Annotated in this window: 48 protein-coding genes and 1 pseudogene (2 of these 49 cut by a window edge); 15 read left to right on the forward strand and 34 right to left on the reverse strand. The window is 64.9% G+C overall.

Features of this window, described 5'->3' with window-relative positions; translation table 11 throughout:
- The 3 genes in view from ACW4E8_RS19575 to ACW4E8_RS19585 are tightly spaced (at most 31 nt apart) and all read left to right on the forward strand, a layout consistent with a single transcriptional unit that may run on beyond the window.
- Window positions 1-497: the 3' portion of an SDR family NAD(P)-dependent oxidoreductase gene (locus tag ACW4E8_RS19575; RefSeq protein WP_456806039.1), read on the forward strand. The gene continues 379 nt to the left of window position 1, outside the view; only the last 497 of its 876 coding nucleotides appear in the window; its start codon lies beyond the left edge, outside the window; the stop codon is at window positions 495-497.
- A 16-nt stretch (window positions 498-513) separates the two neighbouring features.
- Window positions 514-1,506: a quinone oxidoreductase family protein gene (locus tag ACW4E8_RS19580; protein WP_456806040.1), complete on the forward strand. Its 993-nt coding sequence runs from the start codon at window positions 514-516 to the stop codon at window positions 1,504-1,506.
- Between the two features lie 31 nt (window positions 1,507-1,537).
- Window positions 1,538-2,920, forward strand: coding sequence for a DUF1329 domain-containing protein (locus ACW4E8_RS19585; RefSeq protein WP_456806151.1), 1,383 nt, complete (start codon window positions 1,538-1,540; stop codon window positions 2,918-2,920).
- 163 nt (window positions 2,921-3,083) lie between these two features.
- On the opposite strand, the gene ACW4E8_RS19590 is transcribed toward ACW4E8_RS19585, so the two are convergent.
- Both ACW4E8_RS19590 and ACW4E8_RS19595 read right to left on the reverse strand, forming a co-directional pair.
- A complete protein-coding gene (locus ACW4E8_RS19590) occupies window positions 3,084-4,271 on the reverse strand; it encodes a M20 aminoacylase family protein (RefSeq protein WP_456806041.1) in 1,188 nt (395 codons plus the stop codon).
- 13 nt (window positions 4,272-4,284) lie between these two features.
- A complete protein-coding gene (locus ACW4E8_RS19595) occupies window positions 4,285-5,253 on the reverse strand; it encodes a Bug family tripartite tricarboxylate transporter substrate binding protein (RefSeq protein ID WP_456806152.1) in 969 nt (322 codons plus the stop codon).
- Window positions 5,254-5,408: 155 nt separating this feature from the next.
- Between ACW4E8_RS19595 and ACW4E8_RS19600 the strand changes: the two genes are divergently transcribed.
- On the forward strand, window positions 5,409-6,416 hold the full coding sequence (locus ACW4E8_RS19600; RefSeq protein WP_456806042.1) for a LysR family transcriptional regulator: 1,008 nt from the start codon (window positions 5,409-5,411) through the stop codon (window positions 6,414-6,416).
- A 315-nt stretch (window positions 6,417-6,731) separates the two neighbouring features.
- On the opposite strand, the gene ACW4E8_RS19605 is transcribed toward ACW4E8_RS19600, so the two are convergent.
- The 7 genes from ACW4E8_RS19605 to ACW4E8_RS19635 form a co-directional block, all read right to left on the reverse strand.
- On the reverse strand, window positions 6,732-7,535 hold the full coding sequence (locus ACW4E8_RS19605) for an alpha/beta hydrolase (RefSeq protein WP_456806043.1): 804 nt from the start codon (window positions 7,533-7,535) through the stop codon (window positions 6,732-6,734).
- 273 nt (window positions 7,536-7,808) lie between these two features.
- On the reverse strand, window positions 7,809-9,461 hold the full coding sequence (locus ACW4E8_RS19610; RefSeq protein ID WP_456806044.1) for a sulfatase-like hydrolase/transferase: 1,653 nt from the start codon (window positions 9,459-9,461) through the stop codon (window positions 7,809-7,811).
- 83 nt (window positions 9,462-9,544) lie between these two features.
- Window positions 9,545-11,377, reverse strand: a complete 1,833-nt coding sequence (locus ACW4E8_RS19615) for a sulfatase family protein (RefSeq protein WP_456806045.1) — start codon at window positions 11,375-11,377, stop codon at window positions 9,545-9,547.
- Between the two features lie 34 nt (window positions 11,378-11,411).
- A complete protein-coding gene (locus tag ACW4E8_RS19620) occupies window positions 11,412-12,641 on the reverse strand; it encodes a formylglycine-generating enzyme family protein (RefSeq protein WP_456806153.1) in 1,230 nt (409 codons plus the stop codon).
- Between the two features lie 117 nt (window positions 12,642-12,758).
- Window positions 12,759-14,294, reverse strand: coding sequence for a sulfatase family protein (locus ACW4E8_RS19625; RefSeq protein ID WP_456806046.1), 1,536 nt, complete (start codon window positions 14,292-14,294; stop codon window positions 12,759-12,761).
- A 55-nt stretch (window positions 14,295-14,349) separates the two neighbouring features.
- Window positions 14,350-15,852, reverse strand: coding sequence for an MFS transporter (locus ACW4E8_RS19630; protein WP_456806047.1), 1,503 nt, complete (start codon window positions 15,850-15,852; stop codon window positions 14,350-14,352).
- 123 nt (window positions 15,853-15,975) lie between these two features.
- Window positions 15,976-16,590 carry a TetR/AcrR family transcriptional regulator gene (locus ACW4E8_RS19635; protein ID WP_456806048.1) on the reverse strand — a complete coding sequence of 205 codons (615 nt, stop codon included), beginning with the start codon at window positions 16,588-16,590 and terminating at the stop codon, window positions 15,976-15,978.
- A gap of 172 nt (window positions 16,591-16,762) precedes the next feature.
- Here ACW4E8_RS19635 and ACW4E8_RS19640 point away from each other — a divergent pair, with 172 nt between their 5' ends.
- From ACW4E8_RS19640 to ACW4E8_RS19655, 4 genes are all read left to right on the forward strand, one after another.
- On the forward strand, window positions 16,763-18,709 hold the full coding sequence (locus ACW4E8_RS19640; protein WP_456806049.1) for a cellulase family glycosylhydrolase: 1,947 nt from the start codon (window positions 16,763-16,765) through the stop codon (window positions 18,707-18,709).
- Window positions 18,710-18,848: 139 nt separating this feature from the next.
- A complete protein-coding gene (locus ACW4E8_RS19645) occupies window positions 18,849-20,009 on the forward strand; it encodes a porin (protein WP_456806050.1) in 1,161 nt (386 codons plus the stop codon).
- A gap of 95 nt (window positions 20,010-20,104) precedes the next feature.
- Window positions 20,105-21,574 (forward strand): glucose-6-phosphate dehydrogenase, encoded by a 1,470-nt coding sequence (gene zwf / locus ACW4E8_RS19650; RefSeq protein WP_456806154.1) that lies wholly within the window; start codon window positions 20,105-20,107, stop codon window positions 21,572-21,574.
- A gap of 1 nt (window position 21,575) precedes the next feature.
- Window positions 21,576-22,616, forward strand: coding sequence for a glucokinase (locus ACW4E8_RS19655; RefSeq protein WP_456806051.1), 1,041 nt, complete (start codon window positions 21,576-21,578; stop codon window positions 22,614-22,616).
- A 151-nt stretch (window positions 22,617-22,767) separates the two neighbouring features.
- Here the strand turns inward: ACW4E8_RS19655 and ACW4E8_RS19660 are convergent, their stop codons facing one another.
- Entirely contained in the window at window positions 22,768-24,222 is a 1,455-nt protein-coding gene (locus tag ACW4E8_RS19660) for a PQQ-dependent sugar dehydrogenase (RefSeq protein ID WP_456806052.1), read from the reverse strand.
- A gap of 170 nt (window positions 24,223-24,392) precedes the next feature.
- On the opposite strand from ACW4E8_RS19660, the pseudogene ACW4E8_RS19665 reads away from it, so the two are divergent.
- Window positions 24,393-24,518, forward strand: a pseudogene (locus ACW4E8_RS19665) (zinc ribbon domain-containing protein); the annotation flags it as partial.
- A gap of 5 nt (window positions 24,519-24,523) precedes the next feature.
- On the opposite strand, the gene ACW4E8_RS19670 reads toward ACW4E8_RS19665, so the two are convergent.
- Genes ACW4E8_RS19670 through ACW4E8_RS19690 form a run of 5 tightly spaced genes read right to left on the reverse strand, consistent with a single transcriptional unit; the run spans window position 24,524 to window position 30,209 of the window.
- A complete protein-coding gene (locus ACW4E8_RS19670; protein WP_456806053.1) occupies window positions 24,524-25,612 on the reverse strand; it encodes an alpha/beta hydrolase in 1,089 nt (362 codons plus the stop codon).
- A gap of 49 nt (window positions 25,613-25,661) precedes the next feature.
- On the reverse strand, window positions 25,662-27,893 hold the full coding sequence (locus tag ACW4E8_RS19675; RefSeq protein WP_456806054.1) for a molybdopterin cofactor-binding domain-containing protein: 2,232 nt from the start codon (window positions 27,891-27,893) through the stop codon (window positions 25,662-25,664).
- Window positions 27,894-27,905: 12 nt separating this feature from the next.
- A complete protein-coding gene (locus ACW4E8_RS19680; protein ID WP_456806055.1) occupies window positions 27,906-28,379 on the reverse strand; it encodes a (2Fe-2S)-binding protein in 474 nt (157 codons plus the stop codon).
- A 13-nt stretch (window positions 28,380-28,392) separates the two neighbouring features.
- Window positions 28,393-29,211 (reverse strand): (R)-mandelonitrile lyase, encoded by an 819-nt coding sequence (locus ACW4E8_RS19685; RefSeq protein WP_456806056.1) that lies wholly within the window; start codon window positions 29,209-29,211, stop codon window positions 28,393-28,395.
- Window positions 29,212-29,228: 17 nt separating this feature from the next.
- Entirely contained in the window at window positions 29,229-30,209 is a 981-nt protein-coding gene (locus ACW4E8_RS19690) for an aldo/keto reductase (protein ID WP_456806057.1), read from the reverse strand.
- A 129-nt stretch (window positions 30,210-30,338) separates the two neighbouring features.
- On the opposite strand from ACW4E8_RS19690, the gene ACW4E8_RS19695 reads away from it, so the two are divergent.
- Window positions 30,339-31,313: a LysR family transcriptional regulator gene (locus tag ACW4E8_RS19695; protein WP_456806058.1), complete on the forward strand. Its 975-nt coding sequence runs from the start codon at window positions 30,339-30,341 to the stop codon at window positions 31,311-31,313.
- A gap of 115 nt (window positions 31,314-31,428) precedes the next feature.
- Window positions 31,429-31,893 carry a YaiI/YqxD family protein gene (locus tag ACW4E8_RS19700; protein ID WP_041228526.1) on the forward strand — a complete coding sequence of 155 codons (465 nt, stop codon included), beginning with the start codon at window positions 31,429-31,431 and terminating at the stop codon, window positions 31,891-31,893.
- Window positions 31,894-32,341: 448 nt separating this feature from the next.
- Here ACW4E8_RS19700 and ACW4E8_RS19705 read toward each other — a convergent pair whose 3' ends face one another.
- The 5 genes from ACW4E8_RS19705 to ACW4E8_RS19725 form a co-directional block, all read right to left on the reverse strand.
- A complete protein-coding gene (locus ACW4E8_RS19705) occupies window positions 32,342-34,090 on the reverse strand; it encodes a long-chain fatty acid--CoA ligase (protein ID WP_456806059.1) in 1,749 nt (582 codons plus the stop codon).
- A 25-nt stretch (window positions 34,091-34,115) separates the two neighbouring features.
- Complete coding sequence (locus tag ACW4E8_RS19710) at window positions 34,116-35,537, reverse strand: aldehyde dehydrogenase family protein (protein WP_456806060.1); 1,422 nt, start codon at window positions 35,535-35,537, stop codon at window positions 34,116-34,118.
- Window positions 35,538-35,634: 97 nt separating this feature from the next.
- A complete protein-coding gene (locus tag ACW4E8_RS19715; RefSeq protein WP_456806061.1) occupies window positions 35,635-36,600 on the reverse strand; it encodes a PDR/VanB family oxidoreductase in 966 nt (321 codons plus the stop codon).
- 35 nt (window positions 36,601-36,635) lie between these two features.
- Window positions 36,636-37,928, reverse strand: coding sequence for a cytochrome P450 (locus tag ACW4E8_RS19720; protein ID WP_456806062.1), 1,293 nt, complete (start codon window positions 37,926-37,928; stop codon window positions 36,636-36,638).
- A 26-nt stretch (window positions 37,929-37,954) separates the two neighbouring features.
- Entirely contained in the window at window positions 37,955-39,064 is a 1,110-nt protein-coding gene (locus ACW4E8_RS19725) for an NAD(P)-dependent alcohol dehydrogenase (RefSeq protein ID WP_456806063.1), read from the reverse strand.
- Window positions 39,065-39,300: 236 nt separating this feature from the next.
- Between ACW4E8_RS19725 and ACW4E8_RS19730 the strand changes: the two genes are divergently transcribed.
- Window positions 39,301-40,008: a TetR/AcrR family transcriptional regulator gene (locus ACW4E8_RS19730; RefSeq protein WP_456806064.1), complete on the forward strand. Its 708-nt coding sequence runs from the start codon at window positions 39,301-39,303 to the stop codon at window positions 40,006-40,008.
- A gap of 290 nt (window positions 40,009-40,298) precedes the next feature.
- Here the strand turns inward: ACW4E8_RS19730 and ilvD are convergent, their stop codons facing one another.
- Window positions 40,299-42,158, reverse strand: a complete 1,860-nt coding sequence (ilvD, locus tag ACW4E8_RS19735) for a dihydroxy-acid dehydratase (RefSeq protein WP_456806065.1) — start codon at window positions 42,156-42,158, stop codon at window positions 40,299-40,301.
- Between the two features lie 261 nt (window positions 42,159-42,419).
- Between ilvD and ACW4E8_RS19740 the strand changes: the two genes are divergently transcribed.
- A complete protein-coding gene (locus tag ACW4E8_RS19740) occupies window positions 42,420-43,442 on the forward strand; it encodes a class I fructose-bisphosphate aldolase (protein ID WP_456806066.1) in 1,023 nt (340 codons plus the stop codon).
- 14 nt (window positions 43,443-43,456) lie between these two features.
- Here ACW4E8_RS19740 and ACW4E8_RS19745 read toward each other — a convergent pair whose 3' ends face one another.
- On the reverse strand, window positions 43,457-44,353 hold the full coding sequence (locus tag ACW4E8_RS19745) for a LysR family transcriptional regulator (protein WP_456806067.1): 897 nt from the start codon (window positions 44,351-44,353) through the stop codon (window positions 43,457-43,459).
- A gap of 114 nt (window positions 44,354-44,467) precedes the next feature.
- Here ACW4E8_RS19745 and ACW4E8_RS19750 point away from each other — a divergent pair, with 114 nt between their 5' ends.
- Window positions 44,468-45,412: an NAD-dependent epimerase/dehydratase family protein gene (locus ACW4E8_RS19750; protein ID WP_456806068.1), complete on the forward strand. Its 945-nt coding sequence runs from the start codon at window positions 44,468-44,470 to the stop codon at window positions 45,410-45,412.
- 46 nt (window positions 45,413-45,458) lie between these two features.
- Here ACW4E8_RS19750 and ACW4E8_RS19755 read toward each other — a convergent pair whose 3' ends face one another.
- The 10 genes from ACW4E8_RS19755 to ACW4E8_RS19800 form a co-directional block, all read right to left on the reverse strand.
- Entirely contained in the window at window positions 45,459-45,989 is a 531-nt protein-coding gene (locus tag ACW4E8_RS19755; protein WP_114135193.1) for a VOC family protein, read from the reverse strand.
- A gap of 32 nt (window positions 45,990-46,021) precedes the next feature.
- Complete coding sequence (locus ACW4E8_RS19760; protein WP_456806069.1) at window positions 46,022-47,020, reverse strand: Gfo/Idh/MocA family protein; 999 nt, start codon at window positions 47,018-47,020, stop codon at window positions 46,022-46,024.
- 91 nt (window positions 47,021-47,111) lie between these two features.
- Complete coding sequence (locus ACW4E8_RS19765) at window positions 47,112-47,444, reverse strand: Dabb family protein (RefSeq protein ID WP_114135191.1); 333 nt, start codon at window positions 47,442-47,444, stop codon at window positions 47,112-47,114.
- A gap of 56 nt (window positions 47,445-47,500) precedes the next feature.
- On the reverse strand, window positions 47,501-47,803 hold the full coding sequence (locus tag ACW4E8_RS19770; RefSeq protein WP_114135190.1) for a YciI family protein: 303 nt from the start codon (window positions 47,801-47,803) through the stop codon (window positions 47,501-47,503).
- A 13-nt stretch (window positions 47,804-47,816) separates the two neighbouring features.
- Window positions 47,817-48,698 carry an intradiol ring-cleavage dioxygenase gene (locus ACW4E8_RS19775; RefSeq protein WP_456806070.1) on the reverse strand — a complete coding sequence of 294 codons (882 nt, stop codon included), beginning with the start codon at window positions 48,696-48,698 and terminating at the stop codon, window positions 47,817-47,819.
- Window positions 48,699-48,728: 30 nt separating this feature from the next.
- Window positions 48,729-49,697, reverse strand: coding sequence for a sugar ABC transporter substrate-binding protein (locus ACW4E8_RS19780; RefSeq protein ID WP_456806071.1), 969 nt, complete (start codon window positions 49,695-49,697; stop codon window positions 48,729-48,731).
- 64 nt (window positions 49,698-49,761) lie between these two features.
- Window positions 49,762-50,727, reverse strand: coding sequence for an ABC transporter permease (locus ACW4E8_RS19785; RefSeq protein WP_456806072.1), 966 nt, complete (start codon window positions 50,725-50,727; stop codon window positions 49,762-49,764).
- Complete coding sequence (locus tag ACW4E8_RS19790) at window positions 50,724-51,704, reverse strand: ABC transporter permease (protein WP_456806073.1); 981 nt, start codon at window positions 51,702-51,704, stop codon at window positions 50,724-50,726. Before ACW4E8_RS19790 ends, ACW4E8_RS19785 begins: the two co-directional genes overlap by 4 nt.
- A 1-nt stretch (window position 51,705) precedes the next feature.
- The gene (locus ACW4E8_RS19795; protein WP_456806074.1) at window positions 51,706-53,214 is read right to left on the reverse strand and encodes a sugar ABC transporter ATP-binding protein; all 1,509 of its coding nucleotides are present in this window, start codon (window positions 53,212-53,214) and stop codon (window positions 51,706-51,708) included.
- A gap of 9 nt (window positions 53,215-53,223) precedes the next feature.
- Window positions 53,224-54,564, reverse strand: coding sequence for an amidohydrolase family protein (locus tag ACW4E8_RS19800; protein ID WP_456806075.1), 1,341 nt, complete (start codon window positions 54,562-54,564; stop codon window positions 53,224-53,226).
- Window positions 54,565-54,788: 224 nt separating this feature from the next.
- On the opposite strand from ACW4E8_RS19800, the gene ACW4E8_RS19805 reads away from it, so the two are divergent.
- Window positions 54,789-55,703, forward strand: a complete 915-nt coding sequence (locus tag ACW4E8_RS19805; protein WP_456806076.1) for a LysR family transcriptional regulator — start codon at window positions 54,789-54,791, stop codon at window positions 55,701-55,703.
- Window positions 55,704-55,742: 39 nt separating this feature from the next.
- On the opposite strand, the gene ACW4E8_RS19810 is transcribed toward ACW4E8_RS19805, so the two are convergent.
- Together ACW4E8_RS19810 and ACW4E8_RS19815 are read right to left on the reverse strand one after the other, a co-directional pair.
- Window positions 55,743-56,681 carry an NAD(P)-dependent oxidoreductase gene (locus ACW4E8_RS19810; RefSeq protein ID WP_456806077.1) on the reverse strand — a complete coding sequence of 313 codons (939 nt, stop codon included), beginning with the start codon at window positions 56,679-56,681 and terminating at the stop codon, window positions 55,743-55,745.
- Window positions 56,659-57,671, reverse strand: partial view of a maleylacetate reductase gene (locus tag ACW4E8_RS19815; protein WP_456806078.1) — the 3' portion only. It continues 61 nt past the right edge of the window; only the last 1,013 of its 1,074 coding nucleotides appear in the window; its start codon lies off the right edge, out of view; the stop codon is at window positions 56,659-56,661. Before ACW4E8_RS19815 ends, ACW4E8_RS19810 begins: the two co-directional genes overlap by 23 nt.

Consider the following 57,671-nt stretch of genomic DNA (forward strand, 5'->3'; position numbering starts at 1 on the left):
TCCCCTTCGTGCTCAGCCGTGCAGCGATCCCGCTGATGCGCACGCACGGCGCGGGGTGGATCCTGAACCTGGGCTCCGTCACCGCCCTGTCGCCTGCTCGCCCGTATCAAGACTTTGACCGGGCTGGCGGGGCCACGGCCTACGCCGCGGTCAAGGCTGCCATCAACCGGTTCACCGAGGGCCTGGCAGCGGAACTGGAGGCCGACAATATCGCGGTCAATTCCGTAGCGCCAAGCACGGCGATCCGCACGCCAGGCAGCGAGCGCTATATCCCGGACGGCTATCCCACCGAGCCAGTGGAGTACCTGGTGGAAACGGCGCTTGCACTCTGCAGCGTTCCGGCCCGCCTGCGCACCGGCCACATCGCCCATAGCCTGCACTTCCCCCTGGCGCACGGGCTGAACGTCCGTACGCTTGATGGCCAGGGCATGCTGCCACCGCCTGTGATCCCGTCCTGGGCACATCCCGGTTTGAGCCACGAACTGTCCGCAAGCTAAGCCCATGGAGAAGAGCATGCGCGCTGTCGTCATTGATCGTACCGGCGGACCCGACGTACTCAGGCTTGGAGACCTCCCGAGGCCGGAACCCGCTGCCGGCGAAGTCCTGATTCGCGTGGCCTGCGCCGGCGTGAATCCCGCTGACTGGAAATGCCGCGAAGGCTATCTGAGCCACTTCATGCAATACAGCTTCCCGTTCGTAATCGGCTTCGATGCCAGCGGCGTCGTGGCAGCGGTGGGAAGCGGCGTCAAGGACTGCGTCCCGGGACAGCGCGTGTTCGCGCAAACCGCGGTCGGCGCAGGCAAATGGGGGTCCTATGCCGAGTACGTTACGGTCAGCCAGGATTGCGTGGTGCCGATTCCCGACAACCTGGGATTTGCCGAAGCCGCGGCAGTCCCGACCCCGGCGCTGGCCGCCTGGACGGGACTCTTCGACGAAGGCGGACTCAAGCCAGGCCAGACGGTGCTGGTTCATGGCGGTGCCGGCGCGGTTGGCACGTTTGCCGTGCAACTGGCAAAGGCGGCCGGCGCAACCGTCGCTGCCACCTGCAGCGCGGCACGCCGCGACGAACTGATGGCGCTCGGGTGCGATCTGGCAATCGACTACCGTGGCAGCGACATCGCTGCCACGATGCAGGCATGGGCGCCGGCTGGCGTCGACCTGGTATTGGACGCCGTTGGCTGCGGCACCCTGCCCAACGGCATGGACCTGCTCAGGCCCGGCGGCATCCTTGTCGCCATCCTGACGCTGGTCAGTGGCGACAACGGCCCGGATCCTGCCGCAGCCGCGCAGCGCGGCGTCCGCACCGCCGTGGCGTTCAGCAAGATGCCCAGCGGCGCGCGGCTGCGCGAGATCGCAGCGCTGCTCGGCAGCGGGCGCCTGCGACCGCCCCGCATCGAATGCCTGCCGCTGGAGCAGGCCGAGCGTGCGCTCGATCTGGTCCAGTCGGGCAAGGCGGCAAGCAAGCTGGTGCTGCGTATCGCCGAGCCAGCCAATGCTGGCGCATGACCATAACACCATCGAAATCAGAGGAGACACAATGAAGAGCAAGGCCTTCCTGCTATGCGCGATCGCCGGTGCGGTGCTAGCCGCCTCACAGATCAACGCACCTTCACTTGCCGCGATGACGCCTGACGAAGTCAGGCGCCTGGACGGCCCGCTCACACCAATGGGCGCCGAACGGTCCGCCAACAAGGATGGCAGCATCCCCGCGTGGAGCGGCAAGTGGCAGGCCGCGCCCGCAGGCCTGGCGTTCCGGCCGGGAGACGCGTATCCCGATCCCTACGCGTCGGAACAACCGCTGGCAACGATCACGGCCCAGAACCTGGAGCAGTACCGTGCCCGCCTGAGCGACGGGCAGCTCGCCATGTTCAGGCTGTACCCGGCAACCTTCAAGATGGCGATCTATCCCAGCCATCGCGACTTCCGCTATGGCGATGCTGTCTACAAGGCGATCCAGCACCACGCCCCCGGCACGCAGCTGACGAGCGACGCGAACGGCCTCAAGGACTATCCGCCCACCGCGCCTTTTCCCGTTCCCAAGAATGGCCTGGAGCTGATGTGGAACCTTCGCTTCTCTTCCGCCATTGCCGAAGAGGCAGCCGTCTATGACCAGGCAGTCGTGTATCGCGACGGCAAGATCGCGTGGGGCAAGTGGAAATATGACATCTGGTCGCCGGTCAACGGCACCGCGTTCGAAAAAGGCTCGCCCCTGATCAACCGGACCTTCGCCCGCGTTGAAACCGAGCTGCCTTTGCGCGAACGCGGCAATATCATCGTCTCCCACAATTTCTGGGATCGCGAAGGTTCCGATACGGCCAGGACCTGGCAATACAATCCCGGCACGCGCCGGGTCCGGCAGGCACCCGAGTTCGGCTTCGACCAGCCGCTCGGTCCGGGCGGCTTCCGCACCGTGGACGACGACCGCCTGTTCAATGGCTCAGGTGAGCGCTACGACTGGAAGATTGTCGGCAAGCGGGAAATCTATATCCCCTACCACAACTACAAGCTGGCCGATCCGGCCGTCAAATACGCCGAGCTGCTGGGCCCCAACCATGCGGCACCCGACCTTATCCGCTACGAACTGCACCGCGTCTGGGTGCTCGAAGCCAAATTGAAGCCAGGCTTCCGGCATCAGTACGCGAAGCGCGTCCTGTACCTGGACGAGGACACCTGGATGGCCGTGCTTGCCGACAACTACGATGCCCGCGGCCAGTTGTGGCGAACCAATCTGCAATCGTCGCTTTTCGCCTACGATGCACGGCGCTACTACCCGGCAGTGGCGTTCTACCATGACCTCACCGCTGGCTCCTATCTGGCGGACCGGCTGACCAATGAAGGCAAGCCGGTACGCCTGAACAGCAGTCCGCAGTTCAGCGAAGCGTATTTTTCGCCCGATTCGATCCGGGGGGCGGGGCATTGACGGTCACGCCGGCTCACGGTACCCATGCGGGCGTCCAGATGACTTGGGACGGATGCCTGCTGTGGGGGCTCGCGGCCGTGCATTGAAGCCCTCGCCAGATGTTCCCCATGCACAAGTCCTTGATGTCGAGATACCCGTCGATACCGCATCGGGAACAAACGCCTCAATCGGAGAGGTAGCGCTCCACCAGCAGGCTCCAGTACGCAGCCCCAATGAGGAGGTTGCCGTCGTTGAAGTCGTACTTGGGGTGATGGACCGGGTGGCTGCTTTCATGGAAGAGCCCGTTGCCCAGGCGGAGATAGCAGCCGGGCCGGTGCTGCAGCATGAAGGCAAAGTCTTCGCCTGGCGTAACCTGGCCAAAGTTCGGGTCCACGCGATCCGGTCCCACCAGCTCGCGCGCAACTTCGACGGCGAAATCGACTTCCCTGTCGGTGTTCACCAGCACCGGATAGCCCGACTGGTACTCGATCTCCGCCTGGGCGCCGTAGCTCTGCGCCTGTCCATGCACGGTGGCCTCGATGCGCTGCCGAAGCCGGGCGCGCACCTCGGGATCAAAGCAACGCACGCTCAACTCGATGCTGGCCTCGTTCGGGATCACGCCGTAGAAGCCGCCCGACTGCAGCGAGCACACCGAGAGCACCGCGGTCTGCGTGGGATCGACGTTGCGCGACACGATGGTCTGCAGCGCCATCACGATGCTCGCGGAGACCACCGCCGGGTCCACGGTGAGATGCGGGCGCGCCACGTGCCCGCCTTTGCCAATGACGCGGATGCTCACCTTGTCGGTAGCCGGCTGGAATGCGCCCTTTCGCATCATGAAGGTCCCGACTTCGGCGCCAGGATGATTGTGCAGGCCAAACACGGCATCGCAAGGGAAGCGCTCGAACAGCCCGTCCGCGATCATGCGTTCAGCGCCGCTGTCGTGCCCGCGCTCCTCGGCGGGCTGGAAGTACAGGTGCAGCGTTCCGGAGAAGTTGCGCGTGCGGCCCAGGTACTTGGCAGCCCCCAGCAACATCGATGTGTGGCCATCATGGCCGCAGGCGTGCATTTTCCCGGGCTGCTTGCTGGCATAGGGCAACCCCGTCTTTTCCTCGATCGCCAGCGCATCCATGTCGGCACGCAGGCCGATGCGCCTGGAACCCGTGCCGGCCTTCAGCGTGCCGACGACACCTGTGGTGCCGACGCCTGTCGTCACCTCGAATCCCCACTCGCCAAGCTTCTCCGCGACGAGGCTGGCCGTTGCAGTCTCTTCGAAGGCAAGCTCGGGATGGCTGTGGATCTGGTGCCGGATGGCGGTGATCTCCGCAATATCCTGCGCGAGTTGCTCAAGCTTCTGATGCACTGGAAACATGGCTCTCTCGCGCTCAGTCAAGTTTAATGTCCAACTGCTTGACCGCATCGTTCCACTTTCTGTGCTCGCTCTGCAGGAAGGCGTGGAATGCCGCCGGCGACCCGGGCATGACCTCATTGCCATTATCCGCGAGCGTCTTCTGCGTCTCCGGATTGGCGAGCACCTTCTGTAGCGCGGCATTCAGTTTTTGAACCACCCCTGCCGGAGTGCCTTGCGGCGCCACCAGGCCGTACCAGGTCGTCACGTCGAAGCCGGGGTAGCCAGACTCAGCGATCGTGGGGATATTGGGGAACATCTTCAGGCGCTTGCCACCGGACACAGCCAGGCCCCGCAACTTCCCGGCCTGGATCATCGGGGCCGAGGACGACGCCACGTCAAAGGCAACGTCGATATCGCCCGAAAGCATCGCCGTCAGCATGGGCGCCGTGCCCTTGTACGGAACGTGCGTCATCACGATGCCGGCCCTGGCGTTCAGCATTTCCATGGCGATCTGCGGGCTCACGCCGGCGCCGGTGGAGCCATAGTTGATCTGCCTGGGCTTGCTCCTGGCCAACGTGACCAGCTGCTTGACGTCGCGCACCGGGGAATCCTGCCTGACGATGAGGATAGTCGGTGCGTTGACCACGCCGCCAACCGGCGTGAAGTCCCTGGCAAGGTTCGCCTTCATCGATGGGTACAGCAAGCCGGGGCTGTAGACCAGCGACGTGCCGCCGAACAGCAGCGTATAGCCATCCGCGGGCGCTTTCGACACGTACTGGGCCGCGATATTGGTCCCCGCGCCCGGCTTGTTCACGACGATGACGGGCTGCCCCAGCTCGCGGCTGAGACCGTCGCCCACGATGCGGGCAGTCGTGTCCGCGGAGCCGCCCGGCGTGAAGCCAACGACGATCTGGATCGCCTGGCTGGGAAAACGTTGTTCCTGGGCGAAGCCAGGTGTGGCGGTAAATGCGCACGCCATGCCCAGCAGCGCAATGCATTTCATCTTCACAGGCACTCCTCCTTGTGCGGATATTTTTCCGGCCTTTTGTTTTTCGCCTTCGCCTCGTCCAGGGCGTCTCGTGCGGCTTGTGTTGTTGGCCGTTTGAATCAGGAGGCAGTGTATGCTTGGGACTTCCATTTACCAAATCGATATGGCCGATGACACGCATCGATCATTTGAATTTACGTTCCTTTGACCTGAACCTGCTGCTGGCCTTCGACGCGCTGATGCAGGAGCGAAGCGTCACCCGTGCGGCGGCCTGCCTGCGCATCAAGCAACCCGCCATGAGCCATGCCCTGGCGACACTGCGCGTCTTGCTCGGCGACGAACTCTTTATCCGCGTGGGTTACCAGATGGAGCCGACACTGAGGGCACGCGAACTACAAATGCCGATTCGCGAGCTCCTGGATGCCACGCAGAAATTGCTGCTCGCAAACCCCAGCTTCGACCCCGCTGTCGACGAAAGAACGTTCCGGATCGGGCTTTCCATCCAGTCAGAGCCGCTGCTGGTGTCGGAGCTTTTCGCAGACCTGGCGCTGTCGGCGCCCCGGGTGAAGCTGTTGCTCAGCCAGACCAGCCGCGAACGCGCCTACGATGCGCTCGATGCAGAGCAGATCGACTTCGCCATCGGCTATCTTCCCGGCGGAAGCGGATGGCACCACCGCCAGGGAATGTTCGACCTGGGTGTGGTTTGCTGCTTTCATCCGTCGCTACTGCCGTACCAGGTGCCGGTCAGGCTCGATCAGTACAAGGCGAGCCGCCATGCGTTGATCTCCGCCAAGAACAACCTGCTTGGGTATCTTGAGGACGCGCTGACCGAGGCGGGCGTGGAGATCGAACCTGTCCTCGCCGCCCCGAACTTCCTGACGCTCTTCGCGACCGTGGCGCGCGCACCGCTGATGGCCACCGTTCCGGCCATCGTTGCGCGGCACTACGCGCCGATGTTCGGCCTGGTTGCGAGTCCGCTGCCCTTTGCCTTCCCCTCGTTTCCCGTTGAACTGATATGGCACGCACGAAGCCAGGGAGATAGCGCCCACGCATGGCTGCGTGGCAAGATCGAGCAAAGCGCCGCCGCGATGATTCCCGCGGACATGGTCCAGCCAGGGTCTTCTGGCGCCGCTGCCGGCGTGGCGGCCCGTGGGCGACGGCGCCGTGGCAGGACCTAGCCTACCTCTGATCGCCGGCAGCTCGAATATGTCCCATGCCGGAATACGCCGGCGCGTTGCAGTACCGGGACCATTGATCCTGGCCATCGACCAGGGAGTGTCAATGTCTCTGACCCTTCTGCTCCGTTGCACCGACCTCAAGCGAACGCGAGCGCTCTATGACTCCGCAGAGAATACGATCACGATCGCCGGTGCTGGCCTTGCGATCACCAATCCATTGGTGGCCCGCATCTACTAGCTCTCGGGCTGCAGCACTCTGCAATATCGATTGCAGGGAAAGACGATCGAAGTGCCCGTTCGAGATTAGTGAGCCACCTAACGTGACGGCTGCAGTCCGAGGCCGTCAAGAAAGGCAAATGTCCTGGCGAGCGTGTCGTCATAGGGCGCAAGGCCCCGCGCGTCCTTGGCGCGGCTATTGAAAAAGCCATGCCCCTGCCCTGCGTATTCATGCAGTTCGCATCTGCCTGCCGCCGACGTTACCTTGCGGCAGAATTCCCTCACTGTGCCGATTGGCACGATGCGATCCGCGTCACCGTGGAAGATAAGCATGGGCGGAGAGGCGGCTACGTTCATTGCGCTGGGCGAGATCGCGGCGGCCTCATCCGGCCGGAGACCGATCCATGAGCCCATCGGGACCAGGTCGACCGCCGGGTTGTAAAGCACCAGCGCGGCCGGCAGCGCCGCGCCGGTAACAGACAGCGAAGCGACGAGGGCCAGTTGCCCGCCAGCCGATCCGCCTGCCAGCACGATCCGGCCGGGATCAACGCCCAGTCCGGCAGACTCGCGCCTTAGCCAGGCATAAGCGTCCCGCGCGTCTTCGACCGCGGCGATGGCATTGGTCTTGTCGCGGCAGGCCACGCGATAGTCAGCGAGAACCGAGACATATCCGCGCCCGGCAGCCGCCTTCGCCTGCCCCAGGAACTGGTCTACCTGTCCACGACGCCACCCTCCCCCGAAGAAAAACAAAATGGCGGGCCTGTGCGCGGAAGTATCGGCTGGCTCCAGCACATGGACGCGGAGGTCTCGGCCGGAGGCGGTCTTATAGACGCGGCCGACCGCGCCAGGCATGGATGCGGGCGTGGAGCCGGCCCCCACGCAACTCGCCTCGCCCGACAGCATGGCGGGTAAGGGCGTAGGTAGTCCACCAGGCGAAGCCGCTCCGCAACCAAACGTGGACGCTGCCGCGAGCGCCAGTGTGAACAACAAGGCAAGGCGGCGAAGGTGATAGCGCGTCATCATGGGTTGCAAAGCAGGTATCCAGTCAAACCAGTAGATCCGTGTCGGATGCTCGCTTCCTACATGGCTTGCGGGGTAACGAGCGGCACCGTTGCACCGAGCCGACCGACAGCTCCCGGAGAGCGCGCCATCGGCCCGAGCGCCATTGCCGTGGCATCATTTGCCGCCTTTTCCCGGACTACCGCGTTCAATGGTTACGAGGTCAAATTCCGCTGCCGCCTTCATGAACGATCGCTCGAACGCCTCGGCATCCTGCTGCAGGCGCTGCAGTAGCGCGGGCTCGCTCGCTGCCTTGTCGTACTTTTCGCCGGGATCGCGGCCAAGGTGGTAGAGCGTCGGCTTGTCCAGCTTCGGTTGCTTGGCGCCTGCCAGGCTACGCCCGCTGCCGTCATAGAAGTTGATCTTCCAGTCGCCCTCGCGCCATGCCTGCAATCTGCCCTGGTAGTAATAGGGGAGCACCTGGCGCGAGCTGGGCGCCTGGCCGCGCAGCGCCTTGCCCAGGTCGACGCCGTCGACAACGGCGTCGGGTACCTTGGCCCCTGCCAGCGCGGCGAAGGTGGGCAGGAAATCGTAGGCCGCACCGATACCGTCCACCACCGCGGGTCGGATGGTTCCCGGCCACCAGAACAGCGCCGGCACCCGCGAGCCCCCTTCGTAGGTCGACGCCTTGCCATCGCGCAAAATGCCGGCCGATCCCACCATTTCCTCGTACAGGATCCATGGACCGTTGTCGCTGACGAATACGACGAGAGTATTGCTGGCATTGGCGCTCCGGCGCACGGCCTCCAGCACCCGGCCGACATTGTGGTCAAGCTCGGCAATGGCATCGCCCACGGGGCCACCCTTGCTGCTGCCGACGAACTCCGGCGCCGGCATATGCGGCAGGTGGGGTTTTTCGTATCCGACCCAGGCGAAGAAAGGCTTGTCGTGTTTCCGGCTGACCAGGTCGACGACCTGATCGGTCAACCGCTTGTTGTACCGCGGCTGGTCAACCGGCCGTTCGATGACCTGGTCGCGATACTCGGCCTTGCCATTGACCATGACCCGCCCACTCGATATCAGTGGCGAATTCCAGTACTCGCTCTTTGGGTTCTTGAAAGCCGCCATGGCCTGCCGAAGGTACAGTGAATACAGCTCCTTGGGCGATTCGCCGCTCGCAAAGCGCTGGCGCAACTCGGCCGGCGTCACGGTGCCAGGCGGGCCGACAAAATAGGCGTCGTTGGACATCGGCATGCCCCACCAGGTATCGAAGCCGTGCCGCGTCGGGTAGGCACGCGGGGCATCGCCCAGATGCCATTTCCCGAACAATGCGGTGGCGTAGCCGGCGTCACGCAGCAAGCTGGCAATGGTCACTTCGCGGTCGGGGAAACCGTAGGGATCGCCTTCGATCTGGACACTGTTGATGGCGCCGTACAAGCCCGTGCGGGTTTCAACCCGCCCCGTCAGCATGGCTCCCCGGCTTGGCGAGCAAACCGGCGAGCTGACGTAGAAATTCGTCCAGCGCTGGCCCTCCGCAGCCATCCGGTCAAGGCTCGGCGTGCGGAACACGGGGTGACCGTAGCTGCCGAGGTCGCCCCAGCCCAAATCATCGGCAATCAGCAGGATGATGTTGGGGCGGGTGTTCGTGCGCTTGTCGGGAGGCGCCGCCTGTACCAGGGAGAGTGGCGCGGTAAGTGACAAGGCCCCCAGAACGTAAAGCGCTCGCAGGCACAACACGCGCAGCGTGCGCGTAGCACCCATGCCTGAGGGCTCTGTCCAACGCGCCTGACCAGGCGCCGCGCGCCGCATTCCGGTTTTATTACCTTCCATGTATCCCTCCATCTTCGAATGTTCGCTTCTCGGGCTCGCCCCCGCGCCGCGGCGAGGTGCGGCGTCTGCTGCAGTGCTGCTTCCTATGGAAGGACCTTGCCGTCCGCGTAGTGGAGCAGCCCTGCGCTGTAGCCAATGCGCATGGCGTTGACATGAAGGATTTCACCCGGCCTGAGGGGGATGACCTCGCCATCGTAGACCGTCCAACTACGCGCCGCCGGACGCTTCTCGCCGGTTTTGGCAAGGCCTTTGCCGAGCAACTCACCGACAAGACGCTCGAAATCCCAGCTCTGTACGACATGTGCGGCTTCGGGCGTGGCGGTGCCGGGGCGTTCAATCCAGTAGCCGATGGACGCTCCCTCGGTAGCACACTCGATGCGCACCCCACCCGCAGCCACGCGTATATCGGGGGTTGCCGTCGCGGGGGGACTGCTCCCGCCATGCCACATTTGCGCAAGCATGTCCCGCTCCGGCGTGCCACCCATATCGTCATACTGGTCGGTCCAGGCCTGAAACGCCTGCCGGAGTTCCTGTAGCTTGCCCTGGTACTGCGGATCGCCCGCCAGGTTGTGCTGTTCCCAGGGATCCAGCTCCGCGTCGTAGAGTTCTTCCGCGGGCTTCGTCCTGAACCAGGATGCCGTGGCAGGAGGAAGCTTGCCGTCCGCCTTCAGTGTCAGGAGTTCCCGCATCATCGGGAGCATCAAGCGGAACTTGAGCGGCTGATAGAACGGCTTTTGCGGCGCGTAGTTGTAGAGATATCGAAAACGCTTGTCCCGGACCATCCGTACCCGATCATATTCAGTGTCCATGCGATCGCGCGCCGCAAAGACGTACCTCCGCGCAGAACCAGCCCGTTGCGTGCCGAGAAACGCCTGGCCTTGCATATGGCGGGGGATGGGCACACTTGCCAACGACAACACGGTCGGCGCCAGGTCGACCCCGCTCACCAGGTCATCGCTGCGCGTGCCCGCGCTCGCGCCGCCGGGGAACCGCACGATGAAGGGCACACGGGTGCCGCGCTCAAGAATCTCGCGCTTCATCCACGGCAGGTTCCCGCCGTTGTCGGCAAACAGAAAGATGATGGTGTTGTCGTACAGTCCATCGTCCTTCAGTGCCTGGATCAGCTCGCCGACTTGCCGGTCCATCAACGCGATGTTGGTGTACATGCGGGCGATATCGCCGCGCACAGTCGGCGTGTCGGGGAAAATCGGCGGCACCGAAACCTTGCTGGGATCTTGCAGCAAGGGATCCTTGCGCAGGGCCACCATCGATTCGTGGGTCAGGAAGAAGTTGAAGACGGAGAAGAAGGGCTTGTCCTTGGGCCGGTTGCGATAGGATGCCGCCGGGCCGTTTTCGTCCCAGACCGTGACCGGCGCCTCAAACTGGTAATCCTGCTTCTGGTTGTTGGAGGTGTAGTAGCCCGCCTTGCGCAAGTACTCCGGGAAGGCCTTGACCTGCGCGGGCAGCACCACCGAATAGTTCGCCGGCATGCCGTCCGGCTTCGACCGGTCGCTGTCTCCCGGCCGGGAAATCTCCGCGGCGCCGGCGCGCATGTGGTGAGCGCCCACCGAGGTCGGATACATGCCGGTGATCAGCGCGGCGCGCGCGGGCGCGCAAACGCCCGCGACCTGATAGGCGTGGGTATAGAGCACACCTTCGCGGGCCAGCTGGTCGATATTGGGTGTGTTCGCCTGACTGTCCCCATAAGCGCCAATGAACGTCGTGATGTCCTCCACGGTGATCCAGAGGATATTCGGCCTGCCCTGCGGGGCCTGTGCATGGAGCGGGCCGGCCAGCAGCATGAGCGCCAGCACCATGCAGCACATGACGGCACTTGCGGTCCCTGCCAGCAGGCGACGCAGTCGCCTCGCATGGCTTTCTCGTTTCACCTTCACGTCCCGTTCAACTTTGCGCATTTGCACACATTCCCCGCTCGCAGACACCTTCCGATTAGCCGCTGACTTGACCGCCAGGCACGGCAGCTTTGTCCGGTCGCCGCTGTTGCTGCCTTGCCTGCCACTTGTCCTGGTCCATCACCAGCCGGAAGCCCAGGTGCGACATGCTGGAATATGGATCCGCGCCCTGCCTGGCACTGGGGCGATAGCTCAGGCAATAGTCCTGGTTGCAGAGGAAGGAGCCACCACGTATCACCCGCCTGGGCGCCCGCGCTGGAACGCCAGGCTCGGAGGGATCCCAGCTGTGCGGCGGTCCCTGCGGATCGACCTCCGCCTTGCCGGCGGCGGCAACCCGTTTGAACTGGTCGCTGCGGTACCAGTCCCCGGCCCATTGCCAGGCATTTCCCGTCATGTCCCGGAGTCCGTAACCGTTTGCGGGAAACGTGCCGGCCGCACTCGTACCGAGTGCCCCGCCCGCCTTGGCGCTCGCCACCGGGAAAGGTTGTGACTGCTGGCCCTGCCAGACGTTGGCCATCTGCTTGCCGCCCGGCGCGAACTGGTCGCCCCAGGCATAGGTCGCCTGTTCCAGCCCGCCGCGCGCCGCAAACTCCCATTCGGCTTCGGTCGGCAGCCGCTTGCCCGCCCAGGCAGCATAGGCTTGCGCATCCTCATAGGAGACCTGCACCACGGGATGGTCGTCCTTGCCGTTGATCGAACTGCCAGGGCCATTCGGATGACGCCAGTTCGCGCCCGGCACGAAGCGCCACCAGCGCGAATAGTCCTGCAGCGGCACCGCGCGGTCAGTGCCGACGAAGACCATGCCGCCCGGCACCAGCGCACTGTCAGGTGGGCGTGGCGTGCCAGCGGGCACCTGGACCTTCAGCGCCTCCCAGTCCGGCTTCTTCTCGGCGGTGGTGACATAACTGGTCGCCGCGACGAATGCGCGGAACTCGGCGTTAGTCACGTGATGCTGGTCCATCCAGAAGCCGGCCACGTGCACCTTGTGCGCCGGGCGTTCGCTGTCCCGCGCGAGCGGGTGGTCGCTGCCCATCAGGAATTCTCCGCCAGGAATCCAGGCCATGTTTAGTGGACCGGCAACACCGTCGCCGAGAATGACCCGCGGCGACGCCTTCGCGCCGGTCTCCCGGAGGGCCTCGCTGGCCGGGCGGGTCGCCCAGGCCAACGTAAGCCCGAGCGCGACAGGACCGGCAACCAGCAGCGCGCAGCGCAGAATCTTGCGCAGGCGCGAGGCCGGCACCGCCGCACGCGCGCCCCTGGCATTCATCAGGGTCGATTCGCCATGTTTCGAGTTACCCACGCCGCTATCTCTTAATGTTGCTGAAGGACAAAGGAATCGGCATCATGCGCGCCCGCAAACGACGCCATATATAGTCGGCGGAACCTATCGCCGCGCGCCTTGCAGGCTGCGCAGCACGTGTTTCGGGATCGACGGCAGCCCGACCTCCACCGGGCGCTGCAGATCGCTCTCGTATTTCTTCTCTAGGGCATCCGCCTTGTCGCCGCGCCCCGTCGCGCGCAGCCGATCCAGGTAGGCAGGCAGTTCTCCGCGCACGTGATAAGGCCCTCCTTCCGCAACGACATTGCGCAGGGGGTCACGCCCGCGCGCGGCATCCGGCAGCATCTTGTCGAGCCACCCCTGCAGCAGGGTCAGTCCCTCTTCCACGATCTCCGGCCGCGCGCCGGCCAGGTTGTGCAGCTCATGCGGATCGGCGTGCAGGTCGAACAACATCACGTCGTCGAACAAATGGTAGCCGTCATGCAGGGTGCAGATCAGGATCCAGTCGCCAAACCGGACGGCGCGCTGGCACGTCCACGCTCCTTGAGAAAGGATCAGATGATCCCTTCCCTCGTCAGCACCTGCCTTCAGGCTCGCGGCAAACGATGTGCCGTCCCAGCTCGCCGGGACGCCCTGGCCGAGCAGTTCCAGCACCGTGGCGGTCACGTCGACCTGATAGTGGAAAGCCTGATACTCACGCCCGGGTTCGAGTCCCGGCCACTTGAGAAGCAGCGGGACCTGCGTCGTGCACTGGTCCGCCGTCTGGTGATCCCCATAGACGCCGAGCTCCCCCAGCGTTTCGCCGTGGTCGGAGGACAGCATGATCGCCGTATCCCCCTTCACGCCGAGCCGGGCAAGCTGGTCCAATAGTTTCCCGACGTATTCGTCGGCCACTAGAATTCCTGTGTCATAGCCATCAAACATGGCACGGGCTGCCGCCATGTCGGGAATCTGCTGCGGCTGGCGGGGGAAGAACGCACGCGCCGCTTCCTGCGGCGCGAAGCCCGTGCATTCCTGGGCACCATGCGGGCCGCAGCCCTGCCAGTGGCGCGCGCGAATCTCCTCGGTCAGCCATGCCGGCAGCGGATCATCGGCAAAGGGCGCGCCATATTTCGCGGCGGCCCGGTAGGGGGTGTGCGGGTCCCACATATGCACGTGCAGGAACCAGTTGTCTTCCGCCCCGTGCCGCGCCAGCCAGTCCGAGGCGATCGCGAAGACCTCGTCCGCGGTCTCGAGGCCGAACTTGCCGACGTTGAAGGCCTCGTCAAACCCTGCATACCACTGGAAGGCGGAGTGCCTCTGCGCAAAGGAGCTGATACTGGCGGTCCGCAGCCCTGCCTGCTGCAGCAGGAACGGAAAGCTCTCCAGTTGCAGGTTCGACCAGAACTTCCGGTCCGGGCCGCCGATCACCGGGTCCGCGTCGACTCCGCCATGATTGACCACGCCATTGTGTATGCCGAAGCGGCCAGTCAGCAGCGCCGTGCGGCTGGGCAGGCACGGAGTGTCCGAGGCATGCACATTGCGGAACAGCATGCTTTCGGCGGCCAGCCTGTCAATGTTCGGGCTGGTGTTGCGATGGTAGCCATAGCATCCAAGATGGTCCGGCCGCAGGGTGTCGATATCAATGTAGAGTAGCCGCATAGGGTATTGGGTTTGTGCTGATCAATCAGATTCGCCGGTGGGCAACAGGTGTGCGCTATTGATGCCGCCAGCGCCTGGCGATGTCCTCGACCATGCGGCGATGGAACGCCGGTGTGATCGGATATTTCCAGAGAAGCAGGACCGAACACACCACGCCGGCCAGCGGAATCAGGCACATTGCCGCCTTGATGGAAGCGAGCGTCGATGCGTCCAGCGGCTGGTTGGCCACGAAGCCGGCCCATTGCAGGATCTGCCCGAGCAGCACGGCGTTGACGGCCAGGGCTGCCTTGTGCGAGAAAGCCGCGAATCCAGCGATCTTCGCTTCATTGCGTTCGCCGAACTTCCACTCGTTGAATTCGACGGTATCGGGCAGCATCGCCCAATAGTTAATAGCGAAGCTGGCCGTCCCTGTGCCGATGAGTGCAATCCAACCCAGCACGACCAGCATGGACGATTCGGTGTTGAGCCAGAAGCCGAGATAGCCGGCGGCGGCAAGGGCGCTCCCCGCCATCCACGCGGCCCGCTTCGAAAAGCGCCGCGCCGCCCACACCCAGGCAGGCGCAAGCAGGACCAGCATCACCACGCTGAGCATGAGTGCGACCGGTGCCATATCGGGGCGCTGCAATCCGTACTTGAACCAGTACAGGAGGCATTTGGAGAATATGGTCAGTGCCACCGCGGCAACCACGATGGCACCCAGTACGCGCACCAGCGGACCATTGTGGCGCAGCGTGCCCCAGAACCTGACGAAATCGCGCACAGTACCGCCCACCAGCGAGGACGCCTCGTGCGTTGGCGCGCCGTCGGGAACGCCCGGCAGGCTCTCCCTGCTATGGCGCACGCAGAAGAATATTGCCAGCGTGGCCAGCAGCCCGATCGGCAGGGCCACGATGAAATAGGGCTGCGCCACCTGGCCCGTCAGCGCAGACACGGCCTTCGGCAAGAACAGCGCGATGAACATGCCCGCTCCCGCGGCAAACATCATGCGTATGCCGGCAAGCGTTGCGCGTTCCGCGGTATCGGAAGTCATGCTCGCGGACATGGAGAGATACGGGAGATTGACAACCGTGTAGAACGTCCGCATCACGATATGGGACAGCGTGGCATAGATGACCAGCGCCGTCGCGCCTACCGGCGGCACGTAGAACATGGCGGCAAAGCTGAGCGCCAGGGGCACGGCCCCGAACAACATGTAGGAGCGGTACTGTTTGCGGCGGGCGCGAGCGCGATCAACGATCGATCCCATGATGGGATCGGCGATGGCGTCGTAGATGGACGCGATCGCGACCGACAACCCTGCCACTGCCGGTTCGATGCCCAGCACGTCCGTGTAATAGAAGTACAGGAACAGCGTGATCGCCTGCCAGTAGAGATTGCAGCCGAAGTCCCCGGCGCCGTAGCCGAAGCGGTGCCGCCAGGTCAGGCGAGCCCCGCCCGCCTCCCCCGCGCTCAGGTCAGCCTCATTCTCCAATGCCTGCTGTTGCACAAGCGCGGAACCGGACGGGTTGGTCATCTGGAAGTCTCCATTGTCATCGGCCGCCAACGACGCCAGCCGCATATTTTTACTTACTATCTAGTAAGTAATTCAATGGATCAACTAGGGAAATCCCGCGGGAGAGGTGGGCAATCCATCCGGAAAGCAGGTGACTGAGGCCCGGGCCACGGGCTGGAGCGCCAGTTGCTATTCGGAAGCCGCTTCGAGGAACAGCTTGCGCAGTTCGGCGAACTGGCGGTCGACGCGAGGGTTGTCGTCGCTGAGCGACTTGCCGATGGTGTAGCCACGCAACGCCGCCACAGCCAGATCCCGCAACACTTCCAGGCGCGGCGCCGTCTTGAAGTTTCCGATCAGGTCGCTCCATGCCTTGTCGAACGCTGCCTCGCGCCGCGCGACCAGCGGCGCCACCTCGTCGCGGAATCCCGGATCGCGCCGCGCGGCAAGCAGCAGTTCGATCAGCGCCATTTGATTGATCGAAGAAGCGTGGTTGCCCATTGTATCGAGCACGGCCAACAAGCGGTCCTTTGGCGTCAGAAACGCCGGAGCGGCTGCAGCGAATCGCACGGCCATTTCGTCATAGAGCGCATTCATCACCGCCACCATCATCGCGTTCTTACTCTCGAAGTGGTAAATCAGCGCTGCGCGAGTCAGGCCGACCCGCTCCGCGATCTCTGACATCGTCGTGCCCGCATAGCCGAGTTCCGCCAGGCTTTCCACCGACGCCGTCAGAATGCGGGCTTTGGTTTGCGCGGACATCTCGGCATTTGACGTGCGGCGTGCGTTACTTCTTTTCGGTTTCACCGATTGTCTCCAGGATTGATCGCCGCTGGTGAGCGGGATGCCATTGTAAACCCCGAGTGCACTTCTTTCGACTACATACTAACCTACGCGTCAGTTAATATGTGGCATGATGCGTAGAAGCATGCCGCGCGCAGAACGACCCGATATTCCCACCTTCCCTTTCTGGAGCTATATGTCACTGACTCGCCTGCACACCCAGTCGGACCGCTTTGTCGATACATGCGGCAGGGAAATCCTGCTGCGCGGCGTCAACCTCGGCGGGGACAGCAAGGTTCCCTACCCGAATGGCGGCACGCATCACCACACGGACTTCTCCGATCACCGCGAAGTGTCTTTCGTCGGCCGGCCGTTTCCGCTGCAGGACGCGGACTCGCACTTGGCCCGCATCCGCCGCTGGGGCTTCAACTGCCTGCGCCTGATCACCACATGGGAAGCGATAGAGCACGCCGGCCCCGGCCAGTACGATGAGGACTATCTCACCTACTTCGCCGAGGTCTGCCGAAAAGCCGGGGAACATGGCTTGTATGTCTTCATCGATTTCCACCAGGACGCCTGGTCGAGGATGAGCGGGGGCGATGGCGCGCCAGGCTGGGCCTTCGAGGCCGTGGGCCTGGACTACCGCGCTTTCGATGCCGCGGATGCCGCGCACGTGATGCAGCACCGCTTCCGGTTTGCCGACGGGAATCCACGCCAGCCCGGCTACCCGCAGATGAGCTGGCCGCTCAACTACCGCCTGCCTGCCAACGCCATCATGTGGACACTCTTCTGGGCCGGCCGCGCGCTTACGCCGGACTTTCGCATCCAGGGGCAGAACGTCCAGGATTACCTGCAGGGGCGCTTTTTCGATGCAGTCGATCAAGTGGCTCGCCGCGTATGCGCATTGCCGCATGTGATCGGCGTCGACATTCTCAACGAACCCGGACTGGGCTGGCTGGGCCAGCCCCTTTCAGCGCCCGACGGCCCGCGTTTGCCCGGCCCCGTGGTCACGCCGCTCGCCGCGCTTTCCATCGCGCGCGGCATACCCACGGAAGTGCCGGTGGTTGCGTTCGGCGCCACGCCAGATCATTCCCAATCCGGCTCGTCACACCTGCTCAATGCCGCCGGGCGTTCCATCTGGTTCCCTGATGCCGCGTGCCCGTTCGAACGCGCCGGCATCTACCGGGTCCAGAATGGCGCCCTTGTGCCGCTCGCGGAAGACGCGTTCAAGACGATGAGCGGCCGTGCCCTGGACCTCGCAGAAGATGTGTTCTCGCCGTTCTTCGCCGAGGCCGCCGCACGTGTGCGCCGCCACCGCGAAGACTGGCTGCTGATGGCGCAGATGGACCCGACCGGGGCGCTCGCCGGCCGCGCCTTTCCCACCGGCATGCCTGGGCAGTCTGTCAACGCAAGCCACTGGTACGACCTGGCCCTGCTGTTTGGCAAAACCTTTGATCCCAACGCATCCGTCGACTTTCTCACGGGAGAGCGCGCCGATAGCGCTGCTGCCCTGCGTGAGCGATACACACGCCAACTGGCCATATTGAAGGCGGCCGCGAAGGGCTTCCCCGGCGGCGCACCCACGTTGATCGGGGAATTCGGCATTCCGTACGACCTGGACAACGGCCAGGCCTATGTTGAGTGGGCGGCAGGCAAGCGGGATGTGTTCGGCCCGCACACCCAGGCGCTCGAGCTTATATATGAGTCGCTGGACGCCCTCCTGCTGAGCTCCACCCAGTGGAACTACACGGCCGGCAACCGGAACGACCTGCGCATCGGCGACCAGTGGAACCAGGAAGACTTCTCGATCTACTCGGCCGACCAGGCCGACGACCCTTCCGATCCGTATGCCGGCGGCCGCGCCGTGGCTGGCTTCGCCCGGCCCTACGCTGCCGCGGTGCAGGGGCGCCTGGTCTCGATGCAGTTCGATCGTCGCTCCGGCACCTTCCATGTTGAATTCGCTGCCGATGCAACGGTACCGGCACCAACCGAACTCGTGCTGCCGCCAGCGCAGTTCCCGCATGGCGCCACGATCTCGGTCGATGGCCCGGTGCTCCGCTACGAGGAAGACATGGGGATGGGATCCGCGCGCGTCTGGGCCAGTGCTTCCGGCACCGTGCGGATCGAATGCCGCCGCAAATAAGCGCCTCGCAACACTTGGCCGCAATATGCGGCGCCGGGCCGGCAGGACGACGGCAGCCGGCCGGCCGGCGCGAGGCACTCGCGCCGGCCGCATTTCGCTTGATAAAAAAACGTCCCCCAATAACGCAAGGAGGAGAGCAATGCAAAGGATTCACCGGAAGCAACGCCTGCCCAGGACCATCTTGTGCGCAAGTGCGGCGCTGATCAGCGCCTCGGCCCAAGCACAGTCGGGCGTCACCCTTTACGGCGTGGTCGACGTCAATATCGAGTATGTCAGCAATTTTTCGAGCACTACGCCCACCGCGGCCAACCGCTTCGCCCGGGGTCCCGCGCACGATGTGGTCCGGATGAGTTCCGGCGGTTTGTCCGGCTCGCGCTTTGGTGTGCGCGGCACTGAGGACCTCGGCGGCGGACTGAAGGCGGTATTCACGCTGGAAAACGGCTTCACCGCGGATGACGGAAAGCTGGCCTTCAATGGCCGCATGTTCGGGCGCCAGGCCTGGGTCGGCCTCGCCAGCAGCGACTACGGGCGCATCACCTTCGGCCGGCAGACCTCCTCCATCTATGACGGCCTGGCCAACTTCACCGCGGCCCTCTACACGAATCAGTATGAGCCTGGCGGCGCCATCGGCGGCTTCAGTTCCCGCTCCGACAATACGGCGAAGTACGCCGGCCAGTTCGGCGGCCTGACCGCGATTGCGCACTGGTCATTCGGCAACGGCATCTTCGGTGCGGGCGAAACTCCGGGTCAGTTCCGCCGCGACACCGGCTACGGCGCAGCGCTGAATTACCAGGCCGGCCGCTACGGCATCGGCGTCGCCTATGACCAGTACAACCCTTCGCTGGCCGCGTCCAACGACGTCGGCAGTTTCAAGCGCGCCGGCATCGGGGCCAGCTACACCACCGGCGCCGTCAAGCTCGTGGCCGGCTATCGCTGGGGCATGGACAAGACCGGCTCCGGTGCCACGCTCTGGCACGACAATCTCTACTGGGCCGGCGTCAACTATCAGGCCACCGCGGCGCTGGGCTTCACCCTGGCCTATTACTATGACGACATCAGCCTTGCCAATATCAGCCTTGGCCGGCTTCCCGCCGTCCGGACCAGGAATCCCTGGCAGATCCTGTTCATCGCCGACTACAACCTGTCGAAGACGACCGACATCTACCTGACCAGCGCATACGCAAAGAATGCCGGCCTGAATTTCGACACCTCCGCCACCGGGTTCGTCAACGGCTACTTCCTCGGCTCGGGCAAGAACGACATGCTCGGCGTCGCAGTGGGCATCCGCAAGAAGTTCTGAACTCCTGGTCCGCTTGCGTCCGGGGGCGGCTGTCCCCATTGCGGCGGATATGCAACAGATGTGATCCACGACCTATCCACGGTGAAGCCTTGTCAATGCCCGTATTCGATCTGGTGATCTTCGGCGGCACGGGAGACCTTGCGTGCCGCAAGCTCATTCCCGCGCTCTTCAACGCGCATCGAGCCCGACTCCTGCATGCTCGCGGCCGCATTCTCGCCACCGGCACCGAGCCGATCGACCGCGCAGGCTTTATCGCCATGCTCGAAGCGCGCGGCAGGCAGATGGCGCAGGCGGGCGAGGCCGGCACCGGCGGCAGAGCCGATGCTGACTGGGACAGCTTCCAGCACCGCCTCGACTACCTCCAGGTCGACGCAACGCAGGACAGCGGCTTCGAGGCGCTGGCTGCAGGCCTGTCCGGGCATGCATCAGAAGTCGTCGTCTGCTACCTGGCGACCGCACCACACCTGTTTGCCCCGATCTGCGCGCAGCTCGCACGGGTAGGCCTGAACAAGCGCAACGTGCGTGTCGTGCTGGAGAAGCCGCTGGGCCATGATCTCGAGTCATCCGAGGCAATCAATGACGCAGTGGCCCGCTTCTTCGAGGAGGATCAGATCTACCGCATCGACCACTACCTTGGCAAGGAGCCGGTCCAGAACCTGATGGCGATCCGCTTCGGCAACACTCTGTTCGAGCCATTCTTGCGCAGGGAATGGGTTCGCGACGTGCAGATCACGATCGCGGAGGAACTCGGCGTCGAACAACGCGGGACCTTCTATGACCGCACCGGCGCGCTACGCGACATGCTCCAGAGCCACCTGCTGCAACTGCTGTGCATGGTGGCCATGGAACCGCCGGCAACGTTGGATGCCGACGCCATTCGCGATGAGAAGCTCAAAGTACTCAAGGCACTCAAGCCGATGAGCCCACGCTGCGTGGCCGAAAGAACGGTGCGGGGCCAGTACCGCCAGGGAGCGATCGACGGCCGGCCGGTGCCTGGCTATCGCGACGAGTCCGACGTCGCGGTGCACAGCCAGACCGAGACCTTCGTCGCCATCAAGGCCGACATCGCGAACTGGCGTTGGGCCGGCGTCCCCTTCTACCTTCGCACCGGCAAGCGCATGGCTTCGCGCCTGGCTGAGATCGTGATCCATTTCCACCGTGCGCCCCACGAGCTCTTTCCCTGCCCGCCGGGCTTGTCGGCCCGCAATCGTCTGGTGATCACGCTGCAGCCCGAGGAAAGCATCCGCCTCTACCTCTTCACGAAAGCGCCCGGCGATACCATCGCGCTGCGCGAGACCTATCTCGACCTTGACCTTGCGAGTTCCTCAAGCGAGCGCCGCGCGGATGCCTACGAGCGCCTGCTGCTCGACGCCATTCACGGCCGCCTCGGCCTCTTCGTCCGGCGCGATGAGCAAGCCCATGCGTGGCACTGGGTGAAGCCCATTCTCCAGACCTGGTCTGCCGGCGACCTGGCGCCCAAGCCATATACCGCGGGTACCTGGGGACCGGCGGCGTCCAGCGCCCTGCTCTCGCGCGACGGCGTGGCGTGGCACGAGGAAGCGTGAGATGCGTGAAGCGCACCATGACCGCGTACCGGACCAGCCCGCCGGGCTGACGCGCAACCTGGCACGGCAAGCCAGGTCATTTGCATCGCCGCGTCTCGTTGCCGACGTAGGCGGCACCAATGCACGATTCGCCATCGAAGTGGCGCCACGGGTGTTCGCGCACCACAGGATACTTGACTGCGCCGCCCATGACGGCATCGACGCGGCCCTGCGCGCCTACCTGGCGACACTCGGAACACTCGGACCGCAGGTGCGCCACGCTGCCATCGGCATCGCCACGCCCGTGCTGGGCGACCATGTAAAGATGACGAACCTCGAATGGTCGTTCTCCATTGACGCGCTGCGCGCCGCCTTCTCGTTCGAGCGCCTGCTGGTGACAAACGACTTCACCGCGCTGGCGCATGCGCTGCCCTACCTGACGCCAGCGGAACTGGTGCAGGTTGGCGGCAAGCCGGCCGAGTCGCCATCCCCTGTTGGATTGCTTGGCCCGGGCACAGGGTTGGGTATGGCAGGCCTGACACCCTGCAACGGCACGTACATGGCGTTAACGGGAGAAGGCGGCCACGCGAGCTTCTCTCCCAATGATGAAGACGAGATGCGGGTGTGGCAGTATGCGCGCGAGCGCTTCGGGCACGTGTCCGCGGAGCGCCTGCTTTCCGGTCCTGGGCTGGCGCTGATCCATGACGCGATCCGTGTGCGCGGGCCGGGAAAGCGTCAGCTTTCGCCTGCCGAGATCACCGAACATGCGCGCATGGGATCCGACCCCGATTGTCAGCGAGCCGTGGCAATGTTCTGCGCGATGTTAGGCTCGGCGGCCGCAGACCTGGCCCTGACGATAGGGGCGCGGGGCGGCATCTATGTGGGCGGTGGCATCGTGCCGCGCCTGAGGGACATGTTCGCGAGATCAGCGTTCCGCCGCAGGTTCGAGGACAAGGGCCGCATGCGTGCCTATCTGGAGGAGATCCCCGTCTACGTGATTCATGCATCATTCCCGGCTCTGACGGGATTGTCGGCGCAGCTTGCACAGACGCTGCCAGGTTGACGGAGGCCAGGCACACCACCACTGGACCAGCTCCGCGCGCTCAGAGGAGAGCTGGCCCGGCAGGCAATGTGCCATTCCGGTAGCAGCGCCCGCGGCCGTTCATCCGGTCTGGACCCTCTGCCCGAAGTCGCAGTGCTCCCGGGCCACGCCGTTACGGCGTGCCGCCCGACACATCGATCCGATACACCCGCCCGCTCGTCGCCGACGTGCCCGGATCGGCCAGCACGTACAGCGCCTGCCCGTCATCCACGCCAAAGGAGAACACACTGCCTGGGATCGTGACGTTCCAGTCGACCTGTTCAGTGGCAACGCCATCGCGGACCATGAAACTCAGCAGCTTGCCCGTGCAAAGGTCGGAATAGAAGTACCGCCCATGCAGCACCGGATTGGCACTGCCCCGGTACACATAGCCGCCGACGATGGCACAAGCGCCCGCTTCATGGCCGTATTCGAAGACCGGCATGGTCAGCCCGGCCTTGTCGCACGCGGCCGCACCCACGCAGGCGGTGCCCTCGGTCCGGTTCCAGCCGTAGTTCAGGCCCGCGCTGGTGGCCGGCGCCACGTCGACTTCCTCGCGCTGGTCCTGGCCGACATCGGCGATATACAACAAGCCGGCGTCGAACGAAAACCGCCACGGGTTGCGCAGGCCGAGGGCCCAGATTTCGCCGCGACTGCCGGACTGGCCGATGAACGGATTGCCGGCAGGCACGCCGTAGCCGGACGCGCCGCTGACGTCGATGCGCAGCATCTTGCCGAGCAGCGTTCCCGCGTTCTGGGCGTTGCCCGACGGATCGCCACCGCCGCCGCCGTCGCCCGTGCCGATATAGAGCATGCCGTCCGGGCCGAACGCGAGCTGGCCGCCGTTATGGTTGGAGAAGGTGCCGTGCGGGATCGACAGCAGCACGGTGCCCGATGCATCGGCGATATCCGGATTCGCGGCCGACACGTTGTAGCGGGCGATGGTGATAGCCCCATTGGCGTCGGTGTAATAGACGTAAAAGCGGCCGTTGGTCCCATAGTTGGGATCGAACGCCATCGACAGCAGCCCGCGCTCGCCATCGGTCGTCGTCAGCGCAGCGATATCGAGGAACGGCGTAGCGACCAATGCGCCGTTGCGCACGACCCGGATGCGGCCGGCGCGCTCGACCACGAACAGGCGCGAATCGCCGAGGGGCGCTGTCAGGAAGATAGGCGCGGAGAATCCGCCGGCAACCTGCGTCAGCGACAACTGCAACGTTTCCGGCGAACCGTAGGCTACGCTTGCCAAAGCACGGCCGCCCGCAGTCACCGCCACGGTCTGCGAAGGCGGCTGCGGCTTGAGGAGCGCGCTGCCCGTCAGCACGCTGGCGGCACTGACGGTATAGCTGCCAGCAGCCAGGTTGGACAGCGTGGTCGACTGGGTCACGGTCTGGCGGAACTGGCCGGGCCCCAATACCGTGATGGCCGCCGACGTCCCGGACGGCAGGCCGGAGATGGAGAGCGTCAGCGTGCCGGTGCCGCTGGCGCTGTCACTGCCCCCGTCTCCCCCGCCCCCTCCGCAGGCTGCGATACCCAGGCAGCAGGCGATGAAGAATCGGCAAAGCGAGTATCGAAGTGCTTCGGACATGGCGCGCTCCTGTCACGGCTCGGGCACAGCCTGCCATGCAAGAACCGATCCACGGCCCTGGCACAAGTCCTGCCGGGCCCTTCCGGCGGCAGCCGCGCCTCGCCTTTGCAAAAAGATACGTCATGCGCGTGGCATCGGCGATGCATGCAGTGGTCCACTTGCTGGACCGGGCAAAGTCCGTCCTCGATGCAGGCTGGTCATCCTTCCGCACAATGCTCGCGTACAAGGCGATTGCGCATGGCGCGTGGTACGAGGAAGTGGACGAACGTTTCACCAACTCGGAAATTACTGACTGCTTTCCTTAGTCGAGCCCTTTCTCCGACAGAAACGCCTGCATCAGATCTGCCACCTGCAAGTTATTCAAGTCCGAAAACGGAAAATGCGTGTTCCCACGTACTCCGATGTCCGGCAAGTGAACAAGCCTGGCGTCGCCGCCATGGCGATTGACGGCATCGACCCACAGCTTTGCCATCGCTAGCCGCACGCGCCAGTTGTCCAGCCCCGGGTCCGCGCCAGGCTGCGTCGGGATGTTGTCGCCGTAGAAGAGGACGATCGGAATGCGCGTGAGCGACTTGAACCGGGCCATCGTCACCGCCACGCCGGCCAAGGGTCCGGTGAGGCTTGGCATTGCCGCAGGCACCTCACCTTGCGGAAACACGAAGCCGCTGCCAGGTTCGTAGGACACCACGGCGCGGATGGCCGGGTTGCGCATGACCGCTTGCCATCCCAGCCCGCCGCTGTAGGAATGCGTGACCAGGATGCCGGGGCCGATACGGTGGAAGAGTGCCGATACGGCATCGACAGCCACCTGGTTATCCAACGGCCCGGTATCCGGCACCATTTGCCTGAAGAACTGGTTCAGTGCCTCCGGATCCTTCGAGAACTGCACGCCGCGGTAAAAGTCCGGCCATGCGCCCAGACGAAACATGTTGAACCAGCGTTGTTCATCCGGTTCGGCGGCGATTTGCGCGGCGACGGTGCTTCGGCCCGCGCCACCCCGGCGCGGTTGGTCCAGCAGGTACACCGGAAAGCGGCGGCGCAGAAATATCGTCTGGAATCCTTCGCGACCGTCGGGGGTGGTCTCCCACGTCTTCGAAAACTCGCCAAAGCCGTGCCACATCACCAGGGGCAGCTTGCGCGGGTTCACGGGAATCTGGTAAGCCACGCGCGCATGGTCACCATGCAGCGTCTGCCCGTCAGGACCGGCCTTACCCAGTTCGTAGGTACCCGGGCTACGCACGACGGTGCCGCCGACCGCGAAGCTGCCCTGGGCCTGGAGCACAAGCGGCGCGGACGCAACTGTTGCGCGCGGCGCAGAGAGGGCGTTGCCGCTGAAGACCACTGTGCAGATGAGTGGCAAGGCAAGAAATGCACGAAAATCAAGAAGCATGTCAGCATCCTCAGAGCCCGAGCCGTCGCTCGCTGATACCCGCGTATGGCTATAGCTGAAAAGGCAGGCCGCGTTGCCGCTTGCCGGTCAGCCGCGCGATAGCATTCGCGAACGCCGGCGCGAGCGGTGGCAGACCTGGTTCACCCATGCCGGTCGGCGGATCGGCACTGGGCACGATGTGCACGTCGAAGGCAGGCATGTCGGTAATGCGGGCGACCGTAAAGTCGCCGAAATTGCGCTGCTCGACCTGCCCTTCCTTCAGCGTAATGGCAGCCCCCTGCAGGCAGGTCGACAAGCCCATCACCGCCGCGCCTTGCACCTGGGCTTCAACCGTTCGCGGGTTGACTGCCAGGTTGCAATGCACGCCGGCGGTTACCCGATGCAGCACCGGCCGCCCGTCCTGGACGGAAGCTTCGACCACGTAGGCGACCACGGTGCCGAAAGACTGATGCACGGCCACGCCCCAGGCATGCCCGGATGGCAAGGGCTTCCTGCCGTACCGGCTTTTTTCGACTGCCAGCTCAAGCGCCGCCCGATGACGGGGATGCTGGTCGCCGAACAGCCTCAGTCGGTAAGCCACGGGGTCTTGCTGTGTGCGCGACGCGATCTCATCGACCAGTGTTTCCATCACGAAGGCCGTATGCGTACTGCCCACGCTGCGCCACCAGTGCACTGGCACATTGAGCTTTGGATGATGCACCGTCAGTCGCATCGGCAGCGGGTATGGCTCGCGCATGCCCTCGACGGCGGTTCGGTCGACCCCGTCCTTGATCATGAACGCGCCGAACATCGTGCCGTCGGTGATCGATTGCGCGACGATGGCATGGTCCCAGGCCAGGACCCGGCCACGCTCGTCGAAGCCGATGTGCGCGCGATGCAGGTGCATCGGACGGTAGAAGCCTCCGCGCATGTCGTCTTCGCGACTCCAGAGCAATCGCACCGGCGCGTTCAGTCCTGCCGTACCAGCGGCACGGGCAACGCGACAGGCATCGACAACATAGTCGCGGTTGCCCATCGCCCGCCGGCCGAAGCCGCCGCCCGACGATTGCACGTGAATGCGCACCTGCTCGGGCTTGAGGCCCAGCACCTTGGCCGCGGTGGTAACGTCAAGGCCCGGCATCTGTGAGCCGGTCCAGAGTTCCGCGCGGTCTGCCGTCAGTTGTACGGTGCAATTGAGCGGCTCCATCGCGGCATGGGCGAGGTAAGGAAACAAGAACTCCGCCTCGATGCGGTGCGGTGCCGTCGCCAGAGCCGCGATGTCGGCGTTGAACCAGCGCGAGCCCGGCTGCCCGGCCAGTTCGCGGTACCGGGCCAGTTGGCGCGTGCTGTCCACCTTCTCGACCTTGTCGTCGTCCCAGTCAAGCTGGAGCGCTTCGCGGCCCTGGCGCGCCGACCAGTAGCCATCGGCAACCACGGCCACGCCCTCAGCTCCCAGATCCAGCGGTACACGGAAGACACCCTTGACGCCACGTACCGCCCGCGCGGCGCGGTCGTCCACGGCACGCAGCCGGGCGCCGAAAACCGGCGGACGTGCTATCACGGCCGTCAGCATGCCAGGCAGGCGCATATCGATGCCGAAGCTTTGACGGCCGCTGCTCTTGGCGCGCGCGTCCAGCCGGCCGGTGGGCTTGCCGATCAACCGGAAGTCCCTTGGATCCTTGAGCGTAACCGTCTCAGGCACAGGCTGGGCCATGGCGGCATCGGCCAGTTCGCCGTAACCGGCTTGTCGGCCACCCGGCCCCGATACGCGGCCGTTGCGTGTCTGCAGCGTGGCGACGTCCATGTTCCAGCGCGCCGCGGCGGCGGCCAGCAGCATTGTCCGGGCACGAGCCCCGAGTTCCCGGTATTGCTGGTAGCTGTTGCGGATACTGCTCGAACCGCCCGTGAGATGCAGGCCCGAGGTCGGGTCGGCGAACGCCGGCGCATTGTCGCCGAGGCGACTGGTGACCAGGCTCCAGTCCGCATCAAGCTCTTCGGCCAGGATCATTGGCAACGCTGTCTGAACGCCCTGGCCAAACTCGAGCCGATTGACGGCGACGGTGACCGCGCCGTTTGCATCGATCTGCAGGAACGCGGCGGGCTGCTGCGTCGGTTTCAACGTTGCCGGCGTGGCGGCATCCGCGGGGCTGTTGCCAATGAGGGGAAATACGCCCAGCGCCAGCCCACCGGCGCCGGCCAGTTTCATGAACCGACGCCGGGGCATGGAGGCTGGCGCGTCGTCTTGTTCGATCAGGTGCCGCAGGGCCGGCGGGAGTTCTCCGAGGAAGGTATCGGGCTGCATCATCGACCTTGTTCAAGCCAGTGCACGGGCCGCGTCGGCGACGGCAGCGCGAATGCGGGCGTAAGTGCCGCATCGGCAGATGTTGCCAGCCATCGCGGCATCGATTTCCGAGGCGCTGGGCCGCTTGCCCTTGGGCAGCGACTTCAGGAAGGCCGTGGCACTCATGATCTGGCCACTCTGGCAATAGCCGCACTGCGCCACGTCGTGCTTGACCCACGCGTCGCGCACGGCGTTGCCGACACGGTCGGTGCCGCCGGTCACCTGTTCGATGGTGTGGATCTTCTGTCCTTCCGCCGCCGAGATCGGCGTCACGCAGGAGCGGATGGCCTGGCCGTTGAGGTGCACCGTACAGGCCCCGCACAGCGCAGCGCCGCAGCCGAACTTGGTGCCCGTCAGGCCCAGCGTGTCACGCAGGGCCCAGAGGACAGGCATGGCGGGATCGATATCGACCGAATGCTCACGGCCGTTGATATTCAGAACTGTCATGGGATCCGTTCCTTCACTGTGGCTTCTTGTTGAAGGCTTCGCGCGCGATGCCGGCCGCCGTCACGGCGCTGGGCCAGCCGGCATAGAAGGCCAGATGGGTCAGCGCCTCAACAAGTTCGGCCTCGGTGAGACCATTCTGCCGGGCCAGCGCCATATGCGAGCGCAATTGGTCCGGGCGATTCATCGCGATCAGTGCGCTGACGGTGACCAGGCTGCGGTCGCGCGGCGACAAGCCGGGCCGGGCCCACACGTCTCCGAACAGCACATCGTCGGTCAGTTGCGCCAGCTTGGGCGCCACGTCGCCGAAGCGCCGCTGGGCCACCGACGGTTGTGCAGCATCTTGCGCGGCCGGCCCCGGTGCCGCCGTCCCCGCGCTGTACTGCTCGTCGCTCACCTGTTCCAGCCAGTCCACTGTCTTGCCATCGCGCGCCTCCTGGATTGCCATGTGGGTCATCGCGCTGTCGGCCGCACCGTGCCAGTGCCTGGTGTTGGGCGGGATGCGCACCACGTCGCCGGGGCGGATTTCCTCGACCGGCCCGCCCCAGCGCTGCACACGGCCGACGCCGGCGGTGACGATGAGCGTCTGGCCAAGCGGATGCGTGTGCCACGCGGTGCGGGCCCCGGGAGAGAAGGTCACCGTTCCTGCCGACGTGCGGTCCGGCCCGGTGGGCGTGAACAGCATCTCGACCTGGACGCTGCCCGTGAAGTTTTGTGCCGGCGCCGCCTGGACCTGGCGCGATGCTGCGCGCGAAATCTGCAAGTTCGGTTCGGCCGCGCCCGCGGCATCCATCATCGACAGCGCGAAGGTAGCAATGGCAATGGACCTTCTCATGTTTCGTGCTCCCTCACTCATCGCCCAACACGTGCCTGCAACGCTGCGGGATAACGATCGCCATGGACCTTGACCTGATCGAGCGCGCTGTGGATCTGGCGCAGTTCGTCGCCGGACAGTTCCACCGACGCCGCGCCGAGGTTCTCATCAAGCCGGTGCAGCTTAGTCGTGCCTGGAATGGGGACAATCCACGGTTTCTGCGCCAGCAGCCAGGCCAGCGCCACCTGGGCCGGCGTGGCCCGCCTGGCCGTCGCGATGCCGCCCAGGGCGTCGATCAGCGCCTGGTTGGCCTGCCGCGCCTCCGGGGTGAATCGCGGCACGACGTTGCGGAAATCGTCTTTCGCGAATGTCGTGTTCTGGTCGATCGCGCCAGTCAGGAAGCCCTTGCCCAGCGGACTGAACGGCACGAAGCCGATGCCGAGCGCTTCGAGGGTTGGCAGGATTTCGCGTTCTGGTTCGCGCCACCACAACGAATATTCGCTCTGGAGGGCAGTCACCGGCTGCACGGCGTGGGCGCGCCGGATCGACTCGGCGCCAGCCTCGGACAGGCCGAAGTGGCGCACCTTGCCTTCAGCGATCAGGTCTTTCACGGCGCCAGCCACGTCCTCCATCGGCACCCGGGGATCGGTGCGATGCTGGTACAGCAAATCGATGCGGTCGGTCCTCAGGCGTTTGAGGGAAGTTTCCACCACGGATCGAATGCGCTCGGGGCGGCTGTCCATGCCTTTGGCGGCATCGCCGTCCTTGAAGCCAAACTTGGTGGCGATGACAACCTGATCCCGAATTGGCTGCAAGGCTTCGCCAACCATTTCCTCATTCAAGGCACCGTAGGCTTCGGCGGTATCGAAGAAGGTCACCCCGCGCTCGAAAGCTTCGCGGATCAGTTGGACCGCCGGGGCACGTTCCAGTCCGGGACCGTAACCAAAACTCAGCCCCATACAGCCGAAGCCCAGGGCAGAAACTTCCAGGCCAGAACGGCCGAGTTGTCGCTTGTGCATGGCGGTCTCCCGTCCAATTAGTCCGATACCCCGGACTGTAACGACCACTGTCTCAACCAACTAGGCCATTCTCGCTTGCATCAGTTACAAGAAAAACTTGATAATCGGCTTCCAAGTCGGGAGATTGCCATGCCGATCAACGAATTCAGAGCGATCGCCATGTTCGCCAAGGCGGTCGAGTTGGGTAGCATCCGACGCGCGGCCAAGGCACAAGGGGTGACGCCACAGGCAGCCAGCCAGGCGATCGCTCAGCTGGAGCAGCATCTTGGCGTTCGCCTGCTCCACCGCACCACGCGGAACCTGGCGCTTACCGAAGAAGGACAGCGCCTGCTCGAGAACACCCAGCCGGCAATCGCGGCGCTGGACCGGGCACTGGCCATGGCCCGCGAAGCCAAGGACGACATTGCCGGGCCCCTGCGCATCGTGGGTCCAAAGTCGTCTTTCGCGCCAATCCTCATGCCGGTGCTCGATGAGTTCTGCCGGGCGTATCCCGACATTCAGCCAGACATCCAGCTTGACGACGGCATTGGCAACTGGGTATTGGATCGCATGGATGTCGGCTTCAGGATCGGCACTTCGCCGAGCGAGGGCGTGATTGGCCGCCAGTTGTTCCCGATCCAGATGATCGTGTGCGCTGCACCGGCCTACCTGGCCAGCCACGGCGTTCCCGCCACGCTGGACGATCTGGTCGCCCACCGATGCAGCGTTTTTCGCCACCCCGCAACCGGCACGGTATCGCCCTGGTATTTGACGGTAGATGGCAAGCTCGAGCATAGGCCGATGTCCCCGGCATTCTCGACCAACGACACCGAACTCGAACTGCAGGCTGTGCTCGCCGGGCAAGCGATCGGCCAGCTCGCAAACTTCTCTGCGGCAGCACACATCCGTGCCGGCAGGCTGGTACCTGTGCTGCTCCAGCACATGAGCGCTCACATCGGACTGCACATCTACTACGGAAGCCGCACCGCACAACCGAAGCGCGTACGGGAATTTCTGGATCTGGCGATTTCCCGCCTGCTGAACTCGCCTGATTTCGTATTGACTGGAAAGGAACTCGGGACTGCTTCGCGGGGCTGGCAAGATGCGCAGCGGCGGGGAAAGTAAAAGCGAAGATGCGTTCGGGTCGACTACCGCCGGACCCGGCGTTGGCCGAATAGCAAACGAACGGGACGCGCAGGCAGTAATATGAGCGCTCCCTCCCTCACTTGGAAGTACCGCGATGCAAGTACTGGTTGACGCAGACGCCTGCCCGGTTGTCGTCAAAGAAATGTTGTATCGGGCCGCACAACGTGTCGAAGTGTGCGTCACGCTGGTTGCCAACCAGTATATGCGCACGCCGCCTTCCCGCTTTATCAAGGCACTGCAAGTGCCTGCGGGCTTCGACGTCGCCGATGACCGTATCGTCGAGCTGGTCAGCAGCGGGGACCTCGTCATTACCGCGGACATCGTTCTTGCCGCCGCCGCCCTTGACAAGGGCGCCTATGTGCTCGACCCGCGAGGAAGCTGGTTTAGCCGTGAGAACATCCAGGAGCGCCTGACGATGCGCGAGGTGATGGAACAACTCCGCAGCTCGGGCGTGGATACAGGCGGACCGGCACCGTACGCCCCGCAGGATAGCAAGGCGTTCGCTGGCCAATTGGACCGCTTCCTGGCACGCCATGCGCCGCCAGGTGCCGTTGCCTGAGGCGTGCTAGCCATAGCAACGCAATAGTGGACCGGCCTTGGGGTTCAAGGTGGCAGCATTGGGTTACGGCTGGCTGTGGCTGCTCTATGTATGGCCAGTGTTGCAGCTCTTCTAGTCGCCATTTCGGCGCACCCTCCTGGCATGGCGCTCGAGCAGTTCGCAGGTAACTCCGGCGAGTCTGCGGCTGTCTCGTTGCTCTCTGCGAGCCGCCACCGACGTCGGCATTCTGCAATGGATCGGTCAGAGCCGACCGCAGTTTCGCGGCGGGCATCCGACCGGGATCGGCCATTTGTGGCCATTCCCGGGTGTCAACGTCAACGACCGAAATTCAAGCCGGCAACGGTCATCGCCGCCACGTGCAGCTATTCGAGTACGACCGAACTCCCTTCTGTCACTCAGCCCTGCACGCGACCGCTAATGCGCCGCGATGGGTAGCAACTGCCCCCAATCAAGTACCGTGCCGCGGCGCCTCGCTCTGCGCTTCTTGCAGTTCGCGCCACTGGATCTTTCCGGTGGCCGACTTTGGCAGCGCCTCGACGAACTCGATCACGCGGGGGACCTTGTAGGCGGCCAAGCGATCGCGACACCACTGGATGATCTGTTCGGCGCTGGCCTCCTCGCGCCCCTGCATGCCCGGCTTGAGGACGATGACAGCTTTCACGGTCTCGCCGCGCCGCTCGTCGCTTGCCGCGATCACGCAGGCCTCATGGATGGCCGGGTGCCCGTAGAGCAGGTTCTCCACCTCGGCCGGCCAGATTTTGAAACCGGACGCATTGATCATGCGCTTGAGGCGGTCGCGCAGGAAGAAATAGCCGTCATTGTCGACGAAGCCAAGGTCGCCCGTGCGCAGGAAGCGCTTGCCATCGATCTCGATAAAGCTCTCGGCATCGGCCTCGGCATTGCGCCAGTAACCGCGCATCACCTGGGCGCCGCTGACGATGATCTCTCCCAGTTCGCCCTGCGGCACCTCCACGCCGCTCTGCGGTTCGATCACGCGCGCGTCGACCCCGAAGGTAGCAATGCCGAGACACTCGCGCTTGGGCCGGTGACGCGGGTTGGACAACAGGAAGGCGGCGGTCTCGGTCATGCCATAGGCCTCGATATAGCCCAGGCCAAAGCGCTCCTGCAGCATGGTGGCCACGGCATCGGGCATGGCCGCGCCACCGCCGCCAATGAAGGCGAGGCAGGAGAGGTCGCGCTCAAGAATGCCCGGCTGGGAGAAGAAATCCACCAGCATGGCCGGCGTCGCTCCCCAGTTCGATACCCGGTAGCGCTCGATCAGGTTTGCCGCCAGCGCGCGGTCCCATCTCGGCAGCAATACGATGGTGGCGCCCAGGTAAAGCGGCGCATGGATGCCGTTCTGCATGCCTAGCAGGTGGAACATCGGTGCCACTGACAGGAACGCCGCATCAGGCGTGTTGCTGCGCCAGATCTGCGAGCCGGCCGCGGCGCTCATCAGCGTGCCGTGGGTATGCATGCAGCCCTTGGGATGGCCGGTCGTGCCGGAGGTGTAGGCCAGCATGCACAGCGTGTCATAACCGGCTGCGTGGGGCAGCGGCACCAGGCCGGTGGCATCCGCGTCCTGCCAACGCACCAGGGTGTCGCCAGCCGGTGCCTGCCCCGGCAGCGGGCTGCGCGCGCGCAGCCAGGCCGGCACGACCGGGCCCCCATCGGATTCTGCCTCGCCGGGCAACATGTCGGCGTATTCATGGATGATCACGTGCGACAGCTCGTCTCCGTGCAACGGCGCCACCCGCTCATAGAGCTCGGCCGCGGAAAAGGCCACGTGCGCGCCGCTGTCGGCGGCCACATGCTCCAGCTCGGCAGTCAGCCACATTGGGTTCGCCGGCACCACGACGGCCTCGGCTCGCAAGATGGCGTAGTAGGCGATGATGAACTGCGGGCAGTTCTGGCTGTAGAGCAGCACGCGGTCGCCGGGCGCGACACCGCATTTGCACTGCAGGTAGCCGGCCATGCGCTCGATCTGCCCAAGCAGCGCGGCATAGGAGATCGCGCTGCCGAAGTACTGGATGGCGGTCTTGTCCGGGTAGCGGTGCGCGGCCACCTCGACGTTGTAGACCAGGCTGGTGCGGGGTACGCTGGCCTCGGCAGGTAGGCCAGGGGGCCAGAATGGGGAGCGACGGATGGGGTCGGCCGCACGCGAAGGCGATGCGCCAGAGGTCGAAGACTGCGTCATATTGTCCGGTCTGCAAGTCCTTCATTTATTGCGATCGCTTCAGCGACACCGTTCGGGGCACCGTGTATTCCAACAGCCCATCGACGCCGTTCTCAATGCCAACGCCCGATTGCTTGTGGCCGGCCATGGGCTTGCCCGGCCCAATGGTGTGAATCTGGTTGACCCAGACGGTACCGGTGTTGAGCCGCAACGCGACTCGCATCGCGGCCTCCGCGTCGCGCCCCCAGACCGAACCGCCTAGTCCGTATTCGCTGTCATTCGCGCGCGCAATGGCGTCGTCCACGTCACGGAACCTGAGCAAGGGCAGGATCGGGCCGAACGGTTCCTCGCAGACCACGCGTGCGGTGTCCGGCGGGTTGTCCACGAGCGTGACAGGAAAGAAATAGCCGCTTCCGTCCGCCACTTGGCCGCCGGCAAGGATGCGATAGCCAGCAGTGCGTGTGTCCTCCAGCAGATCCTTCAGCCGCTCGAACTGGCGGCGGTTCTGCACCGGCCCAAGCTGGACGCCGTCCGTGTCGCCCGGCCCAACGCGCGTCTCCTGCGCGAGCCTGACCAGTTCACGCGCCAGCCGGTCGTAGACATCTTCATGGATATACAGCCGCTTGATCGCAAGACAGAACTGGGCATTGTTGGCAAATGCGCCCCAGAAGATCGCAGGCGCGATGGCCTCGACATCGGCATCGGGCAGGACAATGGCGGCGTCATTGCCACCCAGCTCCAGCGTCAGCCGTTTCAGGTTGACCGCAGCGGAGGCCATCACCGCACGGCCTGTCTGGGTCGAGCCTGTAAAGCTGAGCTTGTCGATGCCCGGGTGGGCCGACATCAACGGTCCGAGGGCATCGGTGCCACTGATGACATTCAGCACGCCAGCCGGCAGGACGTCGCGCAGCAGTTCGCCCAGCTTCAACGTCGTCAGCGGCGTGAACGGCGATGGCTTGAGCACCATCGTATTGCCGGCAAGAAGGGCCGGCGCCACCTTCCACATGGCGAGTGCCAGCGGGAAGTTCCAGGGCACGATGCCACCAACGACGCCTAGCGGCACGCGCAGGACACGAACCTGCTCGGTGGCAGACTCGCTGACCGTCTCCACGGGGAGTTCGAGCCTAGCCATCTCGGCGCACCAGTACGCTCCCCTTTGCACTTCCTGCCGCGCCTGGGCAAGGGGCTTGCCCTGCTCCCGCGTCAACAGTTGCGCCAGTTCCTCCAGGTTGGCAGTGATGGTCTCGCCGATCCTGACGACATATTGCTGCCGCGCCTGCAGCGGCAAGCCGGCCCATGCCGGCGCGGCGCGCCGCGCGCTGGCAACGGCCTCGTCCAACTGCGCCGGCGTCGCATCGGGTGCTTCGGCGACGACGCGCTCCGTAGCGGGGTTGAGTACATCAAAGCCGGCCAGCGTGGACGCGGCTTTGCCATCGATGGTCATGCTGAATCCAGCGGTGTCACCCATGATGATTCGGACCTCTTTTAACTAGACGGATTTCGACAGGCCACACCGAGGACGCGCGGCGAAGCCGGGCTGCGTCGCGGGGTGGCGGATTGGCAATTCAAAGATCGAGGACAAGCAACGAGGATTTCGCGCGAGAACAACAGGGCGTGAACTGGTTGCCGCAAGCGTGTTCCTCATCGGTAAGAAAGACATCCCGATGATCGGCCTCGCCCTCCAGCAGGCGCGTCACGCACGTTCCGCACGTTCCCTCCTCACACGACGTGTAGATGTCGATGCCAGCCTCAAGCAGCACCGAAGTGATCGAGCGGTCTGCGGGAATATGGAAGACCTGGCCGGTGCTCGCGATCCTGACGTCGAAAGCGCCGTCATGCGAGGTATCTACAGGCTTTGCATTGAAGTACTCATATCGCACACGCTGCTTCGGGATCCCTGCTTGCTCGGCCGCGCGGCATACCCATTCGATAAAGCCGGAGGGGCCGCAGACATAGATCTCGTCATCGCTTCCCACTTGAGCGAACAGTCTCTCGGGATCCAGCTTCTGCGAATCGCCTTGATCGTCGTAGTAAAGGGCGACGTGCTGCCTGTAAGGGGATTGCTCGATACGGCGGCGGAACGCGGCCTTGTCCTGGCTGCGTGCACAGTAATGAAGGGCGAAGCCGGTTCCCGACGCATGCAAGGCCTCGGCCATGCATAGCATCGGCGTGACACCGATCCCGCCTGCGATCAGGATGCCTGGGGCGCCTTCCTTCAGCGGAAAATGGTTCCGGGGCACGCCGATCTCGACGACGGCGCCCGGCTCGAACCGCTCGTGGATGGCGACCGAACCGCCGCGCGAAGCTTGGTCACGAAGCACGCCGATCAGGTAACGGTGGCGTTCCGACGGCGCATTGCAAAGCGAATACTGCCGCACGACACCGGGAGCAACGTGGACATCGATATGGGCGCCGGCCTCGAACGGCGGCAGCTCGCCCCCATTCGGATCGCGCAGATCCAGGCTGATGATGTCGTCGGTCTCGCGGTTGCGTTGCGCAATGCGTACGAATAGTGTGTCTTGGGATTTCATGGCACGATGCTTTGCTGCAGACTGCGATGGAATGGCTACTGCATGACGCAGCGAACGGGAAGGTGCTTGGGTCCGCCGACAAAGCAGGAGGCAATCATTTCCATCTCGCCGGCCGGTTCCACGCGTTGCAGGCGCGGAATCATTTCCTCGAACAGGATGCGCATCTCCATCTTCGCCAGGTGCTGCCCCAGGCAGACATGAGCGCCGAAGCCGAATGCCAGGTGGCGGTTTGGCTTGCGATCGATGTTGAACGCAAAGGGCTTGTCGAAGACCTCTTCATCACGATTCGCCGATCCATAGCACAGCATCAGCCAGTCGCCCTTGCGAATCTTGCGTCCGCGGATTTCGGTGTCTGCCGTCGCGGTCCGCATGAAATGCCGCACCGGCGATGCGAAGCGCACCGCTTCGTCAATGAACTGCGGGATCAGCGACGGGTCGGCCTGGAGTCGCGGCAGCAGCTCGGGAAACTGGCTCAGCGCCCACATGGCTACCGCGGACGAGGACGATGTAGTGTCGTGTCCTGCCGTGGCAATGATGACGTAATAGCCCAGGCGGCTGACCTCGCTGATCGGCTCGCCGTTGACGACGGCATTGGCGAGCAGCGTTGCCACGTCATTGCGCGGATTGACCCGCCGGTCGGCGGTGACTTTCTCGAAGTAGTCCCTGAAGTCCGCCACCACCGCCATCAGGCTCTTTGCCAGGGCGCCGTCATTCGCGCTTTTTTCCTGCTTGGCCCGTTTGAGTTCAGGATCCTCGCCACCAAAGAGTTCCTGGGTCAGCAGTAGCATCCGGGACTCATCCTCCGGCGGCACGCCGAGGATGTCCATGATGACGTGCAGCGGATAATGCAAGGCAATGTCCTTGGCGAAATCAATGGTGTTGCCATCGCTTTGCTGAAGCTTGTCAACGATCTGCCGTGCCAGCCCCCGGATCCGCTCGTCCAGCTTCAGGATGCTGTTAGGCATGAACCACGACTGCGTCAGCGCACGCAGGCCCTTGTGCTCATCGCCATCCACGTGTACCAGCGCCTTGACGATGTGCGGGCACCCCGTGGTCGCGATCACATGGTCGATCGCCGCCTTGGGCCGACAGACGACGGAGTAGTCCCCGTTGCGGAAGAGATTGTTGTCGCGAGAGATGGCGGTCACGTCGGCATGCTTGGTCACGACCCAGAATGGATCGAAACCATCATTGACGGCGCGCCCCAACGGATTGTTCTCGCGCGCCCACGCATAGGCCGCGTGCAGCCGGGCGGGATCGGCATAGGCCCTGGGATCGACCAGGACTTTCGCCACGTCGCCAGGAAGATCAAGATCGGTGTGGTTCATGGTATCGATATTTGTGGGGTTGGGGCTCAGGGCAGCAGCACGGGCTTGACACACAGTCCCTGCTTTTGCTCCGCGACTGCACGGTTGATTTCGGAAAGGGGATAGGTCTTGACCAGCCTGTCAAAGGGAAAACGCCCCGCGAGGTAGAGGGACATCAACTGCGGGATGAAGACATCGGGATCGCTGTCGCCTTCAATGATCCCGCGATAGGTGAAGCCGCCGCGCATGGCCTCGCGCAGCGTCCCCGGCAGGCCCAGGTTCGTTGCATGGGCGGGCGGCACGCCGACAAAGCCGAACGTGCCGCGCGGAGCCAGGAGCTTGGGCACCGCTTCAATGACCGCGGGGATGCCGCTGGTATCCAGCGCATAGTCGACCCCATGGGGCCCAATGGTGCGCACCGCGGCAGCCAGGTCGGCACTCTGGCCTGGATCGATCGCATGCGTGGCGCCGAGCGACAAGGCCAGGTCGCGTCGGTTGGCGTTGGGCTCGACCACGATGATCGTCCGGCATTTCTGCAGCACGGCGCCCATCACGGCACTGAGCCCGACCGCGCCTCCGCCCAGCACCACGAGCGATGCGTTTTCATGGCAAGCCATCGAGCGCATGATCGCGCCCGCGCCGGTCTGGATGCCACAGCCAAGGGTGCCGGCGATCTCGAGCGGAAGGCCATCCGGCACCTTCACCACATTGCGTTCAGTCGTCAGTGCATGCGTGGCGAATGAAGACTGGCCGAAGAAGTTGCCGGAGATCTGACCGTTGCCGTCGCGCATCGATGTCGAGCCATCGCCGCGCTGGCCGACGAAATTCAGTGCTGCCATCGCATGGCAATAGGCCGGCGCATGGCGATCGCACTGCGGACAATGACCACAGGATGCGAACGTGATGGCAACGTTGTCCCCAGGCTTCACCTTGGTCACGCCGGCACCGACCATCTCGACAACCCCGGCACCTTCGTGCCCGAACACGGCAGGCATGGCGATGGGGAGCAAACCTTCGGCAGCGACCAGATCGGTATGGCAAAGCCCGGCGCCGACGATCCGGACCAAGATTTCCCCTGCCCCCGGAAGGTCTAGCTCGACCTCTTCCAGGACAAACGGCGCGCAGGGCGCCCGTGTCACGGCAGCAGTGATTTGCATGGTGTCTCCGCGTTGTTTATTAGCTGGACCGCGTGGCACGCGTCCGTTAATTATTAGAATCAGAACTCTGGTTCTATTATTGGGAGGCAATGAACCCGCTTCAATGCGGGCTTTCCCCTACGAAAGAAATCGAGGTGCGTGGGCCAGGCGTGAAGCGCCAGCGGATGCGGCGCCGGGCGAGGTTGCGCCTGTGCTGCATAATGCTGGCCTGTCCCAGAATCAGGATTGCCGTTTCCATGGCTGCCACCCTAAAGCGCCAAGAAGATCACAAGAGGCGCCAGCCCCGCGCCGCGCACGCCGCAAGCCAGACTGCAGAAGCGGCGCCGGCGCTGCGCCCCCCTCGCCAGCTTCGCAGCGAAGAAACACTGGCCAAGATGATCCTGGCGGGACGGGAACTGATCGAGCAGCACGCGAATTTTGATCTCGTCCTGATCAGCGATGTCATCCGCACCGCAGGCACCTCTACTGGGGCTTTCTATGGCCGCTTCAAGGACAAGGACGCCTTCATTGCGTCTGTCCTGGACGCCGTCTTTGCGGAAATGCGGGCCGAGGCGGATAAGGTGATCCGGAACGATGAGGCATGGATGCAAGGCACGGCATCGGAACTCGCCGCCCGCATCGTCCGGTACTACGTCGACATGTGCCGGCGCAACCAGGGCATGTTCAAGGCCGTGCTGCGCCACTTTGCCGCGCTCGATCCGGATTCCAATCCGATGCGCTGGCTGGACCGCCACATCCAGAGCCTGGTCGCGCCGGTCCTCGCGCATAAGATGCAGGCCCAGACCCAGGACGGTTCCGAGTCAGAAGTCCGGATCGCCATGCAGATGGTCGTAGGCACACTTACCCTCACCCTGCTGACCGACCCGGGGCCTTTACGTTTTGACGGGGATCTGCTCGAAACCAAGTTGACGGCGATGATGCAGCGGTTCTTGCTCCTGCCCTGATTTCCGCTCGGCCGGAGGTGTTTCCTATGAGTGGCTGCTGTGCACAACCGATGCTGACGTTCGCCACCAAATGCTGAATGACTGAAAAGGTCGGGGAGCGCCGCCCGACGCCCTTCCCTCAGTCGACCGAAGTCGGGCCAACTTCGGTCGTTGGGTGGTGTATGCGCGGAGGACCGCTATGGGTCGCTTTGAGACCCTCACTCCACCCCGCAGATCGGCGAAGAACCCAAAGAAAAAGCCGCTCCAAAGAGCGGCCTTCCCGGCAAACGAAGTAAAGGGTCGCCCCAGGATCAGTCATCCAGCAATGACAAGTCCCGCACCGCGCCCTTATCCGCCGACATCACCAGCTTGGCATAAGCCTTCAGCGCAGCAGACACCTTGCGCGGACGCGCCTTGGCCGGCTTCCACCCCTTGGCGTTCTGCGCCTCGCGGCGGCTCGCCAGTTCCTCATCGGACAGCAGCACGTTGATCGTGCGGTTGGGAATGTCGATGCGGATCTTGTCGCCGTCGCGCACCAGGCCGATGGCGCCGCCGGCTGCCGCTTCGGGCGAGCAGTGGCCGATCGACAAACCCGAGGTGCCGCCGGAGAAGCGGCCGTCGGTCAGCAGCGCGCACGCCTTGCCCAGGCCCTTGGACTTGATGTAGCTGGTCGGATAGAGCATCTCCTGCATGCCGGGGCCGCCCTTGGGGCCTTCGTAGCGCACGATCACCACGTCGCCGGCCTTGACCTTGTCGTTGAGGATGTTCTCCACCGCCTCGTCCTGCGATTCGGTGACGTGGGCCGTCCCTTCGAACACGAGGATGCTCTCGTCCACTCCGGCGGTCTTCACCACGCAGCCGTCGAGCGCGATATTTCCCGTCAGCACCGCCAGGCCGCCTTCCTTGGAGAAGGCGTGCTCGTAGGAGCGGATGCAGCCCTCGGCGCGGTCCAGGTCCAGGCTGGGCCAGCGCGTGTTCTGGCTGAACGCCACCTGGGTGGGAATGCCCGCCGGGCCGGCCAGGTAGAAGTTCCTGACGGCTTCGTCCTGGGTGCGGCTGATGTCCCACTGCTCCAGCGCGTCCTTGAGCGTGGGGGCATGCACCGTGGGCACGTCGGTGTGCAGCTTGCCGGCGCGCTCCAGCTCGCCCAGGATGGCCATGATGCCGCCCGCGCGGTGCACGTCTTCGATGTGGTACTTGTTGGTGTTGGGCGCCACCTTGCACAGTTGGGGCACGACGCGCGACAGGCGGTCGATGTCGGTCATGCCGAAGTCGATGCCCGCCTCGCTCGCGATCGCCAGCAGGTGCAGGATGGTGTTGGTGGAGCCGCCCATGGCGATGTCCAGCGTCATGGCATTCTCGAACGCCTTGAAGCCCACCGCGCGCGGCAGGATGCGCTCGTCTTCCTGCTCGTAGTACTGGCGGGCCAGTTCCACGATGCGGCTGCCGGCGCGCTTGAACAGCTGCTCGCGGTCCGCGTGGGTGGCCACCACCGTGCCATTGCCGGGCAGCGACAGGCCCAGCGCCTCGGTCAGGCAGTTCATGGAGTTGGCGGTGAACATGCCCGAGCACGAACCGCAGGTGGGGCAGGCGGAGCGCTCCACCTCGGCCACGTCGGCGTCGGAATAGGCGCTGTCGGCGGCGATCACCATGGCGTCCACCAGGTCGAGCTTCTTGAACTCCATGGCCTTGGTGACGGGGTTGGCCAGGCGCGTCTTGCCGGCTTCCATGGGACCGCCGGAGACGAAGATCACCGGGATGTTGAGCCGCATGGCGGCCATCAGCATGCCGGGGGTGATCTTGTCGCAGTTGGAGATGCACACCATGGCGTCGGCGCAGTGCGCGTTGACCATGTATTCCACCGAGTCCGCGATGATGTCGCGGCTGGGCAGCGAATACAGCATGCCGTCGTGGCCCATGGCGATGCCGTCATCGACCGCGATGGTGTTGAACTCCTTGGCCACGCCGCCCGCGGCCTCGATCTCGCGCGCGACCAGCTGGCCCAGGTCCTTCAGGTGCACGTGCCCGGGCACGAACTGGGTGAAGGAATTGACCACCGCAATGATGGGCTTGGAGAAATCTTCGTCTTTCATGCCGGTGGCGCGCCACAGGGAGCGCGCCCCCGCCATGTTGCGGCCGGCGGTGGAGGTTTTGGAACGGTATGTGGGCATTTTATTGCTGAAGAAATATCGCAGAAAGGAAGCGGGCCACAGGAATAAGGGCCCTTGCGCGCCCGTGCGAACAACCTCTTGAGCTGCGCCCTGGGCAAAGCGGCAATTATCCCACACCGCCCGGCCGGTTCAGGCTGTCCCCCCCAGGGCGCGAAGCGTTCGGCCCGCCACCATAAGCAAGCGCCATGCGCTCCCGCGTGCTTGCGCGATGGCATTTTCGAGCCAATGCTTGTTCCTATGTCACCTTCGCGGAGCAACGTCATGGACACAAGAAGCGAACTGCAAGCCACTGTGGACGCCCTGACACAAGCGGGCAGAGGGCTGCTGGCAGCCGACGAAAGCGGCCCGACCATCGCCAAGCGGTTCGAACGCATCGGTGTGGAATCGAGCGAGGAGAACCGCCGCGCGTGGCGCAGCCTGCTCTTGTCGGCACCGGGTCTTGGCGAGTTCATCAGCGGCGTGATCCTGTACGAGGAAACCTTGGGCCAGCGCGCCGACGATGGCACGCCGCTGCCGGAACTGGCCGCGCGCCAGGGCATCGTGCCCGGCATCAAGGTGGACAAGGGCAAGATCGCGCTCGCCCTGGCACCCGGGGACGAGGTCACCGAGGGTCTCGACGGGCTGGCCAAGCGGCTTGCCGGCTATCGCCAGCAGGGCGCGCGCTTTGCCAAGTGGCGCGCGGTCTACAACGTGTCGGACAAACTACCGGGATGGGCTGCCGTCCAGGCCAATGCAGAGGCGCTGGCACGCTATGCCGCGATCTGCCAGGAAGCGGGCGTGGTACCCATTGTCGAGCCCGAGGTGCTGATGGATGGCGCGCACTCCATGGCACGTTGCGCCGAGGTCACCGAGGCCGTGCTGCATGCAGTCTTTCATGCCTTGGACCGGCATGCGGTGGTGCTCGAGCACATGCTGCTGAAGCCCAGCATGGTGCTGCCCGGCAAGGACGCCGGGCACGCGGCACCGGCCGAAGTCGCCATGCAGACCGTGCAGGTGCTCAAGCGCACGGTGCCGGCGGCGGTGCCGGGCATCTTCTTCCTGTCCGGCGGCCAGACGCCCACCGAGGCCACCGTCAATCTGGACGCCATGAACCGGCTTGCCCCGCTGCCCTGGCGGCTGTCCTTCTCCTACGGGCGCGCCTTGCAGGAGCCGCCCCTGCTGGCCTGGCGCGGCGACGCCGCCAACGCGGCGCAAGCGCAACGGGCGCTGCTGCAGCGCTCACGGCTGAATGCCATGGCCTGCCTGGGGCAATACGACGCGGCGCAGGAGAACGCTGCGGGCTGAGCTTGCCGATGCGCCTACGCCCCTTCGGCGTAGGCGCGCAGGCCCGAAGCCAGCGCGGCAAACGTCACCGCGCAGCGCGCGCTCTCGCGCAGGTCCTCGTGCATCGCGACCCAGGTATCCATGATCACCGAGAACTGGTTGGGCAGGACCCTGACCAGCCGCGGGTCCCGCGCCGCCAGCGCCGCCTGGCACACGCCGATGCCAAATCCCGCGCGTATCGCGCCCAGTTGTGCCAGGTCGCTATTGGCACGGAAGGCCAGGGTATCGCGCGAGAAGGCTTTGAACCTGGCCTGCAAGCGGCGGATAAAGGCGTTCTCCTGATCGAAGCCGATCACCGCAAAACGGGACAGATCCGCCAGCGACTTCGGCACGCCATGGGATGCCAGATAACTTTCGTGGGCATGCAGGCCCAGTTCGATCCCGCCGACGCGCGTGGCCACCAGCGCTTCCTGCTCCGGCCGGAACATCCGGACCGCAATATCCGCCTCGGGGCGCAGCAGGTCGTCGGCCTGGTTCGACAGCACCAGCTCGATTTCCAGTTCCGGATGCTCGTTGTGCAGCGCCGCCAGTATCGGCGGCAACACTTCGACGCCGATGACTTCGCTTGCCGACAAGCGCACCGTGCCACGCACGCCCGCGCCGTGGCCGCTGGCGACCCGCCGCATTGCCGCAGCCGTCGCGGCAATGCCGGCGGCATAGGGCTTCAGCTCATGCGCCGCGTCGGTCGGCGCGAATCCGTCGAATGAGCGGGTGAACAGCTTCAGCCCAAGGGCGGCTTCGAGACTGTCGATGTGCCGGCCGACGGTCGGCTGCGTCAGGCCCATTGCCCGCCCGGCTGCGGACAGCGAACCGGTCTCCAGCACCTGAAGGAAGGTCCGGTACCACTCCCAGTCTGGTTCGCGCTTGGGCATGCCTATGCATTTATTTATAGTATCCAGCCGATTATAGGCAATTTCCTTTTAGCTTCCGAGCTTGCAGACTGAAGCCGCTTTCAGCACTGGTGCCAACTCAACAGGAGATTCGCCATGTCCAAAGTCGCTCTCTTCGGCGCAGCCGGCGCGATCGGTCAAAGCGTGGCCGCCGCGCTGCGCAGCAAGGGCCAGCCCTATCGCGTGGTCGGCCGCAGCGCGGGCAGCCTGCGCACAGCCTTCGGGACGGATCCGCTCGCCGAGGTCGTCACCTGGAATCCCGATTCGCCCGAGTCGGTGCAAGCCGCCGCCAGCGGCATCGAGACGCTGATCTACATGGTCGGCGTTAATTACTGGCAGTTCCAGCTGCACCCCGAACTGATGCGCAAGACCCTGGACGGCGCCGTGGCCGCTGGCGTCAAGAACTTCATCCTGATCGGCACCGTCTATCCCTACGGCCGGGTCCAGACCGGCAACCCGGTCCGCGAAGACCATCCGCGCGAGCCGCACACCTTCAAGGGCCGCATGCGCAAGGCCCAGGAGGATCTGCTGATGCAGGCCGATGCCTGCGGGCGGATCCGCGCCACGGTGCTGCGGCTGCCTGACTTCTATGGCCCGGGCGTGCAAGCCAGCCTGCTGCACCGCGCCGCGCAGGCGGCGGTGAATGGCGGCACGGCTGACATGATCGGGCCCGTCGACCCGCCGCACGAATTCGTCTATGTGCCCGACGTGGGGCCGGTGGTGGCACGGCTGATCGACACGCCGGCGGCCTTCGGCAAGATCTGGCACCTGGCGGGCGCCGGTGTCGCGACGCAGCGCGAGCTGGTCTCGGAAATGGAACGGCAGACCGGGCGCACGCTGAAGCTGCGCGTCGCGGGCAAGACGATGCTGCGCCTGCTCGGCCTGTTCAACCCGTTCATGCGCGAACTGGTGGAGATGAATTACCTGATGACTGACCCGCTGATCATGGACGACTCGGCGCTGCAGCGGCTGATCGGGCCGATCCGCAAGACGCCCTACGACAAAGGTATCCGCCAGACGCTGGCAGCGGTGCGTTGCTGAGACGCCTCGCTGCCATTTCGCAATGACCGCAGTTCGCCGGACAGCCCTAGGCTGCGTTTCTGGCTCCGTGCCAGCCCGGCATGCTGGAGAACACTTCCGCGTAGGAATGCGAAAAGCCTTCAATCACATTGCCAAAGCAGTCCTCGCAATAGACCAGCTGGTAGGGACGGTCCGGGAGAAAGGTCCAAACCTTCGTGCGCTGCTTGCCGCCGTTGGCGACGATACGCGCTGCCAGCCCTTCAAGATCGGGATCGGTGAAGCACAGGTGGAACACACCCTGGCGCCAGTATGTGAAGGTATCCTCGTGCGGCTCAACCGCCGGCGTGATGAACTGGAACAGCTCTAGTCCGACACCATTGGCGGTGACCAGGTGCGCCTGGTAGGCCTTTTCGAAGCGGGGCCCGAAGATCTCCGCCACTTCCGGCACCCCCGGCGTAAGCTCGATGGTGCGCCGGTAGATTAGCTGGAAGCCGAATACGGCGCCATACCAGGCGATGGCCCGGTCGATATCCGGCACCGTCAGTCCGACATGGTTGAATGCGCGCGGCACGCGCGTCTCGCTGTTGTTGCTGGACATTGTCCTTCCTCCGAAAAAACCTGCTCGTCCTATTACAGCGCGACGGCTTCGCCGCCCCGCTCGCTTGATTGCACGATGGCCTCGAACAACTTGATGTTGTCCACCAGTTCGCCAGCCGTGAATGGGTATTGCCCCAAGCCTGCCACGGCGTCGGCCCACGCCTCGAAGTTGGCCAGCACGGCGTCATTGGCGTCATAGCCGCGTTCCATGGGCGGCACCCCGGTACCGCTGCAATGCGTCAGGCGAGTGGGCAGGCCCTGGTCGACGTTGCCTTGGGATACGATCTCCACCCAGCCCTTGTCACCGAACACAGCGATACGCCCGTGGAACGGCGTGACCGAAAGGAAGCTGATGGTGGCCTGCACACGCGAGCAAAAAGCAATGGTGGCCGTGGTGAAGTCGCGCACGGGCTCCGGGAAGACCAGCGACTCGGTACGCGCCCGTACGCTGCTCGCGCCGCCGGCCAGGGCGACAAGGATGTCGGTGATGTGGATGCCCACCGCCGTCATCATGCCGGCCGGCGCATGCTTCTGGTCCAGGCGCCAGTTTGACGGATCGAGTTTGCGGAACAGGTCATGGCTGACATTGGCCTCCATATGCAGCAGGCGGCCCAGTTCGCCGGCACGCACCATGCGCATCAGCTCGACGATGGCGGGTTCGAAGCGGCGCTCGTGCCCCACCCCGAGCACCTTGCCCTGCCGCGCGCAGGCATCGACGATGCGCTGCGCGCCGTCCGCCGTCATCGCCAGCGGCTTCTCGCAGAAGACATGCTTGCCGGCCTCGAGTGCCGACAACACCTGCTGCTCATGCAGCGAATGCGGGGTGGCGAGGATCACGCCTTCGATATCGCTGCGCCCCAGCACTTCGGCCAGGTCGGCGGCGAGTTCCACGCCCGCCTCGCGCGCGAACTGCCGCCCGTCATCGGTCACCATCGGGTCGATGGCCACGACCACCTTGAACTTGGTACTGTTGCCCAATGAGCGGATGATCTGCTTTCCCCACCACCCCAAACCGGCCACTGCGACTTTCACAATCCGTCTCCTTTGAATGCTGGCCTGCCGGTCAATCGACGCCACGCATGTCGAGGCCGGTCATGCCTACCTGAATGAACGCGCTACGTGGTCAGTGATCTGGTTCAGCGTGCGGCCCGGCGCCGTCGTAGTCGACCTGATACCTGGCGATACGCAGGTCGCCGAGCTCACGCTTGACGCGCTGGTGCTCGGGATGGCTGGCATAGCCCTCGAGCGCGCTGCGCGAGTCGAACTCCGAATACAGAACCACGTCGCAGGCATAGTCGACGCGACTCGAGTCGACGCCGATCTCGATATGCCGCAGGCCGGGAATCCTGCCGCGCAGGCCCTCGAAGGCACCCTTGAGCCGTGCGATAGCATCCCGCTTCTCGCCTTCGTTGTCCCCGCGCAAGTTCCACATCACGATATGTTTGACGATGGGCAAAATGGCCTCCCTGGCTGAAGCGTTGTCTCTCTTTGTTTCTGCGAATGTCCGGCGCCTCAGGCCGCCGGAAAACCCGTCTTTTGCTGCCACATATTGTTGAAGGCGTGAATCGCGCTCGTGGCGTAGACTCCGGCCCGCGTGAACGGCTCTTCGGCCAGCCAGCGACGCGCGGCCCCGATGGACGCAAAGTCGATCACCAGCAGGCTGCCGACCATGGTCTCGCCGTCCTCGGCCAGCAGCGGGCCGGCGAAGGCGATCTGGTTCTCCACGGCGCGCAGGTAGACCTTGTGTTCTGGGCGCACGCGCAGGCGCAGTTCGCCTACGCCGGGCTTGTCGATCAGGTGAAATACGTAAAGCATGGGGCTTGCCTCGTTATCTGTTGGCCTGGGTGGGCTTGACGGGATTGAGCACGAAGTCGTAATCGAGTGTGAAGAAGGGTGTGTCCGACTTGCCGCCGTCGGGCGTCTTGCCCGCTTCATGCCGGACCCAGTCGGCCACCAGCGAGGAGCGCACACCGAACACCGCGTCGGAATCCAGGTATTTATCGCCGTCACGGAACACATGGGTGACCAGCGTCTCGTAGCCGGGCGCCGAAATCATGAAATGCAGGTGCGCCGGGCGCCACGGGTGGCGGCCCATGGCGTCGAGCATGCGCCCGACCGGGCCGTCGTGCGGGATCGGATAGGACTGCGCCACGATGGACCGGAAATGGAAGCACCCGTCCGCGTCGGCGTGCAGCGTGCCACGGCCCTGTGCGCAGCTACGCTCCGGGTCCTGCACATCGTAGAAGCCCTCGGCATCGGCCTGCCAGACTTCCAGCTTCGCGCCGGGCACGACCTCGCCGGTGATGCTCCTAACCTGGCCGCTGACGTAGCAAGGCTCGCCCGTCATGCCGTTGCCCACGTCGGCGCCGAGTTCGTACTCGGGCGCGTCGTCGACATAGAACGGGCCGAACACCGTGGCCTCGGTGCAGCCCAGCGGCTTGCGGTGGTTCTGCGCGGTCACCAGCGTGGACAGGCCGAGCGTGTCCGAGAGCAGGATGAACTCCTGGCGGCTGGGGTTGCAGGTATGGCCCACGTCCGTCAGAAACCGGATGCCGGCGGCCCACTCCTCCTCGGTCAGCCTGATCTCCCTGGCGAACGCGTGCAGGTGCTGGATCAGGCTGGTCATGACCTCCTTGAGGCGGCGGTCCTTCATATCGAGATTGCGAGCCAGTACCGCCTGGGTAATGGTCTCTTCATCGAGATTGCGCATGGTAGTCATTCCTTGATTGCCTGCGAGGCGCTACGCCTTCGCGCCGTCTTCCCAGCGCGGGCAGGTGCGTTTTTCCACGGGCACGTCGAGCGGCTGGTAGTTCGTCTTGTCGACCACCGTGGCAGGGAGAACGATCTCCTGCTTTACCGGCAGGCCGCGCAGCTTGCGGATCGCAGCCATGGTGCCGAGACAGCCCTGGGCGAAGCCGTTGTAATCGCCGGTGGCCAGCATGGTGCCGGCCTTGATGGCGTCAATTGCTTCCTTGGTGCCGTTGATGCCAGAGACGAGCGCCTTGCGGTTGGCACCCTGCAGGGCCTCGATGGCGCCGATCGCCATGGCGTCGTTGGCGGCGAACACCCCATCGATCTGCGGGTAGGACTGCATCAGGTTCTCCATCACCTGCAAGGCCTGCAGGCGCTGGTAGTTGGCCGGCTGCGAGGCCAGCAGCTTGACGCCCGGGAAGGCCTTGAGCGCATCCTGTACGCCGCGCACGCGGTCGACATTGGTCAGCGAGCCTTTGACGCCCTCGAGCAGCACCACATTGCCCTTGCCGCCCATGGCCTTGAACAGGTGGCTGGCGGTCTTCAGGCCAAGCTCGTAGTCGCTGGCGCCCACGAAGGAAACGAAGCTGCCGACATCACTGCGGTCAGTGACGTTGACCACCGGGATATTCGCCGCGTTGATCTTCTTCACGCCCGGACCCATCGCCTTGTAGTCCACCGGCACGAACACCACGGCATCGGACTTCTTGACGATGACGTCCTCGATCTGGCTCATCTGCTCCGGAATGCTGTCCGGCTTGGTCGGGATATAGTGCGTGACCTTTGCATTCATGCTTTTGGCCGCCGCGTCCGCGCCCTGGCGCAGTACCTGGAAGTAGGGGTTGGTCTGGTTCTTGGTAAAGACGGCGATCCTTTCGCCGTCGGCGTGGGCGGCCGGCATGGCCAGCAGGCCGAAGGCCAGCATGGCTGCGATCTGCTTCAGGTTGCGCGCTTGCATGTTCTGTCTCCTTGGTTTTGGGATATCGCCGGCGCGGTACGGGCCGGCGTTGCTGCTGTTCTTCTTATCTGGTGCCAAGCCGGCGGCGCGACAGGGTGTCGAGGAATACCGCCAGCACTACGATGATCCCGGTGACCAGCGGCTGCCAGTTGGCGCTGACGGTCAGCAGGTTCATGCCGTTGAGCACCAGCGTCAGGATGATGGCGCCCACCAGCGTGCCGGATACCCGGCCCACGCCGCCGAACAGCGACGTGCCGCCGATCAGTACCGCGGCAATGGCCGGCAAGGTCAGCGTCTCGCCGATGTCCCCCTCGGCGGAGTTCAGGCGCGCCAGGAACACCAGGCTGGCCAGGCCTGCCATCGCGCCGCTCACCACATAGACCAGCACCAGCCGGCGCGTGACCGGCACGCCCGACAGCCTGGCGGCCACGGGGTTGGCGCCGATGGCGTAGATCTCCTGGCCGTAGGTGGTCTTCTGCGATATCGCGGTGCCCGCCACGAGGAAAGCCAGCATCAGGAAGACCGGGATCGGCACGCCCCACAGGTAGCCGCTGCCGATGGCGCGGAACTCGGGCGCGAAGCCGTGGATGGTTTCGCCGGCCATGAACCAGTAGGTCAGCCCGTGCAGCACCCAGAGCATCCCGTAGGTGGCGATAAAGGGCGGGATGCGCAGCACCGCCACCAGCAGGCCGTTGCCCAGCCCGATCAGCACGCCGCTGCCCAGGCCGACGCCCACGCCCAGCGTCGTCGAGCCGGTGGCCTTCATGACGCTCGCCGCCAGGCAGGCGGACATCGCCACATTGGCTCCAACGGAGAGATCAAGGCCGCCGGTCAGGATCACCAGCGTCAGCCCCGAGGCCAGCAGGAACAACAAGCTGGCCTGTCGCAGCACATTGAGCAGGTTGTTCAGCGTCAGGAAGGCGTCCGACGCCACCGCCAGCGCCGCACACAGCAGGCCGAGCGCAAACAGGCGGTAGGCAAAGGAGCGGGCGTCCGTCGACAACGGGTCCCATGCGGTCACGGCATTCATGCTTTCCCCTTGATGGATTCGATCAGCAACACCACCAGCACGAGCAGCCCGATAGCCGCAACCTGGATCGAGGACTGCACCCCGACCAGGTTCAGGCCGTTGCGCAACACGCCGACGGCCAGCACGCCAAGCACCGTGCCCGGCAGCCAGCCATTGCCGCGATCGAAGGTGGTGCCGCCGACCGCCACCGCTGCGATGGCGTCGAACTCCAGCCCGATCGCCGCCGTCGGGTGGCCGGCGTTCATGCGGGCGGTCAGCAGCAGCGCGGCAATGCCAGCCATCACGCCGCCCAGCGCGTACACCGTGACCAGCCAGCGGTTGATGCGCACGCCGGCGAACTTGAGCGCCTCACGGTTGCCGCCAAGCGCGAACACATAGGCGCCGAAGCGGGTGCGATAGAGCAGCCAGTGAAACAGGCCGTAGAACGCCGCGGCGATCCACAGCGGCACCGGGATGCCGAGCAGCGCCCCCGAGTAAAGCAGCGGAACGGTGTCGCCGATGCCCACCACGCTCTGACCGTCGGTAACCACCAGCGCCAGCCCCTGCGCCACGCCGAGCGTGCCGAGCGTGGCGACGAAGGGAGGAATCCCCAGGCCGGCCACCAGCGCGCCGTTGAGCACGCCGAACAGAAGCCCGATGCCAAGCGCCGCCGCCAGCGCAAGCAACAGCGAGCCGGTCGCCACCATCACCATGGCGAGAGCCACGCCGCACAGCGTGAGGACCGCGCCCATCGACAGGTCCAGCCCTTCCGTCATGATGATCAGCGTCATCGGCAAGGCGATCAGCAGCAGGATGGTGGACTGCGTGCCCACATTGAGCAGGTTGGCCAGGCTCAGGAAGCCGTGGCCGCTGGCGGAAAAAGCCAGCGTCAGCAGCAGCAGGACCCAGACCGAGCCGGGTAGCTTGCCGAGCGCCGGCATCAGCGCCGTCACAAGCGGCAGCGCCCCGGCGCGCGGCAGAGCGCGGGTATCAGGCATATCAGGCATCGTTCATCCCCAGTTGCAAAATGCTCTCCTCGGTCATTTCCCCATGCAGGAGTTGGCCGGCGATGCGGCCTTCGCGCATGACATAGGTCCGGTCGCAGACGTTGACGATCTCCGGCAGCTCGGAGCTGATCAGCAGTACCGCCGCGCCCTCCTTCACCAGGCTGTCGATCAGCGCGAAGATCTCGGCCTTGGCACCCACGTCGATGCCGCGGGTCGGCTCGTCGAAGATAAACAGCCTGGATTCGGCGATCAGCCATTTGCCGATCACGATCTTCTGCTGGTTGCCGCCCGAGAGGAATTGCGCAAGCTGGTCGCCGCCGGGCGTGGCAATACGCAGCCGGCCGATCTCGCGCGTTGCCAGCGTGTCGGCCTTGCCGCTGCGATACCAGTGCGCGGGGAAGGCGCGCCGCAGCCCGGCCAGCAGCAGGTTGTCGCGCACGGTGCGGATCAGGGCCAGCCCCTCGGTCTTGCGGCTCTCCGGGATCAGCGCCGCGCCGAGCGCGCGCGCCTTGTCCGGGCCGCCTTGCATCGGCTTGCCGAAGATGCGGATCTCGCCCTGGCGGATCGGGTCGGCGCCGAACACTGCCCTGGCCACCTCGCTGCGGCCGGAGCCGACCAGCCCCGCCAGGCCGACGATCTCGCCGGCGCGCACCTGCAGATTGATGTCCTCGATACCGTTGTCGGCGCTGACGCGGTGCACCTCCAGCGCGAGTTCTCCAACGGGGCCGCCGCGCGCACGGGTGTAGCTCATATCGACCTTGCGGCCCACCATGCGGGCCACCAGCTCGTCGGGCGTCGCTTCGCCCGGCAGGTAGCTGCCGACCTTGCGGCCGTCGCGCATCACGGTGATGCGGTCGCCCAGCGCGAACACTTCGGCCATGCGGTGCGAGATATAGATCATCGACACGCCCTCGGCCTTGAGCTTGCCGATCACCGCGAACAGCTTCTCGGTCTCGCGGTCCGACAGCGCCGCGGTGGGCTCGTCGAGCACCAGGATGCGGGCGTCCTGCGACAGCGCCTTGGCAATCTCCACCATCTGCTGCTGCGCCACGCCGAGGCGGTGCACGGGCATATGCGTGCTAAGGTCCATGCCGAGGATATCGAGCAGGCGGCGCGCCTCGGCATGCATCCTGGCATGGTCCACCGAGCCCGGCACGCGCCCGCGCGGCTCGCGCCCGAGGAAGATGTTCTGCGCGATATCCAGGTACGGCACCAGCGAGAATTCCTGGAAGATCACGGCGATGCCGAGCCGCATCGTATCGACGGGGCTGGCCACGCGGACGCGCTGCCCCCCGTGGTAGAACTCGCCGGCGTCGGCCACATACACCCCGCACAGCACCTTCATCAGCGATGACTTGCCCGCGCCGTTCTCGCCGAGGAGCATGTGCACCTCGCCAGGGTAGATCGCGAACGACACATCGTCCAGCGCCTTGACGCCCGGAAAGCCCTTGCAGATGCCGCGCATCTCGAACAGGGGGGTCACTTCGGTGATCGCGTTCATGGTCTTCTCTTATGCGTGGGCAGGCTTATGGAGCAGGCGTTCGCCGGACGCGCGCAGCGCCTCCAGCTTCGCCGGCAACCCGTCGACCAGCAGGTGGCCGTGGCGCTTGCGTGCAACGCCGCCGACAAACACGCTGTCGATATTGGCCAGGCTGGCTTGCATCACTACCGCGCTGACCGGGTCGTGCAGCGGCATCATGTTGAGCCGCCGCGCGTCGATCAGCACCAGGTCGGCCTGCTTGCCTGCGGCAAGCGAGCCGATGCGGTCGGCCATGCCAAGCATGCGCGCGCCGGCCACGGTGATCCATTCCAGCGCCTCGCGGCAGCTCACTTCGTGGCTGGCGGCAATCTCGCCCTGCTGCGCGCGGAAGGCGGCATGGTCCAGCGCGCGCTGCACCCCGAGCGCGACGCGCGCGGCGATGAACATCTCGCCGGACAGGACGGATTCGAGATCCACACCCAGTGAAGGCGCTGCGCCCAGCTTGCGCAGCCGGCCCGTGATGGGAAAACCGTGGCCCTGGGTCAGCTCGTTCTCCGGCGTCAGCGAGAAGCTCATGCCCGCGTCGACGAAGCGTGCAAGTTGCGCGTCGCTCAGGTTGTTGCCGTGCACGATATTGATGTGCGGTCCGAGCAGGCCGGCGGCTTCCAGCCGCTCCCAGCCATCGGGCGTGCGCGCGCCGCCGCCGCCCTGGTGCATGCTGGCCAGCAGACCGAACTCGCGCGCCAGGGCAAAGTCGTGCAGCGCCACCTCCATCGTGGAATAATGCGGGCCGAGTATGGCCAGGCCCAGGCTTACCAGGCTGGAGCCCTGCAGCCGCCGCGCAAGGCGCTCGACTTCGCTGCGCGGATGCGGGGTTTCCCAGAACGGCGCAACGCCGGGCCTGGGATCCGGCTTGGGCGAGCCGTGCAGGAAGGCCGCGCGGATTCCGGATTGCTCCAGCGCGTCGAGCGCGGCGTCGCTATGGGCGGGGGTGGGATTGTTGTGGCACCAGTCGACCAGTGTGGTCGTGCCGCAGTCGAGCTGGTTCCACGCGCCGACCAGCGTGGCGACATGGATATCTTCCGGCGCGAAGCGCGTTGCCAGGCCAGCATGCATCTGGCGGAAGTACTCGGTCAACGTCCAGCCGGCGGCCACGCCGCGCAGGGCGCTCTGCCAGGTGTGCATGTGGGCGTTGATAAAGCCGGGCGCCACGATAAAGCCGCGCGCATCGATCTGCTCGGCATCGGGTGCGTCGATATGCGGCGCGATGGCGGCGATGCGCTCGCCCTCGATCAGCAGGTCGCCGATGAACTCGCCATCGGCGGCCTCCATCGTGACGAGCAGCGCCCCGCGAATCAGGGTACGCGTCATACCTTTTGTCTCCTTTGCCTGGTGGCTGGCCCTTGCGGTGCCGCCTACGCATTTCTTTCAGCGGTTCCTTGCCTTGTGCTGGTCAGTACGCTCTGCAAACGTTTGCTGACTGCGCATGGGTTGGAGTCTATACTGGCAAAAAATGAAAAAAAACGGCGAATGAGGAAATCTTCTTTCCACTGCCCGAGAAAGTCAGGCGAACCGGGAAGAAGTGGAGACAAGGCATGGACCGCTGGACCGAAATTGAGTTGTTCGTACAAACCGCCGAACTTGGCAGCATCACCAAGGCCGCCGAAAGCCTGGAGATCTCGAACGCGGCAGCAAGCCGCTACCTGAGTTCCCTGGAGCAAAGGCTGTCCGCGCGGCTGGTCGAGCGCAATACGCGCCGGCTCTTCCTGACGCAGGTGGGCGAGGAATTCCTCAAGCGCTGCAAGGGGGTACTGGCGGAGATGAAAGAGGCCGAGGCCGACGTCAGCGCCACCGTGCTGGAGCCCAGCGGCACGCTGACCATTACGGCCTCGGTGTCTTTCGCGATGAAGCACCTGGCGCCGCTGATGCCGGAGTTCACCGCGCTCTACCCGAAGGTGAACGTCAATATCCTGACCGCCAACCGCTACTACGACATCATGGACAGCGGCATCGACCTGGCGATCCGCACGCGTGAGTTCGAGCCGGACTCCAACCTGACCGTGCGCCGCCTGGCGGAGACGCGACGGGTGCTGGCAGCCTCGCCGCGCTATCTCGACCACAAGGGCACACCGCGCAGCGTGGAAGACCTGGTCAATCACGAGATGATGATCTACGCCTACGCCAACCGGCCCAACGAGCTGGCGTTCACGCGGGGCGACGAGCAACGCGTGGTGACGGTGCGGAGCAAGATGGAGTCCAACGAGGGCCAGGTGCTGCGCGCGGCCGCGCTGGAAGGCATGGGCATCCTGGTGCAGCCCAAGTACATCATCTACGACGACATCGTCGCGGGCCGGCTGATCCCCGTGCTCGACGACTGGGATCTGCCCAGGCTGACGGTCAATATCGCGTTCCAGACCAGGCATCACCTGCCGGCACGGGTGCGCCTGTTCATCGAGTTCCTGGTCAGCCACTTCCAGCGCATGGATTACGAGCGCAAGTGGACCTCGTAGGCCGCCGGGGGCGGCTGGCCTACGGGCACCGGGCATTGACTAGCCAGGCTGCATGCCCGCGGCCAGTCCCGCCGACTTGATCACGGCGGCATAGTCGTGGCCCGCCATACCCTGCGCGGCGGCGCCCTGCAGCATCTGTCCAAGCAACGCGGTCAGTCCCATCGGCACGCGCAGATCCGCGCCGGCGTCGAGGATCAGCCCGACATCCTTGAGCATCTGGTCCACCGTGAAGGTGGGCGTGTAGTCATGCGCGACCAGTTGCGCGGACTTTGCCTTGACGATCGGCGAGGCCACGGCGCTCGCGGTGATCACCTCCCACATGGCGGCCCAGTCCAGGCCGCCCTTCTTGCCCAGCGTCAGCGCTTCGGCCAGCATGCCGCTGGTCAGGCCGATCAGCAGATTGACGACCAGCTTCATCAGGCGCGCCTCCTCGGCCTCGCCAAGATAGAACTGTGCCGGGCCCAGTGCAGCCAGCAGCGGCGTGACACGTTCGTAGGCCTCCTTTGGCCCCGATGCAAGCGTCGTCAGCCGGGCCGCCTCGGCCATGTGGTTATTGCCCGATACGGTCACACGCAGATAGCTGATGTCTCGCGCAGCCAGCGCCGGCGCTGCGGCGGCCGACGTTGGAGGAGATATCGTGCTGGTGTCGATGTAGAGCGCGCCAGGTCTGGCCGCGGCAGCGACCTGGCCGGAAACGGCCGTGAACGCGGCATCGTTTGGCATGGAGCTGAACACCACCTCTGCCTCGGCGACCGCTTCGGCAAGCGACGCCGCAACGGAAAGGCCCGCCTGCTGCGCAGCCGCCACCCGCGCGGGAGCCACGTCGAATACCAGGACCTCATTTCCAGCCGCGGCCAGATGACGTGCCATCGGCAAGCCAATCTTGCCAGTTCCGATAAAGCCAATCTTCATGGTCTCTCTCCAGTTTCTCGTGTGTGAACTTGCATTCATGGGTTCATGCCGGACGCACGCCGTCATAGGCGGCCTGCAGCAGAGCCCGGATCGGGTCGCGCTCGATCGGGCGGGGATTCCAGTAGGGGTTGGCCAGGGCGATGTCGGTGGCGCGCTCGAGGTCTTGCTCGCGCATGCCGATATCGCGCAGAGCGACCGGTGTGCCATGGCGCGCGGCCAGGTCGAACAATGCCGCTGGCGCCGAAACCCCGGTCGCGCCGGTGGCCCGCTGAATGCGTGCCATCGCCTCCGGTGCTGCCGCCGCGTTATACGCCATGGCATGGGGCAGCACGATGGCGTGGGTCTCGGCATGCGGCAGGTTAAAGCTGCCGCCCAGCGTGTGGCACAGCTTGTGATGGAGCGCCATACCGACGCTGCCGAGCACGGTGCCACACAGCCACGCGCCGTACAGGCACTGCGCGCGCGCGTCGAGATCGGCCGGTTCACGAAAGACCGCGGGGATGCCGGCGGCGAGCGCCCGGATGCCCTCCTCTGCCATCAGCGACATCACCGGGTTGGCGTCGCGGGCATATAGTCCTTCGGCGGCATGGGCGATCGCGTTCAGGCCGCTAGTCACGGTCAGCCCGACGGGCAGCCCGACCGTCAGTGCCGGATCGTAGATGACGGTGCGTGGCAGCACGCGCGGATCGCGGCCCGTCTTCTTCAGGCCTGCCTCCGTGAGTCCGTAGATGGGCGTCATCTCCGAGCCGGCGTAACTGGTCGGAATAGCCAGGATCGGCATGCCGGTTTCCAGCGCAATGGCCTTGCCCAGTCCGGTAGTCGAACCGCCGCCGATGGCCACCACGCAATCGGCGCCGGCCGCACGGGCACGTGCCACCGCCTCGCGGGCGCTCTCAACCGGCACGTGCATGACGGCGCCCGGGAAGATGCCGGCCGACAGCGAGTCCAGCAAGTCGGAAATGCGCTGGGCCTCGGCAACCTGGTTGGGCGTGCAGAGCACCAGGGCGCGCCTGGCGCCGAGGTGCCCGACCTCGTCTGCAACCTGGTCCGACGTCC

This window comes from Cupriavidus sp. CP313, from assembly GCF_054072015.1.

Bases quoted from the DNA above. Each gene is read 5' to 3' on its own strand.
- ACW4E8_RS19580 (WP_456806040.1), top strand. From the start codon at position 514: ATGCGCGCTGTCGTCATTGATCGTACCGGCGGACCCGACGTACTCAGG.
- ACW4E8_RS19600 (WP_456806042.1), top strand. From the start codon at position 5,409: ATGACACGCATCGATCATTTGAATTTACGTTCCTTTGACCTGAACCTG.
- zwf (WP_456806154.1), top strand. From the start codon at position 20,105: ATGCCCGTATTCGATCTGGTGATCTTCGGCGGCACGGGAGACCTTGCG.
- ACW4E8_RS19710 (WP_456806060.1), bottom strand. From the start codon at position 35,537: ATGGGTGACACCGCTGGATTCAGCATGACCATCGATGGCAAAGCCGCG.
- ACW4E8_RS19685 (WP_456806056.1), bottom strand. From the start codon at position 29,211: ATGAGAAGGTCCATTGCCATTGCTACCTTCGCGCTGTCGATGATGGAT.
- ACW4E8_RS19795 (WP_456806074.1), bottom strand. From the start codon at position 53,214: ATGAACGCGATCACCGAAGTGACCCCCCTGTTCGAGATGCGCGGCATC.
- ACW4E8_RS19700 (WP_041228526.1), top strand. From the start codon at position 31,429: ATGCAAGTACTGGTTGACGCAGACGCCTGCCCGGTTGTCGTCAAAGAA.
- ACW4E8_RS19670 (WP_456806053.1), bottom strand. From the start codon at position 25,612: ATGCTTCTTGATTTTCGTGCATTTCTTGCCTTGCCACTCATCTGCACA.
- ACW4E8_RS19775 (WP_456806070.1), bottom strand. From the start codon at position 48,698: ATGCGCAATCTCGATGAAGAGACCATTACCCAGGCGGTACTGGCTCGC.
- ACW4E8_RS19805 (WP_456806076.1), top strand. From the start codon at position 54,789: ATGGACCGCTGGACCGAAATTGAGTTGTTCGTACAAACCGCCGAACTT.
- ACW4E8_RS19680 (WP_456806055.1), bottom strand. From the start codon at position 28,379: ATGACAGTTCTGAATATCAACGGCCGTGAGCATTCGGTCGATATCGAT.
- ACW4E8_RS19660 (WP_456806052.1), bottom strand. From the start codon at position 24,222: ATGTCCGAAGCACTTCGATACTCGCTTTGCCGATTCTTCATCGCCTGC.
- ACW4E8_RS19780 (WP_456806071.1), bottom strand. From the start codon at position 49,697: ATGCAAGCGCGCAACCTGAAGCAGATCGCAGCCATGCTGGCCTTCGGC.
- ACW4E8_RS19740 (WP_456806066.1), top strand. From the start codon at position 42,420: ATGGACACAAGAAGCGAACTGCAAGCCACTGTGGACGCCCTGACACAA.
- ilvD (WP_456806065.1), bottom strand. From the start codon at position 42,158: ATGCCCACATACCGTTCCAAAACCTCCACCGCCGGCCGCAACATGGCG.
- ACW4E8_RS19610 (WP_456806044.1), bottom strand. From the start codon at position 9,461: ATGGAAGGTAATAAAACCGGAATGCGGCGCGCGGCGCCTGGTCAGGCG.
- ACW4E8_RS19730 (WP_456806064.1), top strand. From the start codon at position 39,301: ATGGCTGCCACCCTAAAGCGCCAAGAAGATCACAAGAGGCGCCAGCCC.
- ACW4E8_RS19720 (WP_456806062.1), bottom strand. From the start codon at position 37,928: ATGAACCACACCGATCTTGATCTTCCTGGCGACGTGGCGAAAGTCCTG.
- ACW4E8_RS19655 (WP_456806051.1), top strand. From the start codon at position 21,576: ATGCGTGAAGCGCACCATGACCGCGTACCGGACCAGCCCGCCGGGCTG.
- ACW4E8_RS19640 (WP_456806049.1), top strand. From the start codon at position 16,763: ATGTCACTGACTCGCCTGCACACCCAGTCGGACCGCTTTGTCGATACA.
- ACW4E8_RS19630 (WP_456806047.1), bottom strand. From the start codon at position 15,852: ATGCGGCTGGCGTCGTTGGCGGCCGATGACAATGGAGACTTCCAGATG.
- ACW4E8_RS19645 (WP_456806050.1), top strand. From the start codon at position 18,849: ATGCAAAGGATTCACCGGAAGCAACGCCTGCCCAGGACCATCTTGTGC.
- ACW4E8_RS19590 (WP_456806041.1), bottom strand. From the start codon at position 4,271: ATGTTTCCAGTGCATCAGAAGCTTGAGCAACTCGCGCAGGATATTGCG.
- ACW4E8_RS19725 (WP_456806063.1), bottom strand. From the start codon at position 39,064: ATGCAAATCACTGCTGCCGTGACACGGGCGCCCTGCGCGCCGTTTGTC.
- ACW4E8_RS19585 (WP_456806151.1), top strand. From the start codon at position 1,538: ATGAAGAGCAAGGCCTTCCTGCTATGCGCGATCGCCGGTGCGGTGCTA.
- ACW4E8_RS19620 (WP_456806153.1), bottom strand. From the start codon at position 12,641: ATGAATGCCAGGGGCGCGCGTGCGGCGGTGCCGGCCTCGCGCCTGCGC.
- ACW4E8_RS19745 (WP_456806067.1), bottom strand. From the start codon at position 44,353: ATGCCCAAGCGCGAACCAGACTGGGAGTGGTACCGGACCTTCCTTCAG.
- ACW4E8_RS19715 (WP_456806061.1), bottom strand. From the start codon at position 36,600: ATGAAATCCCAAGACACACTATTCGTACGCATTGCGCAACGCAACCGC.
- ACW4E8_RS19810 (WP_456806077.1), bottom strand. From the start codon at position 56,681: ATGACGGCGTGCGTCCGGCATGAACCCATGAATGCAAGTTCACACACG.
- ACW4E8_RS19705 (WP_456806059.1), bottom strand. From the start codon at position 34,090: ATGACGCAGTCTTCGACCTCTGGCGCATCGCCTTCGCGTGCGGCCGAC.
- ACW4E8_RS19790 (WP_456806073.1), bottom strand. From the start codon at position 51,704: ATGCCTGATACCCGCGCTCTGCCGCGCGCCGGGGCGCTGCCGCTTGTG.
- ACW4E8_RS19690 (WP_456806057.1), bottom strand. From the start codon at position 30,209: ATGCACAAGCGACAACTCGGCCGTTCTGGCCTGGAAGTTTCTGCCCTG.
- ACW4E8_RS19695 (WP_456806058.1), top strand. From the start codon at position 30,339: ATGCCGATCAACGAATTCAGAGCGATCGCCATGTTCGCCAAGGCGGTC.
- ACW4E8_RS19595 (WP_456806152.1), bottom strand. From the start codon at position 5,253: ATGAAATGCATTGCGCTGCTGGGCATGGCGTGCGCATTTACCGCCACA.
- ACW4E8_RS19625 (WP_456806046.1), bottom strand. From the start codon at position 14,294: ATGCGGCTACTCTACATTGATATCGACACCCTGCGGCCGGACCATCTT.
- ACW4E8_RS19800 (WP_456806075.1), bottom strand. From the start codon at position 54,564: ATGACGCGTACCCTGATTCGCGGGGCGCTGCTCGTCACGATGGAGGCC.
- ACW4E8_RS19785 (WP_456806072.1), bottom strand. From the start codon at position 50,727: ATGAATGCCGTGACCGCATGGGACCCGTTGTCGACGGACGCCCGCTCC.
- ACW4E8_RS19755 (WP_114135193.1), bottom strand. From the start codon at position 45,989: ATGTCCAGCAACAACAGCGAGACGCGCGTGCCGCGCGCATTCAACCAT.
- ACW4E8_RS19750 (WP_456806068.1), top strand. From the start codon at position 44,468: ATGTCCAAAGTCGCTCTCTTCGGCGCAGCCGGCGCGATCGGTCAAAGC.
- ACW4E8_RS19770 (WP_114135190.1), bottom strand. From the start codon at position 47,803: ATGCTTTACGTATTTCACCTGATCGACAAGCCCGGCGTAGGCGAACTG.
- ACW4E8_RS19615 (WP_456806045.1), bottom strand. From the start codon at position 11,377: ATGCGCAAAGTTGAACGGGACGTGAAGGTGAAACGAGAAAGCCATGCG.
- ACW4E8_RS19605 (WP_456806043.1), bottom strand. From the start codon at position 7,535: ATGCTGTCGGGCGAGGCGAGTTGCGTGGGGGCCGGCTCCACGCCCGCA.
- ACW4E8_RS19675 (WP_456806054.1), bottom strand. From the start codon at position 27,893: ATGCAGCCCGATACCTTCCTCGGAGAACTCCCGCCGGCCCTGCGGCAC.